This is a genomic window from Zestosphaera sp. (assembly GCA_038843015.1).
Classification (GTDB): Archaea; Thermoproteota; Thermoprotei_A; order Sulfolobales; family NBVN01; genus Zestomicrobium.
Genome location: JAWBSH010000007.1, coordinates 32808 through 77976, shown reverse-complemented (window position 1 = coordinate 77976; position 45169 = coordinate 32808). Strand labels below are relative to the sequence as shown.

The 45169-nt window shown below is 44.0% G+C and carries 41 protein-coding genes and 1 tRNA gene; 14 read left to right on the top strand and 28 right to left on the bottom strand.

What is annotated here, in order from left to right:
* Nucleotides 1–282: 282 nt before the first annotated feature.
* From QXL29_06200 to lysS, 4 genes are all read right to left on the bottom strand, one after another.
* A tRNA-Pro gene (locus QXL29_06200) sits at nucleotides 283–356 on the bottom strand.
* Nucleotides 357–845: 489 nt separating this feature from the next.
* Nucleotides 846–1808 carry a methylmalonyl Co-A mutase-associated GTPase MeaB gene (meaB, locus tag QXL29_06195; GenBank protein MEM2284183.1) on the bottom strand — a complete coding sequence of 321 codons (963 nt, stop codon included), beginning with the start codon at nucleotides 1806–1808 and terminating at the stop codon, nucleotides 846–848.
* A complete protein-coding gene (locus QXL29_06190; protein ID MEM2284182.1) occupies nucleotides 1805–2851 on the bottom strand; it encodes a pyridoxal-phosphate dependent enzyme in 1047 nt (348 codons plus the stop codon). Before QXL29_06190 ends, meaB begins: the two co-directional genes overlap by 4 nt.
* A 49-nt stretch (nucleotides 2852–2900) precedes the next feature.
* Nucleotides 2901–4370: a lysine--tRNA ligase gene (gene lysS, locus QXL29_06185; protein MEM2284181.1), complete on the bottom strand. Its 1470-nt coding sequence runs from the start codon at nucleotides 4368–4370 to the stop codon at nucleotides 2901–2903.
* A gap of 210 nt (nucleotides 4371–4580) precedes the next feature.
* Between lysS and QXL29_06180 the strand changes: the two genes are divergently transcribed.
* Nucleotides 4581–4814, top strand: a complete 234-nt coding sequence (locus QXL29_06180; protein MEM2284180.1) for a 5'-nucleotidase — start codon at nucleotides 4581–4583, stop codon at nucleotides 4812–4814.
* 200 nt (nucleotides 4815–5014) lie between these two features.
* Here QXL29_06180 and QXL29_06175 read toward each other — a convergent pair whose 3' ends face one another.
* Together QXL29_06175 and QXL29_06170 are read right to left on the bottom strand one after the other, a co-directional pair.
* Complete coding sequence (locus QXL29_06175) at nucleotides 5015–6316, bottom strand: zinc ribbon domain-containing protein (GenBank protein ID MEM2284179.1); 1302 nt, start codon at nucleotides 6314–6316, stop codon at nucleotides 5015–5017.
* Complete coding sequence (locus tag QXL29_06170) at nucleotides 6288–6890, bottom strand: IS607 family transposase (GenBank protein MEM2284178.1); 603 nt, start codon at nucleotides 6888–6890, stop codon at nucleotides 6288–6290. The genes QXL29_06175 and QXL29_06170 overlap by 29 nt, the downstream gene beginning before the upstream one ends.
* Nucleotides 6891–7761: 871 nt before the next feature.
* On the opposite strand from QXL29_06170, the gene rbcL reads away from it, so the two are divergent.
* Nucleotides 7762–9084: a type III ribulose-bisphosphate carboxylase gene (rbcL, locus tag QXL29_06165; protein MEM2284177.1), complete on the top strand. Its 1323-nt coding sequence runs from the start codon at nucleotides 7762–7764 to the stop codon at nucleotides 9082–9084.
* Between the two features lie 18 nt (nucleotides 9085–9102).
* Complete coding sequence (nikR, locus tag QXL29_06160) at nucleotides 9103–9528, top strand: nickel-responsive transcriptional regulator NikR (protein MEM2284176.1); 426 nt, start codon at nucleotides 9103–9105, stop codon at nucleotides 9526–9528.
* Here the strand turns inward: nikR and QXL29_06155 are convergent.
* Nucleotides 9523–10233 (bottom strand): HAD family hydrolase, encoded by a 711-nt coding sequence (locus QXL29_06155; protein ID MEM2284175.1) that lies wholly within the window; start codon nucleotides 10231–10233, stop codon nucleotides 9523–9525. The two genes, nikR and QXL29_06155, sit on opposite strands and share 6 nt — an antisense overlap.
* A gap of 138 nt (nucleotides 10234–10371) precedes the next feature.
* Complete coding sequence (locus QXL29_06150; GenBank protein ID MEM2284174.1) at nucleotides 10372–11184, bottom strand: aldo/keto reductase; 813 nt, start codon at nucleotides 11182–11184, stop codon at nucleotides 10372–10374.
* A gap of 54 nt (nucleotides 11185–11238) precedes the next feature.
* On the opposite strand from QXL29_06150, the gene QXL29_06145 reads away from it, so the two are divergent.
* Complete coding sequence (locus QXL29_06145) at nucleotides 11239–11889, top strand: hypothetical protein (GenBank protein ID MEM2284173.1); 651 nt, start codon at nucleotides 11239–11241, stop codon at nucleotides 11887–11889.
* Nucleotides 11890–12080: 191 nt separating this feature from the next.
* Here QXL29_06145 and QXL29_06140 read toward each other — a convergent pair whose 3' ends face one another.
* The 5 genes from QXL29_06140 to QXL29_06120 form a co-directional block, all read right to left on the bottom strand.
* Nucleotides 12081–12680: a hypothetical protein gene (locus tag QXL29_06140; GenBank protein MEM2284172.1), complete on the bottom strand. Its 600-nt coding sequence runs from the start codon at nucleotides 12678–12680 to the stop codon at nucleotides 12081–12083.
* Nucleotides 12681–12690: 10 nt separating this feature from the next.
* Nucleotides 12691–14007 carry a hypothetical protein gene (locus QXL29_06135; protein MEM2284171.1) on the bottom strand — a complete coding sequence of 439 codons (1317 nt, stop codon included), beginning with the start codon at nucleotides 14005–14007 and terminating at the stop codon, nucleotides 12691–12693.
* Nucleotides 14008–14084: 77 nt separating this feature from the next.
* Complete coding sequence (locus tag QXL29_06130; GenBank protein ID MEM2284170.1) at nucleotides 14085–14996, bottom strand: DMT family transporter; 912 nt, start codon at nucleotides 14994–14996, stop codon at nucleotides 14085–14087.
* A 151-nt stretch (nucleotides 14997–15147) separates the two neighbouring features.
* Nucleotides 15148–15906 (bottom strand): metallophosphoesterase family protein, encoded by a 759-nt coding sequence (locus tag QXL29_06125; protein ID MEM2284169.1) that lies wholly within the window; start codon nucleotides 15904–15906, stop codon nucleotides 15148–15150.
* A gap of 1 nt (nucleotide 15907) precedes the next feature.
* Nucleotides 15908–17257, bottom strand: coding sequence for a rhomboid family intramembrane serine protease (locus tag QXL29_06120; GenBank protein ID MEM2284168.1), 1350 nt, complete (start codon nucleotides 17255–17257; stop codon nucleotides 15908–15910).
* 88 nt (nucleotides 17258–17345) lie between these two features.
* Here QXL29_06120 and QXL29_06115 point away from each other — a divergent pair, with 88 nt between their 5' ends.
* Nucleotides 17346–18137, top strand: a complete 792-nt coding sequence (locus QXL29_06115) for an SDR family oxidoreductase (GenBank protein ID MEM2284167.1) — start codon at nucleotides 17346–17348, stop codon at nucleotides 18135–18137.
* Nucleotides 18138–18163: 26 nt separating this feature from the next.
* Here QXL29_06115 and QXL29_06110 read toward each other — a convergent pair whose 3' ends face one another.
* Nucleotides 18164–18397, bottom strand: a complete 234-nt coding sequence (locus QXL29_06110) for a HypC/HybG/HupF family hydrogenase formation chaperone (GenBank protein ID MEM2284166.1) — start codon at nucleotides 18395–18397, stop codon at nucleotides 18164–18166.
* A gap of 11 nt (nucleotides 18398–18408) precedes the next feature.
* The gene (gene hypE / locus QXL29_06105; protein ID MEM2284165.1) at nucleotides 18409–19461 is read right to left on the bottom strand and encodes a hydrogenase expression/formation protein HypE; all 1053 of its coding nucleotides are present in this window, start codon (nucleotides 19459–19461) and stop codon (nucleotides 18409–18411) included.
* 103 nt (nucleotides 19462–19564) lie between these two features.
* On the opposite strand from hypE, the gene ribH reads away from it, so the two are divergent.
* Nucleotides 19565–20017, top strand: a complete 453-nt coding sequence (gene ribH / locus QXL29_06100) for a 6,7-dimethyl-8-ribityllumazine synthase (protein ID MEM2284164.1) — start codon at nucleotides 19565–19567, stop codon at nucleotides 20015–20017.
* Between the two features lie 16 nt (nucleotides 20018–20033).
* Nucleotides 20034–20729, top strand: coding sequence for a GTP cyclohydrolase IIa (locus QXL29_06095; GenBank protein MEM2284163.1), 696 nt, complete (start codon nucleotides 20034–20036; stop codon nucleotides 20727–20729).
* 43 nt (nucleotides 20730–20772) lie between these two features.
* On the opposite strand, the gene QXL29_06090 is transcribed toward QXL29_06095, so the two are convergent.
* The 4 genes from QXL29_06090 to QXL29_06075 all read right to left on the bottom strand — a co-directional run bounded on the left by QXL29_06090 (nucleotide 20773) and on the right by QXL29_06075 (nucleotide 24884).
* Nucleotides 20773–21840 carry an alpha/beta hydrolase gene (locus QXL29_06090; GenBank protein MEM2284162.1) on the bottom strand — a complete coding sequence of 356 codons (1068 nt, stop codon included), beginning with the start codon at nucleotides 21838–21840 and terminating at the stop codon, nucleotides 20773–20775.
* A gap of 86 nt (nucleotides 21841–21926) precedes the next feature.
* Complete coding sequence (fabG, locus tag QXL29_06085; GenBank protein ID MEM2284161.1) at nucleotides 21927–22898, bottom strand: 3-oxoacyl-ACP reductase FabG; 972 nt, start codon at nucleotides 22896–22898, stop codon at nucleotides 21927–21929.
* Between the two features lie 5 nt (nucleotides 22899–22903).
* Nucleotides 22904–24055 carry a thiolase family protein gene (locus tag QXL29_06080; protein ID MEM2284160.1) on the bottom strand — a complete coding sequence of 384 codons (1152 nt, stop codon included), beginning with the start codon at nucleotides 24053–24055 and terminating at the stop codon, nucleotides 22904–22906.
* Nucleotides 24056–24158: 103 nt separating this feature from the next.
* The gene (locus tag QXL29_06075) at nucleotides 24159–24884 is read right to left on the bottom strand and encodes a helix-turn-helix domain-containing protein (GenBank protein MEM2284159.1); all 726 of its coding nucleotides are present in this window, start codon (nucleotides 24882–24884) and stop codon (nucleotides 24159–24161) included.
* A gap of 141 nt (nucleotides 24885–25025) precedes the next feature.
* Between QXL29_06075 and QXL29_06070 the strand changes: the two genes are divergently transcribed.
* The 3 genes from QXL29_06070 (at nucleotide 25026) to QXL29_06060 (ending at nucleotide 27914) form a co-directional block, all read left to right on the top strand.
* Nucleotides 25026–25592, top strand: coding sequence for a THUMP domain-containing protein (locus tag QXL29_06070; GenBank protein MEM2284158.1), 567 nt, complete (start codon nucleotides 25026–25028; stop codon nucleotides 25590–25592).
* Nucleotides 25585–26994, top strand: coding sequence for a phosphoglucomutase (locus tag QXL29_06065; GenBank protein MEM2284157.1), 1410 nt, complete (start codon nucleotides 25585–25587; stop codon nucleotides 26992–26994). Before QXL29_06070 ends, QXL29_06065 begins: the two co-directional genes overlap by 8 nt.
* 107 nt (nucleotides 26995–27101) lie before the next feature.
* Entirely contained in the window at nucleotides 27102–27914 is an 813-nt protein-coding gene (locus QXL29_06060) for a PIG-L deacetylase family protein (GenBank protein ID MEM2284156.1), read from the top strand.
* 38 nt (nucleotides 27915–27952) lie between these two features.
* Here the strand turns inward: QXL29_06060 and QXL29_06055 are convergent, their stop codons facing one another.
* Nucleotides 27953–28564, bottom strand: coding sequence for a nitroreductase family protein (locus QXL29_06055; protein MEM2284155.1), 612 nt, complete (start codon nucleotides 28562–28564; stop codon nucleotides 27953–27955).
* A gap of 549 nt (nucleotides 28565–29113) precedes the next feature.
* On the opposite strand from QXL29_06055, the gene QXL29_06050 reads away from it, so the two are divergent.
* The 4 genes from QXL29_06050 (at nucleotide 29114) to QXL29_06035 (ending at nucleotide 37774) form a co-directional block, all read left to right on the top strand.
* A complete protein-coding gene (locus QXL29_06050; protein ID MEM2284154.1) occupies nucleotides 29114–30952 on the top strand; it encodes a hypothetical protein in 1839 nt (612 codons plus the stop codon).
* A 14-nt stretch (nucleotides 30953–30966) separates the two neighbouring features.
* Nucleotides 30967–35790, top strand: coding sequence for a S8 family serine peptidase (locus tag QXL29_06045; protein ID MEM2284153.1), 4824 nt, complete (start codon nucleotides 30967–30969; stop codon nucleotides 35788–35790).
* A gap of 82 nt (nucleotides 35791–35872) precedes the next feature.
* Nucleotides 35873–36574: a DNA/RNA nuclease SfsA gene (gene sfsA / locus QXL29_06040; protein ID MEM2284152.1), complete on the top strand. Its 702-nt coding sequence runs from the start codon at nucleotides 35873–35875 to the stop codon at nucleotides 36572–36574.
* Between the two features lie 96 nt (nucleotides 36575–36670).
* Complete coding sequence (locus QXL29_06035) at nucleotides 36671–37774, top strand: ATP-binding protein (protein ID MEM2284151.1); 1104 nt, start codon at nucleotides 36671–36673, stop codon at nucleotides 37772–37774.
* 280 nt (nucleotides 37775–38054) lie between these two features.
* On the opposite strand, the gene QXL29_06030 is transcribed toward QXL29_06035, so the two are convergent.
* The 8 genes from QXL29_06030 to QXL29_05995 all read right to left on the bottom strand — a co-directional run.
* Nucleotides 38055–38879 (bottom strand): alpha/beta hydrolase, encoded by an 825-nt coding sequence (locus QXL29_06030; protein ID MEM2284150.1) that lies wholly within the window; start codon nucleotides 38877–38879, stop codon nucleotides 38055–38057.
* A 1-nt stretch (nucleotide 38880) separates the two neighbouring features.
* On the bottom strand, nucleotides 38881–40173 hold the full coding sequence (locus QXL29_06025) for a CaiB/BaiF CoA-transferase family protein (GenBank protein MEM2284149.1): 1293 nt from the start codon (nucleotides 40171–40173) through the stop codon (nucleotides 38881–38883).
* A gap of 75 nt (nucleotides 40174–40248) precedes the next feature.
* Complete coding sequence (locus tag QXL29_06020; GenBank protein MEM2284148.1) at nucleotides 40249–41238, bottom strand: ketoacyl-ACP synthase III; 990 nt, start codon at nucleotides 41236–41238, stop codon at nucleotides 40249–40251.
* A gap of 216 nt (nucleotides 41239–41454) precedes the next feature.
* Nucleotides 41455–42162, bottom strand: coding sequence for an ATP-binding cassette domain-containing protein (locus QXL29_06015; protein MEM2284147.1), 708 nt, complete (start codon nucleotides 42160–42162; stop codon nucleotides 41455–41457).
* A gap of 4 nt (nucleotides 42163–42166) precedes the next feature.
* Entirely contained in the window at nucleotides 42167–42883 is a 717-nt protein-coding gene (locus tag QXL29_06010; protein MEM2284146.1) for an ABC transporter ATP-binding protein, read from the bottom strand.
* Nucleotides 42876–43889 (bottom strand): branched-chain amino acid ABC transporter permease, encoded by a 1014-nt coding sequence (locus tag QXL29_06005; GenBank protein MEM2284145.1) that lies wholly within the window; start codon nucleotides 43887–43889, stop codon nucleotides 42876–42878. Before QXL29_06005 ends, QXL29_06010 begins: the two co-directional genes overlap by 8 nt.
* A 1-nt stretch (nucleotide 43890) precedes the next feature.
* Nucleotides 43891–44751 carry a branched-chain amino acid ABC transporter permease gene (locus QXL29_06000; GenBank protein ID MEM2284144.1) on the bottom strand — a complete coding sequence of 287 codons (861 nt, stop codon included), beginning with the start codon at nucleotides 44749–44751 and terminating at the stop codon, nucleotides 43891–43893.
* A 10-nt stretch (nucleotides 44752–44761) separates the two neighbouring features.
* On the bottom strand, nucleotides 44762–45169 hold a 408-nt coding region (locus tag QXL29_05995; protein MEM2284143.1), incomplete at its 5' end, for an ABC transporter substrate-binding protein.

The window sequence follows — 45169 nt, the reverse complement described above, 5'->3', positions numbered from 1 at the left end:
CAGGCTATAAAGAAATAAGAACTGAAGTTCTAGTCAAAAGTGACGCAGACTTAGAAACTCTAAGAAAATGGATCAAGTTAGTTGAGGAGCGCTGTCCAGTAGGCGATAACTTATCTAACGTTACTACGGTAATAACTAACGTTAAAAATATTTAGTTTTCGCATAACTGAGGTAGCGTCAAGACAAGAATATAAAAAGAGTTTAGAAATTCTCGCCACGTATTTTTAAGCTCAAGTAGTTCAAGACCTCGTTTTCTTGAAGAGCTTAAAAACTACTGTTAGGTGGGGCCGCGGGGATTTGAACCCCGGACCACGGGGACCCAAGCCCCGCATTCTACCAAGCTAAACTACGGCCCCCACCTAACAAAACTAGAAACTCAAATATATAAAGCTAATCACAATAAGTCAAACTTCTTAGGTCTTTAAGATAAACTGTCAAGAGACAAACCTGCTAACAACCTCTAAGTTTTAAGTCTTAGTTTTCTCCTAATCATCCGCTTCAAGACTCAGCAGTCAAGAAGACTATAAAACTACTTTATTATAGTAAAGTGAATTTTAAAACTAAACTTATGGTCTTAGTTTCTCGAAAATGTCTCAATCTTTAGGAGTTGTAAGTATTAAAAATAATTGCTGGTTGCGAATTGTAAGGAGCTAAAATGCTTGTTTTTCGGATAGGGCATATTTTAAGTAGGGTAGTTTTAATGTAAGCGATAAACTGCAAATCTTTGAAAACCCTGGAGAAACCTAGAAAAACCCACAGACAAGAAACGGCTCCCTAACCCAAAACTGTTGAAGTCTTTTCTTAGGTATTGAATTTGCTAGAGTTTTTGATTTAGTAAAGACTAATTAGTGAGGTGATGTGCTGATCCTGTTAGATATTTCTTCTTTTATTTTTTTAATGAATTCTTTTAGTGATTCATTACTTTTCAGGAGTTTCTCAAATTCTTTGTATAGGGTGGTTTGAGGTTTGCTTACTTCCTTAATTATCTTGCTTAGCTCTTCTTCTATCATTAGCTGGAGTTCTAGAGATCTTCTTAACGTTCTTTTCTCCGTATCTAGCCCCTTCCCCTTCACGAAGGTTGCGTGGTCTTTGATAGCATTCACTAGTGGCTCTACGTTGGTTATGCTTAACGCGTTAGTTAAGATGACTTTAGGTGTCCACCCTTTTCTTTCTGTTGAATTAAGTGCAAAGAGTACTTGATTGTAAGTTAAGTTGGCTCCCGGCAGGTCGGCTTTATTCACTACGTATATGTCTCCTATCTCCATTATGCCTGCCTTGATAGCTTGTATTTCGTCGCCTGACTCAGGCATTAAGACGACAACTATGGTGTCGGCGACGCTCATGATTCTAGTACTGAACTGTCCTGCTCCAGGAGTCTCTAAGATTATGTAGTCGAATCCTAAACGCTCAAGTAGCTCGATAGTGAGTAGTGTCTTCAGAGGCAACGACTCTTCCTCACGCGTAGTCATGGACCTGACATAAACTTCTTTAGGCACGTCCTTCATCCTGACTCTGTCTCCCATTATGGCCCCTCCAGTAATAGGCGATCTAGGGTCTACGGCTATGACGGCTACCGAACTACCCTCGCGAGCTAGTAGGGTAGCTACTGCGTTTATTAGCGTAGATTTGCCTACGCCGGCAGACCCTGTGAACCCTATTATGTGTGCGGTCTTAGGCTGATACGGGATTCGCGTAATAACTGAGATCGAGTTTAGAGGGTCTGTCTCAACTAAAGTTATTAACTTACTTACTGACGCTTTATCTTTCTTGAGAGCCCCGCTAACAAGTTTCGCAACGTCTACGTTCATAGAGTCATACCTCCGGAGATGTGTTTAATGCCATTACCTGTTAATATGATTACGACCTTTCCAGAAATACTCCCGTCTTTCATGAGTTCTCTGGCTCCTGCGTACCCGTAAGCACTCGTAGGCTCAGCTACTACCCCCTCCCTCCACAGTTCTCTTAGGTAGGGTAATACCAGGTCGTCGTCTACTACTGCGTATAAGCCTCCCGTCTCTTTAAGTATCTCAGCCACGTGACGCAGTCTTGGCGCTTCTGTTAGTCTTATCCCATCAGGTAGTTGAGCTTTAGACCTGCAGACGTTGAGGTAAGGTTTGTAATACCTAGCGAGTGATTCGTAACCGCATGCCTGAACAGCTACTAGCTTGGGGACGCGCTTAGCTATACCTGCCTCAACTAATTCTCTATAGCCTTTCCACAAGCCTATAATGAGAGTGCCACTAGCTAGTGGACTTACAACGTAGTCTACCTCACCTAGCTCCTTAACTAACTCTAGTGCTAGATCCTTCATCCCTTCCAGGAAGTAAGGGTTTATTCTGTGTCCTACATAGCACCCCTCCAAGTCACTTACGGCGAGTCTGGCAGCCTCATCTCTCGTGGGGGCTTCTATTACCTCAGCTCCCAGAGCTTTGAGCAAGTTTTTCTTGCCTGAAGGTGCGTCGTAAGGCACGTAAATTCTGGCTTTTATGCCAGCACGTCCAGCGTACGCTGAGTAAGAAATTCCTGCATTACCTGAAGAATCTTCAATAACTAGCCTACAACCCCTGTTCAGAGCTTCCGAGACTGCCGTGGCAGCCCCCCTATCCTTGAAAGAGCCTGAGGGGTTTAGGTAGTCTAGCTTTAGGTAGACACCCTCCCTAGATTTTATCAGTGGTGTTTTTCCCTCACCTAAGGTCACGACCCTTAATTCCCTAGGAATTAGCGTGTTTTCTCTTCTTAGGGACTCGCGAAAATCACTATCTACTAAGAGTGGCTCGCCGCAACTCTCACACGTGTATAGTCCAGGCTTATACTCTGTCTGAAACCCACACTTCCAGCAAACCAGCTTCACACCATTACACCAACAAAATATTTCATACGACTATTAAAGAACACGTTAATTAAGTGCTGGAACGAGTCATCATAGGGAAGGGTATTACCTCCTTAATTGAGGTCTGTCCAGTAAATATCATCACTAGTCTATCTATTCCTAGTCCTAAGCCACCTGCTGGAGGCATTCCATACTCGAGAGCTTCTATGAAGTCCCAGTCATATGGGTGGGCCTCAGCATCACCTAATTTCCTTCTCTCTTCTTCTTGCCTAAAGTAAGTTTCTTGAAGTACTGGGTCATTCAGTTCCGTGAAGGCGTTAGCCAGCTCCATGCCCGCAACATACAGCTCGAACCTTTCAGCGTATTCGGGGTTCAGTCTGTGTGGCTTGGCTAGAGGTGATGAAGATGCTGGGAAGTCAATCACGAATGTGGGTTGTATTAAGTGTTGAGCCCCTACTAATCTATCAAATAGCTTCGCTATGGCTCTGCCTCTGTCGTAACCACCGGGCAGTGAGAGACTGTGTGTCCTCAAAAGGTCTCTTAAGTCGTCATCACTTAACGCCTCAACATCAACCCCAGCAAACTCTCTTAAGCCCTCAATCATCCTGACTCTCTTGTATGGGGGTCTCAAATCTATCTCGACCCTGGATTCTCCGATGGGGTAGCTTACTTTGGTAGTTCCTAAGACCTTCTCAGCAACAGTGCTTATCAGTTCTTCTGTGAGTCTCATGATATCTTCGTAGTCTGCGTAAGCCTGATACGCCTCCATCATAGTAAACTCCGGGTTGTGTTGTACGTCTATATCTTCATTCCTGAAGTTCTTGCCTATCTCGAAAACCTTATTAAAACCTCCTACTAGGAACCTCTTTAAGTACAGCTCGAGAGATATTCTTAGGTACCAGTATTCATCGAGTGCCTGGATCTTGGTTGTGAAGGGTTTTGCTGCTGCACCACCATAAACTGGCTGAAGTATTGGAGTCTCAACTTCTATGAAGCCTTTGCCCCACATGAACTTCCTTATCTCAGCTATGGTGTTGAAGCGTACCTCAAAGATCTTTCTCACTTGAGGAGTCATCATTAAGTCCAGGTACCGCTTCCTATACCTGACCTCAGGGTCTAATATCTTGTGGCCCCACTTAACCGGGGGCGACCTCAGAGCCTTCACTATCAGCTGATACTCCTTAACGTTGATAGTTAATTCTCCTTTCTGAGTATAGAAGAGTTCCCCCCTCACGTTTATGAAGTCGCCTAAGTTAACATATTTCATGAACCACTCGAACTTCTCACTACCTACGTTACCAGAGTTTATTGAGAGCTGTATTCTGTAGCCATCATCTATCAAGTCTGCAAACACTAGCTTGCCATGTCTTCTGAGTCCGGCTACTCTGCCGGCAGTAGCTACTACCTCTCCTAACTTAGGACTACCGACTATGTCTTTAACAGGCACGTAGCCTAAGCTGAGTATGTGGGGGTATGGGTTAACCCCGTCCCTCAACAGTTCTTCTCTTAAACTCTTCCTAAAATCTCTTTCAGCACTCATCAAGCACTACCTAACCTAACAACACACACTACAGGTTAAAAACGTTATGGCTCGAGAAGAGACGACTCAGAATCTCCTAGGACGACATCTACGGCTGAATATCTACCGTCTCTTAGGACTAGAAAGCAAGTAGCGACTTCTAGAGGGACATGCTTGACTAGATTACTAAAAACTTATAAACTTACGCTCTATCATAAAAGACGAGACTCCATGAGAGTGGTGGGTGAAATGCCTGTCGAGATATACGATAAAAACAAGTTTATAGAATTATCTGCCAGAGCTGAGGTGTGCAGGATCGTGAAGAAAGAGAAAGAAGGAATAGCTAAGGTTAAAGCTAGGACGAAAAGATACCTCTATACAATAAAGATACCTCTGAATGAGCTAGAAGAATTTATTAAACAACTTAAGTGTAAAGAAGTTGTTGAAGTAGGTAAGAAAACTTAGTAAATGATTATTAATCAAGCAAAAATACTTTGACAATTGATGACAATCGAGTTTAATTTTCACCTTCACGTTCGTACATGAGAATCAGTTACAGCTAAAAGTCTTGTCTTTAAAATGAGGAGGTCAGTGTTTTTATTGCTAGCGCGTGAGTGCTGTACCAACCCACTCGTCTACAGCAAGATGCTAGAGGGGTTTGGGTTTCATGTTGGTTGATGTGGTTTGATATCAACCCTTGGCTTCATTGACCTCAGGCCTCCTTTCATTGGAGGTCTTATCATTGGTCTCCACCCGTTCAGGGTAACCCCGACCCACAGCTCGCCCTCATAGATTTCATCGGGTTCATTGCTGTGGGGAAACCCCCACATCTTGGTGTACTTGAGGTAGATGTTTATGGACGCCAGCTTCTGTCTGTCCATTTCAAGACCACACCTCGGGCATTTGAATACCCTGCCCACTCGGGTCTTTACCACGCACCCGCATCGTGGGCAGGTTCGAGAGGTGTTGTGTGGAGAAACCTTAACGACTAGTGCTTTCTCCGAGAGCTTCCTGTGTATTGTTTCCCAAGGTGTTCTAGCGTTCCTCTTCCTCCTATTCTTGCTGGTTCTCCCCCTGGCAACCAAGTCTTCCTTCTCGAGGTCTTCAACAATGTGGACAGCGTTGGGGAACATGGTGGTTACCTGCTTAACGAGCTTGTTTACGAAGTCCTTTTCTCTGTTTCTCTCTCGCTTAGCATACTTCTCGAACAGCTCCCTCTTACCAATGGATTGAGTAGTAGCTTTCTTCTTCTCGTAAACAATCTTCAAGCTCTGCAGATACCTCAAGTCAACCTTAATGAACCCCACACCTGGGGAGTAGCCGTCGAGAGATAGCTCGTTCGAATCCCACGCAACAACTCTCTCAACACTGTAGACCTCGGTCTTCTTGAACGGAATAAGCACTCTACCGTCCTTGAGGATCACTTCTCCAATTCTCCAGCCCTCAACTCTCCTGCCGAACCACATTCCTCTCCACGAAACCTCGAGGTACTCACCAGACTTCAGAGTTATCTTCAACACTTTCCTCTCGTAGTCGACCTTCATGAGCGTTATCTTGCATCTAGCGAACCTCCTCTTAATCCTCGGTTTAACCTTCCTGGCTTCTCCCTTCAGGTACCTCTTCCTCCAAGACTCGATAACAGAGTACGCTGTTCTGATAACAGCATCAACCCAGTGCTTAGCATATGGGCACTCTGCGAGCAATGCATCTCTAAGCATCTTCTCGAACTTCCTATCAGCAGGTACTCTTGGAGCCTTGACCCTGTACCCTAGTTCAACGCTAATTCTCCTTCCTCTCCTGGATAGCTCTGGGAACCTGTACTCCCATATAATGTTCTCCCATATCGTGTCAACTGCTCTCTGGAGCGTTTTAGTGTACCACGTTATCAGCTCTCTAACTCTCAAGTCTCTTACTGGAATACTGTACATTCTAACTAATTCACGGGTCTTCAACGAGCTTTCTTGCACCTTCAACCACCTTTCTATACTTATGGCTCCTCATACCGTAGAGTTTTCCAGCGAAGTGAGACACTATGGTGATCAAGTCCTCCACGAGCTCCTCCTTTGGGTCTTTGTCCTCGTGGTTTAACGCGATCACTTCTACACCGAACGCTCTGAGAAGATCTAACAGCGTTTTGAATCCGAATCTGGTGAGTCTATCTGGGTACGCTACTACGATCTTGGATATCTTCCTCTCGGTGGCGAGCTTCAGTATTTTCTTGAATCCTTTTCTATCCTCGTTAAGACCACTACCAATGTCCGTGACGACCTCGTACTTCTCTACGTTGTTCTGTTTAGCCCACTCCTCGAGGACCTTCACTTGTCTCTCGAGATCGTCCTTCTGTGTATGAGAGGAGGTACGAGCGTAGAGGATAACGGTCTTCGGTTTAACGATACCCATCAGCTTCTCAACGTCTTCCTCTCTGAACCTCCACTTACCGCTCTCGAGAACAACTGGTTTAATCCAACCTCTCTTAACGTACTCTCTCAGAGTAGTGTAGCTGATACCGAGCTTCCCACAAACCTCCTTCGGTCGAAGCAACAATGTCTCCAATAATAAAATGATATCAACCCTTATAAACCTATATGAAACTCGAAACAGTTGCGTTAGGCTTGCTCCTTCGTATGAGGGTCCTCACATACACGCCCTAGCTCGTGAGCCCTTTCTTCATTACTTCTTAAAATATATTAGTTTTCCCTCTTGTATTTCTTAAGGTCTTGATTTAGTGATAAATATGTTCCTCTCTAATTTCTGACCTCCTCCTCGCCCTGAAGTGCGAGGGTTTCGGGGAGGTTTAGAGCTACGTTCTCGGTAGGAGCTGGATTTAGTCCTGCGCTCGGTCTCGGCGCTTCACCCCTACCCCTACACGGTGCAGGAGGCTCGGGAATATGCTATCCATTAAACCGGAAAAATATAGAGCTTACAAACCTTATCACATAATCCCCACACTAAAGAAGCGAGCTTTTGAATGTGTAACTCACGAATTTCAAAACCTTAGGGTAGTGTGATTAGGGGTTCGGGTTTCATATTGGTGGTTTGTTATTAATCCTTGGCTTCACAGACCTTGAGGTACCTTTCATCGGAGGCCTTATCATCGATCTTCACTCATTCAGGATAACCCAAACCCGTAACCCCCACCGGTTTCACGACTGTGGGAAAAACTCCACATCCTGGAGTACTTGAATATCCTACTCACTCGAGTCTTCCACTATATACTTGCATCCTGAAGAGTATCTCTAGCAGTAAGTGAGTTAGTATCAAACTCTTATAAACTTTCATAAAAACTCGAGACGAGGGCACTAGGCTTAGAATTCGCTCAGGTGCTGTCGTTAAGTATTGCGATGTTTTTTGATTTGAGACAAGATTTATTAGTTTCTTATGTCACTTTCTATTATAGAAGGTGCTTTTATACATGCCTGAAGAGTTTGAGTGGTATAATGTCTTCGTTAAGAAGGATTATTCTCCGAGTCCTGAGAAGGACGTGATAGTGTCTTTCAGAGTAATTCCTGGTGAGGGTTTCAGCATTGAGGATGTTGCTGGTAGTATAGCTTCAGAAAGTAGCGTAGGTACTTGGACTACCCTATCATCACTTCCTGAAAGGATTTGGAGATTAATGGGCAAAGCGTACGAGATAAGAAATCTTGGTAATGGGTCATGGCTCGTTAGAGTTGCATACCCTACAGACTTGTTTGAGGAGGGTAATATGCCAGCTTTTCTCGCGTCAGTTGCTGGCAATATATTTGGTATGAGGAGAGTTAAGAGTCTCAGGATCGAAGATGTTACAATGCCTAAAGAATTCTTAAAGTACTTTAAAGGACCTGTAAGAGGTCTTAGAGGTGTTAGAGACATATACAGAGTGTATGACAGGCCGCTACTTGGTACCGTTCCTAAACCTAAAGTAGGTTTCTCGCCCGAGGAGTTAGAAGCAGTAGCTTATGAGATCTTGGCAGGAGGTATGGATTTTGTGAAAGACGACGAGAATCTCGCGTCACCTTCTTACTGCAGATTTAGTGAGAGGGCTAAAGCAGTTATGAGAGCTATCGACAGAGCAGAGAAAGAAAGTGGTGAGAGGAAGACCTGGTTAGCTAACATAACAGCTGACGTGCGGGAGATGGAGAAGAGGCTTAAGCTAGTAGCTGATTACGGTAACCCGTTCGTGATGGTAGACGTAGTAATTGCTGGCTGGTCATCTCTAACTTTCATTAGAGACCTAGCCGAAGAACACGGGTTGGCAATACACGCTCACAGAGCTTTCCACGCGGCCTTCACTAGAAACCCAACACACGGTCTCTCCATGTTTGCCTTAGCTAAACTCTTGCGAGTTGTCGGCGTAGACCAACTTCATGTAGGCACGCCTGAAGTAGGCAAGCTAGAAGCCAGAGCTAGAGAAGTCGTGAACATAAGTAGGGCGTTAAGAGAGCTAGTATACGTTCCTGAGGCGGATGACCTGAGGCTGAGGCAAGACTGGCATCACATCAAGCCCGTACTCCCCACGTCTTCCGGCGGTCTGCACCCAGGCACGATACCTGAGGTTATAAAACATCTAGGTATTGATTTAGTGATTCAGGTTGGTGGCGGGGTACTTGGGCATCCCGGCGGTCCCAGAGAGGGTGCTATGGCTGTGAGGCAGGCTGTCGAGGCGTTCTTGAAGGGAGTGCCTCTCGACGTGTATGCTGAGACACATAAGGAACTCAAGAGAGCACTAGATAAGTGGGGTTATGTGAAGCCAGCTTAAACCCCGTTCACAACTAGGGTGAATTCCTTGTGCGGGAAGTTCGGTATTTACGTGCCAGAGGAACTAATGCGTGAGTTGGAAGACCTTATGAAGTCTCTGGGAATAAAGAATAAGTCTCTGATATTCAGAGAAGCTCTACGCCTCTTCATAAGTGAGCATAAGTGGCGTGCGGGAGGCTCCATACTGGGGGTGATTAGCGTTGTTTATGACCATGAAGCAAGAGGGATAGACTCGAAACTTACGGATATTCAACACGACTACTTAAACGAAATAGTCTCGGCACTACATATTCACATAGACCGCAAGAACTGCATGTTAGTGTTAGCTTTGAAAGGTAGTTCAGAACGTGTAAAGAGTCTTTTAACAAGGATTATTAAACTTAAGGGAGTAAAGCTCGTTAGACCTGTTTTGATGAGCGTTGAATCTGAAGGGCTGGAGTCATAGCGATGGACTCCACTCATCTATTAAGGGTATTAAGTACCTTATGTTAGGTATGATGGCGAATTCTTCTGTTTTAATTATTTCTTCTCTTAAGTTCTTGATTAACACTGCCTTAAGACCCGCTACTAGAGCTCCGCCAAAATCTTCGCGGGTATTATCACCTACGTGTATTGCCTCGTCAGGTTTTAAATTAAAGTGTTTTAGTACAGTCATGAAAGCCTCAAATTCAGGTTTCTGGTGACCTAAGGTGTCTGAGAAGAAGAGTTTATCTATGAATTGACTCATGCCTGAAGTCTCTAAAATACTCGTAGTTATTGAGGAGTCCCAGAAGAGTACGTTGCCTAACACTGCAGTCTTAAGTCTTTTACTCTTGACGTAAGATAAGACGTCTCTAGCGCCATCGATGATCAGATACCCGAGCTTGCCTTCCTTAGCATCTCTCCCTAACTCCTCGTGAATCATCATGAAATAGTCTACGCCTAAACCTAGTTTCTCGCAGAGTCTCTTCCTAGACTCTTCTAAGACCTTATTAGCTGGAGTCTTATTTATTCTTAAGTTTTTGACTTCAGAATGAACACTCTTCAACAAACTCAAAACTTTAAGTGAGTCTAGACCTAAGTGTTCTGACAGTTTAGACGCGAGCAACTCGTGCATGCCCTCTAATGACAGTAGAGTATCCCACACATCAAATATCACTAGCTTTATCATCTTAGTCACCCATTAACAAACTATGCCATAATAACATATTAAAGCTAAAACTTGAGGCGAGTCTAACTCACTAAGTACTTCGTCGCTTCCTCTATTCCTCGAGAGCTGAGCAGGTCTCTGAAGCTTGAGAGACTTTAACTATAATTTCTTGAGGAGCTCTATTAGTTCTGGAGTCAGGTTCCACTCTAGTGTTTGAGCTATTTCTTCGAGGTGTTTAGTATTCTCTGTTTTGACGACGGCGGCTAAGTAGGGTTCGCGTATTACGTAATTCAAGGCTATCTGAACTACAGGCTTGTTTATTTTTAACGATATTTCGGCTAGTTTGGAGTGTTTCAGGACCTCACCCCTCTCTAGGGGTGTATATGCTTGAATAGTTACCTGGTATTTGAGTGCTGTAGGAAGTAGTGATTCTTCTATCTCTCTCCTCAACACACTGTAGTGTACTTGGTTGAGTACTATGTCTGACTTCTTAGTTGAGTTTATAGCTTCTACTAGCTCTACGTCGTTGAAGTTGCTTACTCCTATATATCTGGTGAGTCCTTCATCAATCAACGACTCAAAGTTTTTGACTTGTTCCTGAATACTTAATGTTGGATTAGGCCAGTGAATTAAGTATAGGTCGACTTCATTGACTGCTAGTCTCCTCAGTGCAGCTCTACCGTACTTGATTACGTCGTGTCTAGTCTTCAGCCTGTCTGGCAGCATCTTAGTTATTATGAAAACAGAGTCTCTACCAACCTGCTTAACAACCTTGCCTACTAACTCCTCGGCTTTGCCGGAGTTATACATTTCTGCAGTGTCTATAGTGTCTAGACCTAACTCAACACCTCTTACTAGGGTAGTGAATGCGTTATTCTCGTTTCTTATACCCCAAGTTCCTAGAGCAATCGCCGAGATGGTCTCGCCCGTATTGCCTAGAGACCTCCTCTTACTAGGTATTCCACCACTCATCTCTCAATACCAAAGTTAATATTGTGTCTTTAAAGATATTTTATGGGTAACTAATTGAGTGAGAATCTCGAGGTCTCAATTACTGAATGGAGGAGTAGTCTAGAAAGACTGGGGGAAGTATTAATAAATATGTCGAGAGAAGCAGGCTTAGAAGGATTAACGAGTTCTCTGAGTAAGAGACTTAAGAGCGCGTCAGAACTCCTAGGCACTGAGAGACTTAAAGCTTTGATAATCAAGAACGAGCACGCACTAGCCTTCATAGCTACTAGCACGGAAGACGTTAAGAAATTCGTGTCTGTGAAGACTCAGACAGGCTTAATCAGAATACCAGTATACCCTAGAGACTTCTACGTGACTCAAGTAGGACCTTACGGCATCAAGTGCACGTGTGAAGACGCTTTAATGACCTCAGCTAAGGCAGATAACACGTTAGTGAGTATAGCTAGAGCTTTAGAAGCTAATTTTAGTGAGATGAAGCCATTACCTATATCGAGTAGGTACGTCATATGTAAGCACACGCTAGCCTTAGCTTCCCTCCTGAACAGACTAGGTATCGTGAGACTTGAAGACTATAGATTCATGAAGGTGTTAAAATTAAGTGTTGTAGTCTTGGCTTTGAGGGAAGGATTAATTACTCAGAGACTACTTAAAGAATCTGATAATTTAGTGTCATTGCTTAACGAGCTAATGCGGAGTGGGGATTAATTATCTTAAGTTCCTGAAGACTTGATTAAGTAGTTGCTTACGCCCACTACTTGCGTCGTCCTTACTTACTGGAAAAGGACTCTTCAATCAGTCTCGACCCTACCCACGACTCATTAGCTCACAGACTCTAGGTATTAAGGCGTCTAAAACAACCTAGGCAACTAAGAGAGCCAAGCATAGTCCTTACTTAATTACCGTGCTTGAGAACATCTTTTTTCTAGCATGTCGCTGAAAAGAAGCCAAAGTGTGAATATCCCTAGAGACAGCCCTACACCTATAGCTACACCCCAACCTAGTGAAGACTTCATCTCGGGACTCAAACCAGTCAAGTCTATTATCATTGACAGACCAAAGAAGAACAAGAGTATGAATAAGAGGCTCTCGACCTTCTTCTCAAAGACTACAGTCTTGCTAAGGATATCTAAAGCCACCATCAGAACTAGCAACATTATCACGACACTCACTACTCGAGTGACGTAAGTCACTAGCTCCACGTAAGTGTCGGAAGTTGCTAAAGCGAGTACTCTGATTATCATAGTTATAGCTAGGAGAGCTATACCCATATCAGCTATCATTATAGTTATCGTAGCTACAGAAAATCTTAAGCCGCCTGGAATTACTTCCTTAACAAGATCCTCAAGATTGCCTACCCTCACGATCCACCTAATCACTTTATTTATTAGCTTAGCTAGGAGGATAGAAAGCAACGCAATACCTACAGCTATCACCAAATAAGGAATTAGCCTGACGGTACTTCTCAAGACCTCATATAGAATATCAGTTATCTCCACCGCAACTCACCTACACTGTTGAGAGTATCGTGATTAATTCATACAATAACAATATTAAAGTTAAGAGTAGTGTTAAAGCTACTAACTGAATGAAGAGCCTAAACACCCTCTTAGAGGTTTCTACTGTGAAGGTGTAGCCTATTATACTTATAGAATAGACAAGTTTTCCGTAGCCGTATGCTGTCCTCGGCGGCACTATTGCTGTTTCTGGGATTGCTAGCACGCACACGAATAACGCAAGGAGTTTAAGGAGTGTAGCAACGCTGAACACTAGTATCGGCACGTCAGGTAAGTATCTGCCAAGAACTGACGCCATCAGCAACCCGACAGCACTAGACGAAGTCAGGAAAGTAGATGCTTTGATTATCCCTAATGACTCAACGTATTTAGAATATATCGCAGAAGCTATCAAGTTAGCTCCTATGAAGGTCGCTGATAGAACAGCAGAAACTAACACGTGAATTAAGGGGTTACTAAGAAAAGGTATTGCTGAGGTAAAAGCGACGTTCGTAGCTATTGCTAAGACATAAGCTCTATAACCTTTCCATAAGTAGGGACCCACTATACCTCCAAGATTCCCTGCCAAGTTGAGAGCTATAGCTATGTAGAGCGGTGAATTCATTGACTTAAGGAGCTGAGGCCACGCAAGACCTACTAAGTTACCCCCACTCATCATCAAAATCAACATCAAGAAAGTATTTGTTTTCTTCACTTCAACCTCTTCTCTCATCTCGATTTTTCTTAGTGTTCTGAAGTCTTCAGGCACGTCATAATAGATTAGGACGGCCGTGGCGAGCAAACCTACTACGGAGGAGGATGTGTAGGCCACGTAATATGACGTTGGCGCTTCTATGAGCGCTGTCATGAATATTGAGTAAATAGATCCTAGGAGTGAGGACGCAGCTCCTAAAGCAGCTCTTAAGACATTTATTTCTACGAACTCTTCCTGTACAAAAACGTTAAGTAATGCAACGTTGAGTAGGACACCTACAGGTATAGTTATGGTCAGGGCTATCCCATAAACTACTATTAGTAAGTCTGGGGTGCCTATAAGGAAGGGCAACGTAGCGAATAATAACCTCTCAAGCCCGTGAACTAACAACAACTTTATTTTTATGTTCCTAGCTAGAAAACCTGGGTAATTGTAAATCAAGTACGATAAAATAACGTTCATTAATGCGGCGAAGAAAGTGACGTAAGACATCATGTTGAGGGTGTATCCTGAGTAAGTAAGCATTGGTACAAAAAGACCTCTAGTCACGGCTACGTAGAAGCCTCCGAAAAATGCTTCTAAACTCATCAAGATCTTCGCGTAACTCTTCCTCATCTATCTTTGTCCTCGCTAACCTTATTACGTGCTTCGCTATGTATAAGAATTGGGTAATGTATTTATGTGTGTTACGCTTAGAGTTTTTCTAAGGACCCATAAACAGTTATTAAGATACCTACTAAAGCTAATGCCATACCTAATATAGTTTCTGCCTGTATTTGCTGGCCTAATATAAGCGCTGCTAGTAACGTAGCTCCTGGAGGCTCTCCTAAAGCTATTGAGGTAACTACGTAAGACTTCATTCTTTTCAGTAAGTAGTTGATGACTGTGTGTCCTCCCAGCATAGGTATAAGAGCTAGTAGGGTCACGTAAGCCCATGAAGTTGTAGACGCTGGTAACAGGGTTGACTTAGATACTAGAGCGTAAATGAGGAGAGTTAATGAAGCTGACGTGTACGCGACGATAGTGTAGTTCGTTAAAGACATGCCAGCCTTCCTAGATGACCTACCTAAGTAGAAGTAACCTGCCGCACACAATGAACCTATGAAGGCCAGAGAAACTCCTGATACTCCAGCCTCACTACCCAGCTGAGGTTTAGTAGCCATAACTACTCCTGAGAAAGCCAGAGCAAGCCCTAAAATCTCTATTCTTCTCAAGGTCTTGTGAGCGATTCCCTCGAAGAACGCGTTTATTAAAGGGTATGTGACGACTACAGTCGTAGAGAGCGCTACAGGTATTAGAAAAAGGGATTCCATCCAAGTCAAGAAATGAAGCCCTAATAGAACACCCGCTACAACAGACCTCAAATATACTGAGAAGTCGGCTGGGTTCACTCTAGGATGTCTCATCGATTCTGCGAGAGCTTTATAAAAGAGTATGAGTATAGAACTCATAAAGACTCTCCAGAAAGCACAAACTAGAGCTGTAGTACCTGAGAGAATAACTAAAACTGAAGCAGATGATATGCTTACCCACGCAATCATCATCAGAACGAGGTCAGTAGGGTGCAGCTCTCTAGCGCTTCTCAAAACCCTCCCTACCTTCAACTAAAAACTAGCTTTAAAAAACTGAATCAGCTTTGCTCAGAGTAGGCGGAGTCTATGACTGTGAGTTAGTGACAGTTTATTTCCCGTCATACGAGCATTCATGAAAACTAGGTACTGTGAGTACTTTATGATTAGCTACTGCTTAACTTGCTTATAATGAGGCCTTCCTCAACACACTAGCTAACTTCTCGTAAATATTCTGATCTTTGATTAACTCTCGAAGCTTTCTTAAGACATTCTCGACATCATACTTGACCCTATAGAATGTTATGCTGTTATTTGTGGTGTCGTAAATCGCGTAAGAAGCTCTGGCATCCCCGTCTCTAGGCTGTCCGGCACTCCCCGGGTTGATCACGGTTGCTCTCTTAACTCTCCGCAGGAATTGGTGGTGAGTGTGTCCCACAACAAATACTGATTCTGTCAGCTCACACTCTCTCCCGCTCATGCTTAATCTGTAGGTCTTTCTTTCTTGGAGAGACCAACATATCTCCTCGTTACTTAGCCACGGATGTAAGTATCCGTAAAGTGGTTGTTGCAGAGTTCCGTGCACGAGTATTATTGGGAGACCGAGTACGTCGATCCTGAGAACTTCTGGCAAATCACTTAAGAATTTCCTGTCGTTATCTGTCAGCTTCCTCATGGATATATTGTTTCTAGTATACTCGCTTGCATCGTGAAGTTCGTGCCCGCACCTACAGTCTATGTTCTTGCCCACGGCTTCATCGTGATTTCCTTTTATTATTTTAGCACCTGTAGTTCTAACCTCATCTAATACTAGGTCTGGGTCAGGTCCGTAATCAACTAAGTCGCCCAGCACTACTACCTCATCGTAACCTCTAGCGTTTTCTAGGATAGACCTTAGTGAGTCGTGATTTGCGTGAATGTCAGATATTAGTAAGATTCTCGTCAACTTACTCACCTACTAGAGCTAATTCTTTGTCTTTACCGAGTACTACGACGAGAGCTCCTGAAGCTATTATTATTGACGAGAGTCCTACGTTTTGAGTTACTCTACTTAAGTTCGTTGTCTTAGAGTTTATCGTAAACTGATATATCACGTTGTCTATTACGTACACTTGAGCACCGCTAACTACTAGGATTTGCGTTTCTATTTCGCCATCACCGTAAGCTAGGAAGCCTTCAGAATCATAGTAGCCGTTGAAGTACCTGATTAGTAAGTTGACTTCACGGCGTACGTTTCCGACCCTTAAGGTAATCACGTAAGACTGATTCTCTAGCCTCACGTCCTCGTTTGGGGAGTTCTTGTTATATATTAGGTTGACTGCGTTAAGCCTGCTGAGCAGTATTCTGGTGGTGTCTAGAGGAGTCTCAGCTATATAGTTCTGCACGTTAGGTAGCTGAACAATTACATAATCACGATACGGGGTTCCGTCGTACGTGTACTGTATGTTCACGACTTTCACGCTACCTATATCGGGGAGAGCACTCAATATGAAAGCTCCCCCAACAATTATTGACGCAATAACTAACGACAAGACTGTTTTAGAAGTCTTGCTGAGTCCTCGTTTTTCAGGGTACGTGAATATTAAGTAAGGTAGTGACCTTATGTACTCTATGAACTTCAGTTCTTTAAGTCTTGAGCGATCTACTATTACTGGGAGGATAGCTATACCTGCTAGAAACCCTCCGGCATGAGCAAATACTGCCACACTACCAGCAATTTTAGCATAACCGTAAATAACTTGAGTGACGAACCAGAGAATGAGGTAGAGTGAGGCTTTCAAAGAGAAACACATCGGGAACACAAAGAAAATCCAGCAAGCAGTTAGTGAAGTTCCTGGATAGAAGATTAGGTAAGCTCCTAAGACACCGCTTATAGCTCCTGAAGCTCCTATAGCCGGTATAGCATATGATGAAAGACCTCCTAAGAAGCTGAAAGTCACGTGAAATAGTGTTGCTGAGACGCCTGAAATGAAGTACAGCACTAAATACCTAGAACTCCCTAAAACATCTTCAACAGCTCTCCCAAATATATACAGGAAATACATGTTAAAGAATATGTGGAATATGTCTCCATGTAAAAACATAGAAGTCAGCACTCTGTACACTTGCGTAGGGTCTTCAAAGAGCGCTGGAACAAAGCCTCCACTACTAACCCAGTAGTTACTCACGCTTATGAAGAAGTTATCATATGATGTGAGCAGGTATACTAACACATTAACTAATATTAAACCTAGGGTGGCTTTAGGTCTCCTCCTGTAATGAGTGTCGCCTATAGGGAATCCCATACTGTACTTCACTAGCATTTCATCCCCGGCTCAGTCCTCAATTAAATTAAGGAACTATATTATAAAAACGTGATCTATGTATTAAGAGGTGGTGTAAGAATTGTGGAAATTAGTCGAAGGTCTTAAGGTTCTCGTGACGGCCTCAACGAAAGGTATTGGTAAGGGAGTCGCTGAAGTACTATTAGAGAACGGCGCTGTGGTAGTGATTAATGGCAGGGAAAAGACTAGAGTCGAGAGTGTAGTTGGTGAGTTAAGGGGGAGGTTTGGAGACAGAGTTTACGGGGTTGTAGCTGACTTGACTCTAAAGACTGACGTGGAGAGGCTAGTTGATGAAGCTGCTAGCTATATGGGCGGAATCGACACTCTGGTCTACATAACTGGGCCTCCCAAGCCGGGAATGTTTAGAGACTTGAGGGATGAGGATTGGGAAGTCGGTACAAGATTATTAATACTCAACGCTGTGTGGATAGTCCGTAAAGCACTCACGTATTTGAGAAACTCTGCTAATCCATCTATAATCTTTTTAACCGGAACTGCTGTAAGAGAGCCTGACCCTTACCTCACGTTATCTAATGTTTTGAGGGTTGGTATTCATGGGTTGATGAAGACTTTAGTGAGAGAGTTAGGTCCTGAAGGTATTAGAGTTAACGCGATAATGCCTGGCTACATAGAAACAGATCGTGTCAGGAATATATTAGAGACTAGAGCCTCTAGAGAGGGTAAATCATATGAGGTCGTTTATAGAGAATTCGTTCAGCAAATACCTCTTAGAAGGATTGGGAAGCCTGAAGAGGTGGGGTGGCTCGTGGCTTTCCTAGCGAGTAGGCACGCCTCATACATACATGGGGCTTCAATACCCATAGATGGAGGTCTTCTCAGATCACACTTTTAAGAATCGCGTGTAGAAGTCAGACTTAGCTAAACACTTTCAAGACTTAACTCTCTGTAGAGCCTGAGAGTCTCTTCAAGTTCATTCTCACTTATTTTAGAGATCACGATACCTGCATGAACTATAACGTAGTCTCCCTCTCTTATCTCCTCATCAGTAGCTATGATGACTTCTTTAGTAATACCTCCTAAATCTACCTCAGCGTATGTCATAGCTCCCTCAACCCATTTCCTCAAAATTTTAGCAGGCACTCCTAAGCACATCTAGCGACACCTTAGCATATCCTCGGTAAGTTAATTGATTTAGGCTCTATTAATACCTTACCACCAACTTCTGTCACGCCGATGACTCTGCCTCTGAGGAAGTCGCTAGTAGGTTCTATGACTTCACCTATTATCTCGGAGTTTTCCTCACCTACTTCCTTCAGCTTCTCAAGAATCTCAGAAGCTTTATTATTATCTACTGCTAGGAGTGCTATGCCTTCAGAAGCCATAGAAAGGTAGTCGACGCCCATAGCCTCGAGAAAGTCTCTTACTTCGTCTCTCACAGGTATCTTGTCCTTATATATTCTTATCGTTAGGTTGTTCGAGCGTGCCCACTCATTAAGTACAGACGCTAGACCTCCTCTCGTCGGGTCTCTTGCCGCGTGTATGTAGTCTCTGAAGTCTTCTATAACTTTAAGAACTGTCTTAGCTAGAGACTTAGTATCGCTTCTGAGCCTCTTAACTTTGTCTAGTAAGCCTAGCTGAGCTGCTAGTATGGTTGCGCCGTGCTCTGCTACGTAGCCAGTGACTATTATCTTGTCACCCGCACGTAATTCGTTGTCTGGTATGGGCTTCTTACTAAGTCCAATGCCTACTCCAGTTATCAATATCTTATCTAGCGTTCCTTTAGGCATGACTTTAAAGTCTCCGCCGATCAGTGACACGTCGTTCTCAATAAGAGCCGAGATTAGAGAGTTGATTACATCACTTAACTCAGTTTCGGGGAAACCTTCCTCCACGACTATAGTGTCCATGAAAGCGACTGGTCTAGCCCCAGAAACTACTAAATCATTGATTACCCCGTGCACTACTAGAGACCCTATATTGCCGCCGGGAAACTTATAGGGGCTTACCGTGTAAGAGTCTGTAGTGATTACTATGTGTAGATCCTCGTTTAATCTAAGGGTTGCTGAGTCGTCTAAAACGTCTAGTCCGTAACCGCCTGCAGCTTTCTTTAATTTCTCAGGTACCTTATTAACAATTAACTCTTTAATAAGCCCCCAAGTCTCTGCGGCTCCAGCACCGTGCGCTAAGGTTATCAGGCGTTGAGTCAGTATCCTCACCTACTTAATATTATGTTATTGAGTTTATTTGCGTTTAAGTTGAGGTTCTTTCTTAATTAGAATATAAAGGCGCTTCACGTTTTGTTTAGGGGGTGTGTCGAGGGTGGTGAGGCTAGCTATAGTTGTAGCTGAGTTTAATTATGACGTAACTTACTTGATGCTTCAGAAGGCTCTTGAGCATGCAGAGTTTCTCGGTGCTCAAGTAGGTTACGTAGTTAAGGTCCCCGGATCTTTCGAGATACCGCTAGCGGTGAAGGAGTTGCTTAAGAAGAATGAAGTAGACGCGGTAGTCACTTTAGGTGCTATTATTCAGGGGGAAACTAAACATGATGAGGTGGTGGCTCAGCAGTCTTCTAGGAAGATCCTTGATTTAAGTATCGAGTACGGGAAGCCAGTCACTTTAGGCATAATAGGCCCTGGAGCTACTAGAATGCAGGCTCTCGAGAGAGTCGAGGATTACGCTAGGAGAGCTGTTGAAGCAGCTGTCAAAATGTGTGTGAGGCTGAAGAGATTAAGGGAGAGTGAATCGTCTGGCGCGACATCCTTTATAGAGTAGCTGATAGCGTGATACGATGGTCTTAGCTGTTTTCGTGGAATTCGTTAAGTATAGAGAGTGGACTGAGTCTTTAGGTAAAGATAGAGAGTGGTTTATTCAACTCACTCAGTCTAAGGTTTACCAAGTCATTCAGTCGTTTGTGTCTAGTTACGGCGGCATAGCACTCCCGCTAAGATATGACTACCAAATAATACTACTGCCTTACGACGTCGGCGTGAGAGAATTTAATGAGAACTTAAAAAAGACCCTACTAAACTACTCTCCAACACCGATAAACACTTTAGTTGCTTGTAAAAGAATTAAAGACCTTCTTAAAATGGACCTAAACAACGAGAATTACCGGGATGACGTGAGTTGCTTGCCTGAACCGTTAGTAGTCGCGCACGCAGACCTTAATGACTTCACGAAGAGGACCAGGTCTTTAGGAATTTACAGAACATACTCAGAAATCTTGAACGTTATAGCTCACTACGTGAGAGAGTTGAGAGACATAGCTATAGTGCAGTATTTGGGTGGCGACAACATAGTCTCAATATGCGATGAAGACAGCATGCAAGAGGTATTAGAAGTTCTGGGTAGTGTTGACTCTATCAAAGTTGGTGTTGGAGTTTCTAAAATACCTAGGAAGGCATTCATGCTAGCTGCAGAAGCTCTCGATACTATTAGGGAGAAAGGTAAAGTAAGTAAGTACATGGTATTGTACGATCAGTGATTAAGTTATAGTAATAAAGATCTTCAGGTTTTATGTGTTTGAGTTACTCATAGAGAAAATCAGTGAGCTTTTTCGTGAATTCTTCAGGTCTTTCTATGAATGGCGTGTGTCCAGCTCCCTCAATTATCAGTTTCTCGTAGGCCCCGCCTCTCACAACGTACTCTTCTAGGAAGTTTCTTATCTGACTTACCATAGGTTGCGGTGGGAACTTTTCTTGACCTGGGTACCCTGGTATGTATCCCATGAGTCCCAGTACTGCTACATCAAGTAAAGACATGTCAGATATTATGATATCCTTGCTTCCGTGAATCCAGAGTATCGGCGGCTTCTCAGCAATGTTTAGTGCTTCTCTTAGATTAAGGTATTTAGGACTCATCGCGTTGAGTACTCCCCTACTCCCCGGCGCTATATAAGGCCAGTTAGGACTCTCTACGTAGTCTCCAGGATAGTTATCTTCACTAACTTCAGTGCTGAACAGCATTGCTAAGAGCTTACTCATTAGTGTCTCACCAATCACGTAATCATCAGCAAAGTAAGCTCTGACGGCGTTAGCTGGTGCTGATGGGTGGTCAATTCCAGTGTATTTAGCTTTAAGTAGTCTAACGAATTCTGGATTATACTTAGCTACGAGACCTGCGCCAGACCCTGAATAATCGCTGTAGCATGGCGTGCCGTATGCGTCTTTAGTGCCGCCGTAGCCGTACGGCGATAAAGGATCTACTAGTACTACTTTCTTTATCTTGACTTTATTACGAGAATCTATGAGTGCTTGTAACGCGATACCTCCCCCCATACTGTGTCCTACTAACACGTAGTAGTCATACTTGAGACTCACTAGCAACTCTAGTATGTCGTCTGAGAAGTCTCTTAGACCTCTAGTAGCGTCTACGGGTCTCCTCCCACTATCTCCGAAACCTCTCAGGTCTGGAGCAACTACGTCAAAGTCTTCGGGTATTTTCTGGATGATGTCTTCCCAAATCAATGATGATGAGAGGTTACCGTGGATTAAGACTACGGCTTTATTGCTCTCTCTGCTTAAGTACCTCAAGTTGATTTCAAAACCCTCGCTAAGCCTAATTTTATGAGTTTTCAGGAACGACACAATAGACACGCTCAATCAATAAACTAAGTACTTAGAATAAAAACCTTTTGGTTGATTCTGAAAACCTAACTTAGCAATAGAAACTTAATTATTGCCTAGGCTTTAGGACTTGAGATAGTAGTACCCAGATCTATCGGTATTACGATACCGTTTAGCGCTTCATTTTCTACGATGTGCCTCACTAACTTAGCGACTTCTTCCGGTTCTATGAGTCTCGGTATAGGTATCCTCCTCAAATAATCTCTCAGTATTGGAGTAGGCACTGCTAGAGCCATTCGCGTTTTGACAAATCCTGGAGCTATCGCGACTACTCTTATCCCGTATGGAGCTAGCTCCTTAGCTAGAGTGTAGGTAAGTCCTATTAAACCTGATTTAGAAGCTGCGTAGTTTGCTTGCCCTATATTACCTACTAACCCTACTATAGATGAGACATTAATTATGACGCCTCCACCACTCTTAATCATGTGTGGCGTGACAGCTCTAGAGCAGTTGTACGCGCCTGTTAAGTTCACTTTTATTACTGCGTCCCACATCTCAGGACTTATTCTCTGTAAGTATGAGTCTTTCGTTATTCCAGCGTTGTTGACTAAGACGTCAATTCTACCGAACTCACTCACTATCTTCTTGATCCCTTCTTCAACCGACTCATACTTTGAAACATCCATCTCAACGAACAGTGCTTTAGACCCGGCATCAGATATAGCCTTAATAGTGTTTTCTGCTTCAGTGTCGCGCGATATGTCGGCTACTGCTATCAGGTACCCTGATTTAGCGAGTTCTAGCGATATGGCGGCTCCTATGCCTCTAGCACCTCCAGTGACTAAAGCTACTTTCTTTTCATTGACCTCAATACCTGAGGGAGTGAACAGAGGTATGTTGCCGAAGATACTCCAAGACTCGATGACTTCCCCTACCATGCCTATCTTGAGCTTCCCGAAGAACTTCCTGTCTATGCGGACTACTCTCCTGATTCCCTCCTCATTCTCTACTAAGCCTATAGCGTAGGTAGACTTATAAGGTAGTGCTGGAGTATACAGTTCTGTGTAGGTGATTAGCTTCCAGACCATCTTAATCACCTGCTGAAAATAGCTACTACAGACGTTGCTCCAGTACCCCCGTGATTCTCTACTAGACCTATCTCGGCATCAGGTACCTGCCTTTGTCCTGCCTCGCCTCTCAGTTGCCAGTAGATCTCGGCCACCATGCCTACGCCAGTAGCTCCTATAGGGTGTCCTTTAGACTTGAGTCCCCCGCTAGGATTGACTGGTATCTCGCCGTCGAATGTCGTAACACCGTTTCTCACGAGGTCTGCACCTTTACCTCTCTCAGCAAGACCGAGCATCTCGTAGACTATTACTTCAGCTATGGTGAAGGCGTCATGTACCTCCATGACGTCTATGTCTCTAAGTGTTACGTCAGCACTCCTGTAAGCTTCCTCACCAGCTTTCTTGACAGCTCTTAAAGCGGTCAAGTCTTCGCGCTGGAAGACTCCTGGGTGATCATGATGCAGAGCTACTGATTTCACCATTACTGGCGTGTCAGTGTATTTTCTTGGCTCACTACTTAGTATTAAGGCTGCAGCGCCGTCGGTTATTAGTGAAGAGTCGTAAAGCTTTAACGGCCACGAAATATAGGGGGACTTCATCACGTCTTCGACACTAATCTTCTTCTGCATAGCCGCAAGAGGGTTTCTCAAACCGTTTTCATGGTTTTTCACAGCTACTAGCGCTAGGTCTTCCTCCTTAACTCCGTATTTATTCATGTATGCAGTAGCTATTAGAGCATAGAGAGACACGAAAGGCGAGCCTATTAAGACCTCATCAGGGTGTCCCGCCAGCATCAAGACCTCGTTTACCTCTGTGCTTGATGGCAAGTAACTCATTTTCTCGAAACCTACTATCAACGCGTTCCTGGCTAAACCGCTCCTGAGGAAGTTCCACGCTAGGTAGAGGGCCGTCCCCCCAGACACGCAAGCATTCTCTACTCTAAAGCCTTTAGTGTTGTTTAAACCTAAGTGTGAGATAACTAGGGGTGCTGTATGTAAGAGTCCGCCGAACCTGTCAGAGAAGTTAGATACTATAACTAGGTCTATCTCTTCTTTATTAATGCCTTTATCAACTCTCCCTAATACTCCTTCAGTGACTTCTTTAATCATGTCCCAGACTTCTTTAGATGTCCTCAACTCGTACTTCAGACTATAAGCGCTTACAACACCTACTTCCAATTCAGACCCCATCTAGAATATGTTGTCGTGAGTAATCTAACCGCGGGTAAACAATGATTATAAATGTTTAAGGCACGGCACGCGAGCTAAGACCGATTTGCGCTTAAACAGCTGTCTTACTTAAGTACTTCAGCGTAGAAGATATTATTCTCTTTTCAGCACGCCTCAACAACTTAGTTACTGCGGCTCGCGATATGCCTAACTCTTCAGAAAGCTCGACTATGTTAGTCTTTCTAGGCCACTCATAATACCCGGACTCAAGCGCTAGTCTCAACAGACTTAATTGCTTATTAGTTAGTTTGCTTAACTCCATCGTCAGCAAGCTTAGTGCTGCCAGGTAATTCATCGAAAATTCCGCAACTAGCTCATCAGGTATCTCCTCAACTCTAGACTTCTCTATATAATCGAACTCGTTTACTCTGCTCACGAACTCGTTAAGTAACTTCTTGCTGTGGAATCCTAAAGTCCATCTCTCATATCCTTCTTTAGCTATCCAAGGCGCTAGAGGCGTTGCGTCGAGGAAGACGCTGGTCTCCATAGTCTTGGTTTTTGTTATGTTCATCTGTATCTTAACAAAATCTCTCTTCTTCTGTATTACTTCATAGCTTCGTACGAGTCTGTAGCTCTCTATCTTTTCTAAAGCTTTATTGATTAAGTCGTTATCACCTAGTAAAACCACGTATATCTTCTCATAACCTCTAGAGATTTCAGCTACGTTCGCTCCAGTAACTATTATTTTAGTGTCTTTGAGGTGCTCTACTAACCACACAACTGGACAATCATACTGAACTATATTAAATACTGCTACATACATCCTATTTAAACCCATTTAAACAGTGTTTACGACATATATAACCTTTACATAAACAGATTAAATAAATGCTTTTTAGACAAGTGTCTTTACAGACAGTTGAGTTCCTTATTAATTTCGAGCTACATAGTAGGTTGGACGAGATAGTGAGGTGTTTAGATGTTTAACTTAATAGTTATTCATGAGCCAGGGCCTGACAACTGGAGGTGGGCTAGAAACCAGTTAAGGCAATTACTAGGTATTGAGGGGAAAATCCTGACTTCTTATCAGTCAGTAATGCTGTACTTTGTTGAGGGAGACCCTCATCAAGTAGCTGATAAGTTGAGAGAGAGCTTGAAGGGTGGGGGAACCCCAATAATTAGAGTCATCCCTGTAGACTATGTAGTCAATCCCTATCTTGATGAGGTTATCGAAGTAATCAAGAATATGGTCGTTAAGATCCCTCAAAACGAGAGTTTTAGGATAACTCTTCAAGGACACTTAATGAGTATTGACTCTGAGGGGAGGAAGGTAATAATGCATTCTATAGATTCTATTAGAGAGATAGCTAAATATATTGAGAGACCAGTAAACCTAGAAAAGCCTGACTGGATAGTTTTCATTAAAGTTGTTAAAGTCTTAAGAGGTAAGAGAGTTGCTGCTGTATCCTTACTCAAGCCGCGCGAACTAATTAATTTGAGAGACTTCACACAAGCGGAGGAGTTGGGTGGGGAAACTAGTGAGTAGTAAGAAGTTATTTGGGACAGCTGGCGTTAGAGGGAGGTACTTAACAGAAGTAAATCCTGAAATATTTCTATATCTCAGCGCAACTATAGCAACGTACTTTAAGACACGTAAGAGTGTTGTGGGGGGTGACGGACGCTTAACTACGCCAGTCTTAAAGAGTTCTGTAATAACAGGACTCCTAGCTTCAGGTTCTGACGTCATTGATGTAGGCTTAGTCCCGCTACCTGTTTTAGCTTGGAGTACTAGGTTCTTGAGGGGGGATCTAGGCATTTACGTAACTGCCTCACATAACCCTCCTCAAGATAACGGCCTCAAGGCTTTCTACGGTACCGGGATGGAGATCCTAGAAGGAGATGAGTTCAGGATTGAGGAATTATATCTTAGTAAAAAGTGGGTTTTGGTTGACTGGAACGCTACTGGGGTGTATGCTAGCGCCACACACGTAGTGGGGGAGTACGTGGAGGCGTTGCTGAGTAGGTTAGGTGCTGGAAGCAAGGCGGGCAGAGTTCGAGTCCTCATAGATACAGCTAATGGTGCTGCTTCTCTAGTAACTCCTAGAATCCTTACTGAGCTAGGCGCACACGTATTCACGCTCAACTCTAACGTTGACGGCAGATTCCCTGGAAGGCATCCTGAGCCAAGACCAGACATCCTAGAGCCTCTACTCCCGATAGCTAGAGAACTAGGAGTTGATGTGTTCTTAGCTCACGACGGAGACGGAGACAGACTAGCTGTTTTAAGCCCTGTTAAGGGTTTCATAAAGCAGGACAGGATAATCGCGTTACTGGCTAAAGAAATATTAAATGAGAAGAGGGGGACTGTAGTAGTATCTATTGACGTAGGCAACGCCGTAAGAGACGTTGTTGAGTCAGCTGGCGGTAAGCTAGCCATAACTAAGTTGGGAGCAACTCACACAGGCATACTTGAATACTCAGACACGGTCATGACGGCAGAGCCTTGGAAGTTCATAGATCCAGGGTGGGGGCCTTGGGTAGATGGTGTTTATCAGGCAGCTTTCTTAGTCAAGCTAATGATTGAGAGAAGTTCTAACATAGATGTCTTACTGAAAGATATTCCAGATTATCCTCAAGCGAGAGTCTCTATAGAAGTGCCTAAGGAACTAAAAGAAGAAGTATACGAGAACCTGAAAACTAAGTTGCTAGAGTGGCGAACTCCCGACTCTGAAATACTGACAGTGGATGGCTTAAGAGTCAACTATGCGGACAAGTCGTGGTTGCTCGTAAGAAAGTCAGGGACGGAACCTAAGATTAGGATTTACGGTGAATCAACAACTTATGATGACTTAAAGAAGAAAGTTGATGCGTTAATAATCGAAGCAAATAGGGTCCTCAAGAAACATGGTTTGAGGGAAGTGAGAATAGACGGTAAAATAATACCTTAAAAATTAATTCCGCGCTGTTGAGTCCCGCGTAATAACCTGTCCTCGTCTCCGAGTAAGTTGAGTCAACCTTATTACAATTAATTCATGTTTATTTTAGGTGCTTAAGTTTGTACGAAGTATTGAGAGAAATAATTGAATTGCCTGAAGCTGAAGCCTATAGAGAGCTAGTCAGGAAAGTAATTGACCCAGCTTTTAACAAGGCGCTCGACAACGTTGAGCACGTCTTGTGTGTTTCTCCCCATCCAGACGACTGTGAGTTGAGTGTGGGGGGAACGCTAGCATCTCTAGTTAGTAAAGGTAAAGACGTTAAGTTAGTTGTAGTCTCTGACGGGTCTCTCGGGACACTAGACCCGAGCTTGTCTCCCCAGAAATTATCTGAGACTAGGTATGAAGAGCAGATTAAAGCGTCTGATGTTTTGGGTGTTAAGGAAGTCTTATGGCTCGGATATGGTGATGGTAGGGTGCCGTACAACGATGAATTAAGGAATAAGCTAGTATGTTTGTTGAGGTCTTTGAAGCCTAACATAGTTTTCGCGCCTGACCCTTGGTGTCCTTACGAGGCTCACCCGGACCACAGGAACGTAGGTCTCTTAATAGCTGAGGCAATTATTTTCTCGCCACTACCTCATTTCAGCTGTTCTGAAGCTCCTGGCCTAGAACCTTGGCTAGTTAATTACTTAGCTCTCTACAACACGTCCAAGCCCAACACCTTCTACAATATAACTAGCTTCATAGAAGCTAAACTCAACGCTATAAGACTACATAAAACGCAGTTTGAGCATGACTGGGAATATTATAAGTCGCTGATACTATTTAACGCAGCATTTTATGGTAAGAGAGCCTCAACTCTCTACGCAGAAGCATTCAAGTTGCTCCCAACACGACTTCTTCACGTCTTTCCAGTAGCTGAAGAGATATGAAAGCACTACTTCCCAGATTCCCTAGATTAAAACTATACTCAAATAAATCGGACTACCTCATTCAACGACTTCCTAGGTCTGGCTTTAGGAGTCTCTGCAGGATAGCCTAGCGCTATAATCCCTTGCAAGTCACAACCTTCTGGTGGCTTAAGTAGCTCATCAAACCTATTCTTTAGTAGTAGGGGCACACCCAACCACACAGCACCTAACCCGAGCGCGTGAGCTACTAACAACATATTCTCTAGAGCTGCAGCAACAGACTGTATTGCGAATATTTTCTCCGTCTCTAGCAAATCCTCAACATGTGTGGTTCTTCTTAAGTCCACGTAGCCTGCTATATACGTAGGCGCTAAATACATGCCATCACGAATCCTCTGAACCCACTTACTCACTTTATCGGGAGGTAATGGAGTTTTGAGAGCTCGTGTAGCGTAAAATTCGTGAGCTTCTAAGAGCAGACTATGTAGTCTACTCCTGACCTCAGGGTCTCTAACAACTATGAAAAACCACTGCTCACTATTACCCGCGTTAGGAGCTCTAATCCCGGCCTCAAGAATCTTAAGCAAGACATCATCCGGTACCGAATCACTCTTAAACCACCTCACACTAGACCTACTCGACACAGTTTCAAAGAAACAATCACACCTCATTTAACCTCCCCATACAAAACTAAACACTAAAATTAATGTCTTACTCTAATGCCTCATGTAGCTGTCTCGGGTTTTGTATCTGTTCATGTTGGTTGATGCTGATAGGAACGCTTGTAAGTGTTTCTAGTGCTTCATGCGTGGGAGTAATTTGATGAGGGTTTGAGAGTCCCGTAAAGCGGGCTCTCCCCAAGCTACTCAAGACGTGAGGGTTTAGGAGCCCCCGAACGCTTTCAAGCCCAATGAAAACCCAAGCGAGATGCAGGGAAACAAAAATAAAGTAATGAAGCTAACACAAGAGCTGAATCCTTAAAAGATTCATGAATAGTTTCTTAAACTAAACATCACGACCATAAAGGAGATTTGATATTCCGTAAATTATTTAAAGAGTTTCAAAATAATTATTAGAGATTTCATGAGATTTTGTAAAATATTATTTAGAATTATGGGAAAATAATAAATATTTTATTACTCAGTCTCTCAGAATCATCATTTTAAATTTATATATTACTCACAACAAGAAATTCTTGTTAAACAAGTATAGGTGAGAATATGCATGACTCAGAATATAGTAAGGTCATGATATTCTCGTTGATGTGCTTGCTATTAACAGCTCTGATTACGTCTGTTAACCTAGGTACGGGGTTAGCTATGTCGTCGCCTGGGTCACTGAGTGTTTACCCGGGTACATGGTTGGTGACTCTAGGGACTCCTGGGGAAGACTACCCATGGTGGGGTTTGGAGCTAGGTGATAGAGGCTACGTTTATGTCTTTGGACAGAGTGATTATTGGAAGCCGCTTGGCTATAGTTCTCTAATAATGTCTAAGATTAGCAGATATGGTGAGAACGTTAAGAACGTCATAATTTATGGTAGTGGTTCATTCATGGGCAGAGATTTTAAAATAGTTGATAAGGTGATTTATGCTGTAGGCCAAGTAACGGGATATGGCGCTGGAGGAACTGACGCGTATTTACTTGCTTTCTATGAGAATGGCACGGTAAAGTTGTTCAATACTTACGGTTCTCCACAGCTTGATGTCTTCTGGCGCTTAGCAGTAGGCAGAAATAATACGCTTTACTTAGGTGGGTATACTATGGGCCTCGGAGCTACTAAGATTGATGCTTTCATAGTTAAGGTTGACATGTCTGGCGGGGTCTTGTGGTCTTTGGTTGCTGGTGGGTCGCAGTATGATTACGTGTGGAGCGTAGCTACATGGCATAACTTAACTTCTGATCAGGAGTACGTGATAGCTGCTGGGCAAACAAACAGTTTTGGGGCGGGAGGATATGACTGTTGGTTGATTAAGCTCACAGAAGATGGTATGGTAGAGTGGTCGCTAGCATTTGGTACTCCCGCTCTGGACAGGCTAGATAGCGTGATTATAGATGATGACGGGTACATATATGTTGAGGGCGCAACCTACAACACCACGACGGGGAATCCCGACGCTTTGGTAGCTAAGATTAGCATGGAAGGCGAGATTTTATGGTTAGTTAGGTTCGGTGGTGATGGGTCTGAAGTTCCTTACGCTCTCTACGTTGACAAAGACTACGTTTACGTGGTGGGGGCCACGACAAGTTACTATGCCGGGATTCAATCAAATTATGACGCTTTTGTAGCACTCGTTGACAAGTCTTCTGGTGAGTTAGTGTCTTTCGTGTATTTTGGCGGGGTTGACACAGACATGGCTTACGCTGTTAGGTCTGACGCTAACTACGTGTACGTCTCAGGTTATACAGCATCGTTTACGGAGGGGGGTAAAGACTTCTTTGTGGCAAAGATGAACAAGCAATACTTACTTGAAGACAAGCCAGAGATGCTTAAGTGGGTTTATGGAGACTTCCCTGAGGACGTCAACGTGTCTAGAGTCATGCTCGAGGCAGTGAGACCGCCCATGAGCGTCACAGAAGTACACCTCACTCTAGTCTACCAGCTACCTAATATTTATAGCTACTCGTTATATGGGAGCCTCGTAGACGTTACTACACATATAGCTACTACTACCGGCAACCCGCCCGCAGAAATAACTACGACCACAGAAGTTAGCACGGTCACTACTACGGCAACAACTACAGCAACTAGAACAGTCGTGGATCTCATAACGGAGACCTTAACCACAACAGAGACTCTCACGACGACTGAGTTAATTACTGAGGTAACAACCTACACAACTCAAAGAACAGTTACTGAAACTCGCGAGACGACAGCTACAGTCATCACCACACGTGTTGAGACTAAAACTCAAACTACCGGAATCACCGTGACGAGTACGGATACCGTGACTACTTCAGTGATGGATATCATGACTACCCTCGGTGTCGGCGGGGCTCTGTTGGTGGTGGGTTTAGTTCTAGGCATGGTAGTGGCTAGGACTGCCTTCAAGAAATAGAGAGGAGACAAGAAATGAAGCTTAAGTTATTTTTCGTTTTATGTTTAATTTTTATGTTACTCTTCGCGTCACTACCCACGATTAATTACGTCCTCGCTGAAGACTCAGAAGAGCTCTTTCTACATAAGATTGACCCAGAGCTTCTTGACTTGATTCGAAGGGATGAGGTAAGAGAAGTTGTTATTATGCTAAAGAATCTTGACTATGGTAAGCTCCAGACAATAAAGTATTTTAAGGGAGTCGAGGAAGTTAGGAAAACTCTTAAATCATACTCTTACGTGACTCAGAGCGATGTTAAGCAATTAGTGCTGAGTTTGGGTGGGGAAATACTCAGTAACTTCTGGATCACTAACGCCATTTTAGTCAAGATAAAGACTAACTCACTACCTATTATAGCTAGGAATTCCCTAGTCGAGAAGATAGTCCCCAATTTCGAGGTCACTGTAGACATGTACGTAGTTGAGAGGAATATCACAGCATCTAGTGAGGTGGTTTCTTGGGGTGTAGAGAGGATTAGAGCACCTGAAGTTTGGGAGATGGGTTATAATGGGTCTGGAACGAGAATATGCGTCATAGATACGGGAGTAGACATAAGTCACCCAGCCCTCAGCGGAAAACTCTTCACTCTAGATCCTAACAACCCGTACTATCCGGGCGGGTGGATGGCTTTTGACAGTGCTGGGAGACCCTACTTGATGACGCCTCAAGACACACACGGACACGGGACGCATACTAGCGGGACTGCGTTGGGAGGCGACACCAAGAACATATTGATAGGTGTTGCGCCGGGTGCGACGCTGATGCACGTACTAGCACTACCTTACGGGAGCGGAACATTCGCTCAAACGCTTGCTGCTATAGAGTGGGCTGCCGACCCATACTACATTGATGCAAGTACTGGCGAGCGGGTCTACACAGGCATCGCACCACACGTAGTTTCCATGAGTTGGGGAGCCAGAAATTACTATGGTTCTGAATTTCTGACTCCTATCAAGCATCTGTTATTACTTAATATAGTTCCTGTGGCAGCGATAGGTAATGGAGGGCCCGGCACGCATGACAACCCAGGCAATATATGGGGTGTTTTCGGTATCGGCGCGACAGATGAAAACGATGATGTTGCTTCTTTCTCTGGAGGCGCTAGGATTTACTGGCCGTACATACCTCCGGACTGGCCCTTCAACGGCACTTACCCTCAAGTCTACTTAAAACCTGATTTCGCCGCGCCTGGAGTAAGAATAGTTTCAAGTATACCTGGAGGGGGTTATGCTGCATGGAGTGGAACATCTATGGCAACTCCTCACGTGGCAGGATTAGTCGCGTTAATTTATCAAGCCACTAAGTGGGATAAGTACCCAGTGCCTGAGATTCCTTTAAAGGTCTATGAGGTTCTCGTGAGTACTGCTCTTGATTTAGGAGCGCCCGGTCAAGACACTAGATATGGTTGGGGGATTGTCGACGCGTATCAGGCTATTAAGAAAGCTGTAGAAATCTCGAAAATTAGTGGTGTTAGGGGGTTCGTTTACGATAGCTACGACATGACGCCGGTACCGCATGTTGATGTATATGCGTACGACCACAGAGGAACTATAGTGTCACATACTCAAACTAACATGTCAGGTTATTATGTCCTTCCACTAGACCCTGGACACTACACGATAGTATTTAAGAGGTTCGGTTATCACGAGAAGTGGGTAGAGGTTGACGTTGTTATATATAATGGGACGATAGCAGGGCTAGTCACGGACAAGACTACTGGAGAGCCAATAATCAACGCATCTGTATTCGTGGTAGAAGTTAATATGTCGGCACGCACTGACACTAGAGGATTTTATCAGGTATCGATTCAGCCGGGGAGGTACACGTTAAGAACTCTCGTAGAGGGTTACTTTAACGAGACTAAACAAGTAGTCGTGGGAGAAGGTGAGCTAGTACTAGCTGATTTTCAGCTCTACCCTATAAGTTCTCAGGCGATTGCGTATGTCCAGGTATATGAGCTTCTCAGCGGGGAACCTCTACAAGGAGTTGAAGTGAGTATTCTAGAGTTGGGAGTCAGCAGAGTCACGAACTCTACCGGCTACGTAACGTTTGATAGAATACCTCCTGGGGTCTATACTCTAGTAGCTTCTAAGGAGTACTATGCCACGAGAACATACAGCATCCATTTGAGTCCGGGCGAGCAATTCGTTTCGGTAGATACTACGTTCTTGATTGGAGTGATGTCGAAAGACAGAGAGATATTCGGTGATGACATTAGGCAGGCGCTAGTTTCTCAAGGATACCCGAGCTACGCTATAGAGTTGCTTGAGCCTCTGCAGGCGGGGAGACTCTATAAGGCTATAATAATAAATTACTTAGGCAGTGACCCGGGGTCAGGCAGGTTAGTTGACTTCTTGAGTAGTATGGATAGTAAGAACACTTCACTCATATTCCTCGATTCTTGGGGTACTTACTATAACTTTGGAGGTTACTTACTCTACAAGTATAGAGACGCTGTCAACTCGAGGGGGTATCCTGCACCTCTCTACAGGACTGAAGGCTATAGTGTGGGCATGATGATGAATGCTTTAGAACCGAATAGTAGCTTCTTTGCCGGGATAAGTTTTGATGAGGGCACTAGGTTTTACGTTGGGGTGTCGCCATCGAGTCGTGTGGATTTCTCAGCGTATCAGGGGTTCCTTCAGCCAGGTAGCGGTGAGTTGACTTACTTAGGGGAGCTTGTTCAAGGGGGTGTCCTCTACGGCTATGGCTTGGTTGCTTGGCAGAGGTCTTCGGAAGCGGCTCGATGGGTCTTCATGAGTGTGGGCGGTAGTTATCACTGGGCTAGGTATATGGAGAGTGGTCAGGACCTTCAGTATTCTTTAAATATGAGGAGACTACTCTTCAACACGGTAGTTTGGGTTTTAGGGATAACTACAAACACTACAAACAGTATGGCAGACTCTGTGGATGAGTCTACCGTCAGTGCCGGTTATCCTCGACTCATCTCCATATCTGCTTTTACGGAAGTCAACGTGGTTTTAGATCGGGTGCCTTATGGGTGGGTGGCTGGCAAAGTATTTGCTGCTGATACCGGTCTTCCAATTAAGAATGCAGAAATTGCCGTTATGAACACGCCTGTAAGAAGCTACACTAACGAGAGCGGCACGTTCGTTGTCTGGCTTCCTGAGGGAGTCTACAAGGTGAGGATTTACGCTAAAGGCTATTACGAAGCTGAAGAAACAGTTGTTGTTAGTGTGGGGGAGACTAGCTATGTTGCGGAGTCTTTGTATAGGAGACCTAGAGCTGCCGTGATGATCGATTTCTCGGGGCAAATCACGTTATTGTTGCAGTCGAGAGGGTGGTACGCTCAGGCTTTCAGAAATTGGGACTCTCTATGCAGGGAACTCAACTTTTACGACGTGCTCGTGTTGGCCGGTGAATACTTAGGATATTCTGACTTATGGCCTGATCGGCAAACTTTTGAGAAAGTACTTAACTTAACTTACCAGCTCGGGGTAGGTGTAGTGTTCCTGAATAACTACTTTGAGTATAGGTATATCAAAGAATACCCGTACGGAATCAACATTCTTTACTACTATTATAGGAACCCGGCTAGTGTCGGCGCTAGTTATGGTGATGGACCTGTTTACTACGTTATAAATCAGAAACATCCTATAGTGGCTGGGTACGAGGTGGGTGAGAGAGTTTACCTGGTGTACGGGGGCGACTACGACTACGCGTGGTTTAGTAAGTGGGACGGCGACGTGATAGCTTACATAGGTGCAGAGACTGCTGGGGTAAGAGGGATAGGTATTGGGGTTAAGGTGACTCAGTACGGGACTAGGTGGGCTTTGTTAGCTGGCTTAGCTCCTGAGTTATGGACTAACATGGATCACTGGAGTGATGACGCCAAAGAAATACTCTATAGGGCTGTCTCTTGGGTTGCTGTTAAACCGATAGGGATTTCTGTAGTCCCGCTTAACGTATACGTGGGCGACGTAATAACTATTGAGATTCCGCCCTTGCCTGGCACAATATATTCTGTGTTAATTGACAACATCGTAGTCTTGAGAGACGTTATAGGCAAGAACGAGACGTCTATTATTAAGTTGAGAGTGCCGAACCTTGAGAGAGGCATTCATAAGGTTGTAGTAGTTAGTGAGGGCATGTACTACGGTGAGGCGATATTCTACGTTAACACGAGATTAGATGTTTTGACTAGAGAGCCGAGGGCGGGAGGAGTGCTCGAGCTAAGTATTTCGGGTCACCCCGTAAATACCACGCTGTTTGTGTATATTGATGACAACCTCTTGTCTAGCGTTAGAACGAGAGACGTTAACCCGTTAAGACTCACTATAACCATACCTGAATACTTTGAAGGAACACACGTGTTGAGCGTGAGAACGGAAGACGGCGAAATAATCGCCTCCAACAACATATACGTAAGAGAGTCAGTATTTAAGAGAGAGATACTATCTTATTACGGCAACATAACTTCTGTGCTTAATCAGCTACTCCTAAGCATGAATACCTTAAGTAATTACACGTCAGCAGGCTTACACAGCGTTAGTGAAGGTGTAAATCTCTTAACCAACTTAACGAGTAGCTTGATTCAGAGCCTAGACACATACTTTAGACAGATGGTGTATAAGGTAGAGATGATGCCGTCCGAGATATCCTCAAACATAGACCAGAATATGGCAAGACTAGAAAGTAGCATACTTGACCGAATTAATAGAGTAGAACTAAAAACCTCGAGTGACGTGAGCTTAGTAACTTCTCTTATCGGAGTATTAATGATCATCAATCTCATCATATTATTGATCGAGGCTTTAACGCGCTTAAGACGTCAGTAAACTTAATTTCTCATTAGTTTTTAGTTAAACAGTTTTGTTATATTATTTCTCTTGCTGTGTTCTTTTGATTAGGTGATGAGTCGTGAGACTTTTAAAACTCAATAATTTGATTGATTGTGAGTTGATTGAGAGGCTAAACCGCTTCACAGTTCGAGTGGTGGTAGGTGGGGAAGCTAGCTTAGCCCACTTAACTAATACTGGGAGGTTGAGTGAGTATATTGTTTATGGTAGGGAGGGACTATGTAGCGTCATAGAAGGGTCTAAACTTAAGTATAGGCTGGTAGCGGTTAAGGACGTTGAAGGTTACGCTATACTAGATACTCTCACTCAAAGCAAAGTATTTGAGTACTTGCTTGAGCGTAGACTCATACCTTGGCTAACTGGGTGCGTCTTACGCAAAAGGAATTTTAGATTGGTGGGGGAGGTCATAGATTATGCTCTGGAGTGCGTTGATGGTGTAAGGCTTGCTGAGCTGAAGAGCGCTGTGCTGAGAGTGGACGGTAATTACGCGTCGTATCCTGACTGCCCGACTACTAGGGGGAAGAGACAGTTTAAGGTTTTAGCAGACTACTCAAGTATTTTTAAACCATACGTTATTTTCATGGCTTCTCTACCTAGTGTAACAGGTTTTAAACCCTACTGTCAAGGAGACCCTGAGATAATTCACGTCATGAGATACGCGTCTGAGAAGGGAGTCACGTTTAAAGCTATTAACACGTACCTAGACGTGGAGAGGTGGGTTACACTAGCAAGTACAGACCTGCGGGTAAGGATCGAGTGCTGAGAATCTTTACATTATTCTCGCAACGCTATGAGAACTCAATAAGTTGTTAAATATTTAAGTATCTGGGGTGTTACTAAGTATTAGGGGTGTTACTTGATGTTGTTTGACCCTAAGCCAAAGAGTCGCAGAAGCGATCTCTTTGATAGAGAAGAAGAAATTAACGAGCTTAAAAACTCTGTCCTTAAGACGCCTTTAACGCTTCTTTTGGGCATCAGGAGAGTTGGTAAGACTTCTGTTTTGAAGGTCTCTCTAAATGAGCTTAATGCTCCTTACGTTTACCTAGATCTGAGGATGTTAGAAGAAGAAGGCTACAGTAGAGTAGCTTTCTACAGGTTATTGTCTGAAGCGCTAACTAACACTGTATCTAAATGGAGTAACCTAGTTGATTACCTGAGAAGTATTAAGGGTGTTGGAGTTTATGGAGTTAAAGTAGAATTTGATTGGCGTGAGAAGTCCTTAACTCTTACTAGGGTACTTAACAAGCTTAATCAATTTGGTGAGAGGGAAGCTGAGAAGGGATTTGTCGTAGTAGCTTTCGACGAGGCGCAGATCCTCAGAAACATTAGTGGTGGTAAGGGTAAAGCAGACTTTAAGAGCATTCTAGCATATGCGTACGATAACCTACCTAATTTGAGGTTCGTGTTGACTGGGTCTGAAGTAGGTCTCTTGCTAAATACGCTTAGGTTAGACGTTCCTTCAAGCCCTCTCTACGGCAGGTATGTCAGGGTGGTTAGACTTGAGAGGTTTAATAGGGAAAAATCTCTTGAGTTTCTCAAGAGAGGATTTGAGGAAGCTAATATGTTGGTTAGTGATGATGTTCTTCAGAAAGTATATGAGAGAGTTGACGGGATAGTTGGCTGGCTCACCTACTTCGGGTGCCTAATTATAGAGTCACACAAGCCTATCACAGAAGCAGTTGATGAGGTTACTGAGAGAGCTTTAAAGCTTGTTCAGAAAGAAGTTGATGAGGTTTTTAGGAGATCAAGACACTACATGCATGTATTGAAAGCAATATCTCTAGGCATAAGCACTTGGTCAGGTATAAAAAGAGCTGTTGAGGCATGGCTTGGTAGACCCTTGCAAAACGCGCAAATCACTAGACTTCTTAAGACTCTCGTAGAGCTAAGTATTGTGGAGAAGAAAAACGACTACTACGTAATAGCAGATCCGTTAATAGCTGAGTATTCCAGGAGACTCTAACTTTCAGGATTTAAGGGCTACTTTACTAGTGATTTAGTTCGAGTTCTTTTCGTGATTTAAGTTGCTGATGATTTCTGTTTAAGACTCAAAACTTAGTGTGGGCGTTCATGCTGTTTTATGGCCTTTCTAGACTAGACCTTATACATAAAAGTAGGCGAGGATAGGGAATGGCGAGGTGGGATAAGTAGCATCCAGGAAAACTCGAGATAATCAAAACGCCTGAAAAGCTAGTTAGTGGGTGCGGACAATCACTCCTTCAAAAACTTCTCACTAATATCTTTTACGTAGTGCTTAGTGGGTGGCTGTATAAGAATCCAATCAGTAGGTAGTTAATGATGGCGGGCTTCTCTATCACTACTGCGTGTCCGGCGTCGTTAACTATAGTGTAGGTTGAGTTAGTTATGTTCTTAGCTATTATCTCTGAGTATTTAGGAGGCTTGACTCTGTCTTTCTCAGCGGCTATAACTAGTGTTGGTTGACTTATGTTTCTTAGTTTGGGGGTCAGCGGCTCTTCAATTAGTTTAAGAAATGCTTTGAGGAGGTATGTAGCGCTCCTGAAGTCAAAACCGCTCGAGTATAGGCTTATGAGTCTCTCAAGTAATTGAGGACCTGACTTCTCTATGAAAGAATCTGAGTAGACGTCGTTGATCCAGGAGAGAACAAACTTCTTAGGGTCGTTGCTTAGAGCTCCCTCTAACCACCTTAAGGCAGTAGTCCTTAGTTCCTCATGTACTTCACTAACTGAGGTTATTAGTGTTAAGTCGTTCACGTAGTCTGGGTACTTAATCGTGAAATACATTCCGACCTCACCGCCGTATGAGGTCCCGATGATATGTGCTTTCTTAACGTTGAGTTTGTCCAAGAGTTGCTTAAGGTCGTCAGCGTGAATCTCTAAGCTATAGCAGTCAGCGCAGTCAGGCTTTCCAGAACTCCACTGACCTCTCATGTCATGCAGTATAACTCTATAACCTCTACTCACTAGAGGCTTTAACTGCAGATACCAGCTCTTAGTATTCATGAATATACCGTTAAGTAATACGACAGGCTCTCCAGACCCGTGATCCTCGTAATAAATGTCAACATCATTAACTCTCACGTAAGGCATTTCACTCACAACACACGTCATTACTTTTAATCAGTTCTTCTACCTCATCTGCGGTGTAGTCAAGTAGCCTACTCAGGATTAGTCTAGCATCTTGACCTAGCCTTGGTGAGCCTCTCCAAACTCTTGGTTCTTCTTCCATCTTGAATTTGGGTATTACGCCCCATCCACTAATACTCTTTTTGAGGCTCTCATCAGACCACTCAATGAAGTCCTTCCTGGAGTTGTAGTGTGGGTCGTTTAAGGCGTCTTTGAGTGTGTAGACCTTAAAGCAGGGCACGTTGTGTCTCTTAAGAATCTCAATTACTTCGTCGGAAGTTTTCCTCGATACCCATTCTCTAAGTATAGAGTCGAAGGCTTTCCCCTTCTCCGTATGCATTCCGGGCGCGTAGTGAACGTCTTTCCACTCGTCGAAGTTTACGCCGAGCGCGTTGCAGAGTCTCTTAAAGACGTCATAGCCTAGAGCGCCTATGAAGACGTACTCGCCGTTCGATGTTTTGAATATGTCGTATGGTTGGAAGTAGATGTCTTTGTTTCCTCTTCTAGTCGGCGTATCACCTAACTCGATTGTCTGTATCCAGAGACCACCGAAAGTGTTTGCGATTGCTTCAAACTGAGCTACGTCTATAGAGACTCCTTTGCCAGTTCTTTTAGCGTGTATGTACCCGGCTAGAGCAGCCGATAGCGCGTGAAGCGCTGTCAGGTAATCTCCTGTGTAGGGGAATGGCTTATACGGAGGTGTTTCTGGGAAGCCGTTTAAGCTCATCCAGCCGCTGAAAGCAGCCGCTATAGCGTCGTATGCTGGGAGGCCCAAGTATTTCTCGTCACCCCAATGACCGAACCCTGAGACATGCACTATAGTTAACTCCGGATTTATTTTATGCGCTACCTCATCAGTGATGCCTAACTTCTCGTAAGTGCCTGGCATAGAACTCTCCATCCATATGTCAGCTTGCCTCAACAACTTAAGAAACACTTCCTTACCTCTTTCTGACTTTAAGTTCAAGACTATTGATAACATGTTACGTCTTTCTTGCGCCCACCAAGTATTGACTTTTCTTCCTTCGTGTTCTATGAAGGGTGGTGAGTGCCTGTAGGTGTCTCCCCCAGGTCTCTCAACATGTATTACTTCAGCCCCCCAGAGAGCTGCTAGGTAAGCCGCGAAAGGCTCCGCGATTAGAATTCCTGACGAGATTATCCTCACCCCGCTTAAGGGGCCGAAAGACTTGGGTATCAGTAGGGGGGCAGGCTTCTTACCACTCTTAATAATGTTGCTTAAGAGGTCATTTAACAGCATACCATGCACGCTCCTCAAAAAAGTTGTTTAGAGACTAGATAACGGTAGTAGTTAACATTGTTAACTTGGAAGTACTCAGACCCATCTAAAAGCTATAGCACCTTGCTGGTAGCCAACTCCTGAAGCAACTAGAATGACTACCTTACCCCTCTCTACCTTGCCTTGTTCTAGAGCGTCATGTAACGCCATATATATGCATGCTGAGCCTGTATAGCCGTATTTATCCATTATCCAGTGTGTTCGGTTCTCTGGCAGACCCAGAGACTTAGTGACGTCTAATATAGTCTTGAGTCTTACCTGAGTATAAATTATTTGTGTTATGTCATCTAAGGATATCTTAGCTTGCTCCATGACATCCTTAATTAACACGGGCCAGAACTGGTCGTTGACTGGGGGGTAAGCTTTCCTTAAGTCTAGGTACGGGAGTGTATCGTCAGATACTTGCTCAGATATAGGCTTCCAAGCACCCATGAAGATGCCCCAGTAGTCCCAGAAGGTTCCGTCAGCTCTTAACTTACTTGCCAGGTAACCAGGTTCTTCAGACTCAGATATTATCACTGCGCCAGCCCCGTCAGAGAATATCCACTCCCACATAAACTTCCACCTCAAGAATCTCGTCATCGCGTATGTCCCTATGAGTAGAACGTTCCTGTACTTTTTATTGCCTTTAATCATGGAGGTACCTAATTCAAGCATGTAAGCAGGGTTCGCGCAAGAAGCGTTGATATCGAAGGCAGGTATTTCTCTTTTACTACCGTTGAGGAGGGCTTGGACCTTGGGTGCGGTGGGCGGTGATATCGCTTCGGGAGTGTCAGTACCCACAATTATTAAATCGATATCTTCTATAGTCATTTTAGCTCTCTCTAATGCCATCTCAGCTGCTTTAGCAGCCATGGTAGCAGGGGTTTCCTCGGGAGGAGCAACCCTCTTCACTTTAAGTCCGGTCCTCTCCATAAATACTGGGTCTACCTTGATACCAGTCTTCTTCTCAAACTCCTCGGGAGTCATTATTATTGGTGGGACATAAATACCTGTTGAAACTATTTTGACGTGTCTCTCCCTCATTAAATCACCCAGAAAGTAATTGCGCTAAACTTAAAGTAAGTTAATGTTAACAGAGTAAATCAAGTTGTGGTGAATTATACTAACAACATTCATTAACTTTTCTGCTTGTGTCTGAGCTCACCCTCAAAATACTGTCTTGAAAAGAGCTTGACTCACTACTAGGGTCTTCAGTAAATTAACCCGAGAGTATGTGCGGATGTGGCAGGTGGTGATATATTAGAATCCTAGATAGTATTCTCTCAAGACTTCTACTCTTATTAGTTCCTCTGGTTTTCCGCTTCTCACGATATGTCCTCTCTCCATGACATACACTGTGTCTGCTAGGTCAGCTACTAGGCTAGGGTCTTGCTCTGTTATGAGTAGCGAGAGTTCTAACTCGGTAGCAACTGTCTTGAGGAGGTCTGAGAGCTTCTTCCTAACTACTGGTGCTAATCCGGCAGACGGCTCGTCCATTATGAGGAGTTTTTTAGCTGTTAGTAGTCCTAGAACTATAGAGAGGATCTTCTGCTCACCACCACTAAGAGTACCAGCTACTTGAGAAGCTCTCTCAGTTATTATGGGGAAGAGCTTGCGGAGTTCTCTCAGCTTCTCAGAACTCTCCTTAAATATCCCGGTGACTAACTCTATATTCTCTTTCACCGTGAGTGTTCTAAGTATCCCGCCCCTCTCAGGCACGTACCCTATGCCTAGTGAAACTATTTTTTCGGTATTTAGTCCGTCTATTCTCTTACTTAAGTAGACTATTTCACCACTCCAGGGTTTTAAGTATCCTAGAATAGTCTTAAGTAGCGTTGTTTTGCCCGCTCCGTTAGGGCCTATGATTCCGACAACCTCGTTGTTTCTTACGAGAAAACTCACGTCATTCAGGATCAGGACCTGCCCGTAACCTGACCTAAGATTCCTGACTTCAAGAACTTCATTCATTTCTTCAGCTCACCCCCAAGTATACCTCGATTACTTGAGGGTTTCTGACCACATCTTCTGGCTTCCCTTCAGCTATCTTTACTCCTTGGTTTAGCACCATTACCCTATTAGCTATCTTCATCAAGTATCTCAGTTTATGTTCAACTACTACGAAAGTGATCCCTAGAGAGTTGAATTTCTTCACTAGGTCTATCATTGTCTCAGCTTCGCCGGAAGTGAGTCCCGCGAACGGCTCGTCAAGCAAAGCTACTTTAGGGTTAGACACTAAGATCCTGGCGAACTCAAGCATTCTCAGCTTATAAGGTGTTAGCTTCGTAGGTAATTCTCCTGCCTCAGGCAGTAGTCCGCTCATCGTGAGAGCCCAGGATGTTTTTGCTCTAGCTAGTCTAACGTCGCCGTAAACAGCTCTAGCTACGAGCTCTACGTTAAGGTATACTGGGAGGTAGGGGAAGACCCTCATTCCTTGAAACATCCTGGCAATACCTAGTTTTACTCTCTCATGAGGCTTCAGATTAGTTATGTCCTTACTGTCTAGTAAGATTCTCCCCTCCTCAGGTTTTAGGAGTCCTGTGATGACGTTGAGTAGGGTGGTCTTTCCTGAGCCGTTCGGTCCTATAATGCCGAATATTTCTCCCCTATCTACGTTGAAGCTAACTTTATTGAGTGCTGTGAGCCCCCCGAACTTCTTCGTTATTTCCTCACATTTGAGGATCTCACTCACGGAGAACACCTCTTAAACGCTTCTTTAAGTCTAGGTAGATCTTGAAGATGAGTCCTTGAGGCCTGATCACTATTATGGTTATGAGGAGGAGCATGTAGACTATCACTCTCCACCTACCTATGAATCCCCACATTAGCTCGTAAGTGAGTAGAAGCAGGTAATTAGCTATAGTAGGACCTACCACGGTTCCCAGCCCACCCACTATGGCTGAAGTGAGGGGAGGTATTAGTGTGTTGGCTGGCACTACGAGGTCGACTGTTACTGGGGGCCTCATAGACGCGTAGAGCGCTCCAGCAATGCTCACGTATGAGCTAGATATTAAGTATCCGATTATCTTTACTTTAAGAGTGTTTATCCCAGTGCCCTCAGCTAGTTCCTCGTCTTGCCCTATAGCTCTTAACATGAAGCCGAATTCAGAGAAGCCTATCTTGTAAGCTACTAAGTATCCGATCACTGCAGCCGCTAATGAGATGTAATAGTAGGAGTACTGGAGGAAAACAAGTCTGACATCAGATGGCAGACTTCTGGCGAAGTCTAGGAATAACTGCTTGAATCTTAAGCCACCCTCACCACCCAAGTAGAGAGAAAAAGGCTGGGCAGTGACTATCCCTATGTAAACTATTGGTACGAGGAGAGATAGTATAGCGAAGTAGACTCCCCTGATTTTGAGGCTAGGTAATAGAATCACTAAGCTAAAGAAGACTGAGATAGGTATGGCTAAGAGTAGGGAGTATTCGGTTGGTATGCTGTAGTACACGTTTAGTAGTGCTAGCGCGTAGCCGGCGAACCCGAAAGTAAATGAAATTCCTAGGTTTAGGTAGTAGGTCGTCCCCGAATACAGGTCGATCGCTAGCGTTACTAGCAAGAATAAGTTTACTCTAGTTAGCACGTCGAGCCAGTAACCTCCCACACCTAGGAGGGGTAGTAGAGCTAGAGCCGCAAGTACTGCGAGGAAGGGGGTCTTACTAATGATTAAGTCTCTAGCACTGCGTTTGACGAAGACCATCTTATTCTGCCCTCCCCATAATACCTTGAGGCCTAAACACTAACACTAGGATTATGAGTATGAGGGGTGATATGCTGGCTATTCCGCTCCCTAAAACGTAAGTCATTGTTTGCTCAAGAAACCCATAAATGAAGGAAGCTATTAAAGTGCCTGACACGCTTCCCACGCCTCCCAAAGCAACTATAGCGAAGGCGGTGAAGAGAGGCCCCCAACCTGCGGTAGGTGTTAGAGCTTTAAGCGGTGTTAGTAAGACTCCCGTGGCTCCGGCGTAAATCCCCGACACAAAGAAAGTCACTCTCAAGACTTTCAGCGGGTTTATGCCTAAACGTCTAGACTCGTCCCAGCTCTCAGCAACGGCTCTAATAGACCTCCCTATCACCGTGTATTTCAAGAAGACCGTCAGTAGAGAAAACATGAGTAGGCTTGCCGCGAGAACTAAGAACCAGTGGTTACTTACAGGGACTCCTAGAACGTAGGTTACTCCCGGATATAAGGGCAGTGTTATGGGTCTCAAGCCCATCTCAATGCGGAAGAACTCCTCGAAGATGTATGCTACAGCCAGGGTAGTTATAAATATGGTTACAGGCATTTTCAGAGCAGGCTTAACTACGGTCTCTCCTATCAATAACCCCATCGACCCCGCAGCCAGCACAGCTATTAAAGCAGCCACTACCGGCTCTAGAGCTAAGTATCTAATGAGGGCGTACATAATGTACGAAGAAAAAATATATAGGGAGCCATAAGCGAGATTAGGTATCTTAGCCACACCAAACAACATCGAAAAACCTATAGAAAACATTAGGTAAGTTGAAGAGTGAAATATACTAAAAAGAAGTATGTACTTGTATATATCAACATCCATCTTAACCAGCCTATGGCCACGGTATAGTTCTCCAAACTCTTGTACCGTTTACTAACTCAGGTAATAGTAGTTTTGTTCCTGGCTCTACTACTCTGAAAGGCCACACAACTACTCTCTTTCCTCCCTGCCACTGGAAGTAGACGGGGTATATCCTGTTAGGCGCCAGAAGCGACGTATGACTTCTAGTAAACTCGTAGACTCCTGCAGCTCCTACAAACACGTTAGTTTCTAGAGCGTTGATTACTGCATCTACGTCAAAGCTTCCCGCCTTCCTTACTGCCTCAGCCCACATGTGGACTGAGTCGTAGGCGTACCAAGTAGTGAATATTGGTTCAGTCCCGTACTTATTCTTGTACTTGCTATAGAAACTCATGGTTTTCTCGGTTATCGGTATTGGGAATCCCCAAGAAATACATAT

Bases quoted from the DNA above. Each gene is read 5' to 3' on its own strand.
- QXL29_06020 (MEM2284148.1), bottom strand. From the start codon at position 41,238: ATGAGGGAGAGACACGTCAAAATAGTTTCAACAGGTATTTATGTCCCA.
- QXL29_06095 (MEM2284163.1), top strand. From the start codon at position 20,034: ATGGTCTTAGCTGTTTTCGTGGAATTCGTTAAGTATAGAGAGTGGACT.
- QXL29_06110 (MEM2284166.1), bottom strand. From the start codon at position 18,397: ATGTGCTTAGGAGTGCCTGCTAAAATTTTGAGGAAATGGGTTGAGGGA.
- QXL29_06015 (MEM2284147.1), bottom strand. From the start codon at position 42,162: ATGAATGAAGTTCTTGAAGTCAGGAATCTTAGGTCAGGTTACGGGCAG.
- rbcL (MEM2284177.1), top strand. From the start codon at position 7,762: ATGCCTGAAGAGTTTGAGTGGTATAATGTCTTCGTTAAGAAGGATTAT.
- QXL29_06000 (MEM2284144.1), bottom strand. From the start codon at position 44,751: ATGGATGTTGATATATACAAGTACATACTTCTTTTTAGTATATTTCAC.
- QXL29_06150 (MEM2284174.1), bottom strand. From the start codon at position 11,184: ATGAGTGGTGGAATACCTAGTAAGAGGAGGTCTCTAGGCAATACGGGC.
- QXL29_06180 (MEM2284180.1), top strand. From the start codon at position 4,581: ATGAGAGTGGTGGGTGAAATGCCTGTCGAGATATACGATAAAAACAAG.
- QXL29_06035 (MEM2284151.1), top strand. From the start codon at position 36,671: ATGTTGTTTGACCCTAAGCCAAAGAGTCGCAGAAGCGATCTCTTTGAT.
- QXL29_06135 (MEM2284171.1), bottom strand. From the start codon at position 14,007: ATGAGGAAGAGTTACGCGAAGATCTTGATGAGTTTAGAAGCATTTTTC.
- QXL29_06070 (MEM2284158.1), top strand. From the start codon at position 25,026: ATGTTTAACTTAATAGTTATTCATGAGCCAGGGCCTGACAACTGGAGG.
- QXL29_06030 (MEM2284150.1), bottom strand. From the start codon at position 38,879: ATGCCTTACGTGAGAGTTAATGATGTTGACATTTATTACGAGGATCAC.
- QXL29_06045 (MEM2284153.1), top strand. From the start codon at position 30,967: ATGAAGCTTAAGTTATTTTTCGTTTTATGTTTAATTTTTATGTTACTC.
- QXL29_06005 (MEM2284145.1), bottom strand. From the start codon at position 43,889: ATGGTCTTCGTCAAACGCAGTGCTAGAGACTTAATCATTAGTAAGACC.
- lysS (MEM2284181.1), bottom strand. From the start codon at position 4,370: ATGAGTGCTGAAAGAGATTTTAGGAAGAGTTTAAGAGAAGAACTGTTG.
- fabG (MEM2284161.1), bottom strand. From the start codon at position 22,898: ATGGTCTGGAAGCTAATCACCTACACAGAACTGTATACTCCAGCACTA.
- QXL29_06025 (MEM2284149.1), bottom strand. From the start codon at position 40,173: ATGCTGTTAAATGACCTCTTAAGCAACATTATTAAGAGTGGTAAGAAG.
- QXL29_06075 (MEM2284159.1), bottom strand. From the start codon at position 24,884: ATGGGTTTAAATAGGATGTATGTAGCAGTATTTAATATAGTTCAGTAT.
- QXL29_06155 (MEM2284175.1), bottom strand. From the start codon at position 10,233: ATGATAAAGCTAGTGATATTTGATGTGTGGGATACTCTACTGTCATTA.
- QXL29_06055 (MEM2284155.1), bottom strand. From the start codon at position 28,564: ATGAGGTGTGATTGTTTCTTTGAAACTGTGTCGAGTAGGTCTAGTGTG.
- QXL29_06050 (MEM2284154.1), top strand. From the start codon at position 29,114: ATGCATGACTCAGAATATAGTAAGGTCATGATATTCTCGTTGATGTGC.
- meaB (MEM2284183.1), bottom strand. From the start codon at position 1,808: ATGAACGTAGACGTTGCGAAACTTGTTAGCGGGGCTCTCAAGAAAGAT.